48 protein-coding genes and 1 pseudogene are annotated in these 57,671 nt (G+C 57.5%); 23 read left to right on the forward strand and 26 right to left on the reverse strand.

Features of this window, described 5'->3' with window-relative positions; genetic code table 11:
• The 10 genes and pseudogenes from ACI7MX_RS18780 to fdhA form a co-directional block, all read left to right on the forward strand.
• A pseudogene (locus ACI7MX_RS18780) lies at positions 1-1,678 on the forward strand (hypothetical protein); the annotation flags it as partial.
• Between the two features lie 323 nt (positions 1,679-2,001).
• Positions 2,002-2,775, forward strand: coding sequence for a hypothetical protein (locus tag ACI7MX_RS18785; RefSeq protein ID WP_405590665.1), 774 nt, complete (start codon positions 2,002-2,004; stop codon positions 2,773-2,775).
• Positions 2,776-3,220: 445 nt separating this feature from the next.
• Positions 3,221-3,871 carry a hypothetical protein gene (locus ACI7MX_RS18790; protein ID WP_405590662.1) on the forward strand — a complete coding sequence of 217 codons (651 nt, stop codon included), beginning with the start codon at positions 3,221-3,223 and terminating at the stop codon, positions 3,869-3,871.
• 152 nt (positions 3,872-4,023) lie between these two features.
• Positions 4,024-5,277 carry a serine hydroxymethyltransferase gene (gene glyA, locus ACI7MX_RS18795; protein ID WP_405590659.1) on the forward strand — a complete coding sequence of 418 codons (1,254 nt, stop codon included), beginning with the start codon at positions 4,024-4,026 and terminating at the stop codon, positions 5,275-5,277.
• Between the two features lie 22 nt (positions 5,278-5,299).
• Positions 5,300-6,550, forward strand: a complete 1,251-nt coding sequence (locus ACI7MX_RS18800; RefSeq protein WP_122784113.1) for a sarcosine oxidase subunit beta — start codon at positions 5,300-5,302, stop codon at positions 6,548-6,550.
• Between the two features lie 14 nt (positions 6,551-6,564).
• On the forward strand, positions 6,565-6,897 hold the full coding sequence (locus ACI7MX_RS18805; protein ID WP_405590656.1) for a sarcosine oxidase subunit delta: 333 nt from the start codon (positions 6,565-6,567) through the stop codon (positions 6,895-6,897).
• The gene (locus ACI7MX_RS18810) at positions 6,894-9,911 is read left to right on the forward strand and encodes a sarcosine oxidase subunit alpha (protein ID WP_405590653.1); all 3,018 of its coding nucleotides are present in this window, start codon (positions 6,894-6,896) and stop codon (positions 9,909-9,911) included. Before ACI7MX_RS18805 ends, ACI7MX_RS18810 begins: the two co-directional genes overlap by 4 nt.
• Positions 9,912-9,923: 12 nt before the next feature.
• Entirely contained in the window at positions 9,924-10,556 is a 633-nt protein-coding gene (locus ACI7MX_RS18815; protein ID WP_314485676.1) for a sarcosine oxidase subunit gamma family protein, read from the forward strand.
• A 201-nt stretch (positions 10,557-10,757) separates the two neighbouring features.
• Positions 10,758-11,615 carry a formyltetrahydrofolate deformylase gene (gene purU, locus ACI7MX_RS18820; protein WP_314485675.1) on the forward strand — a complete coding sequence of 286 codons (858 nt, stop codon included), beginning with the start codon at positions 10,758-10,760 and terminating at the stop codon, positions 11,613-11,615.
• Positions 11,616-11,720: 105 nt separating this feature from the next.
• Positions 11,721-12,917, forward strand: coding sequence for a formaldehyde dehydrogenase, glutathione-independent (gene fdhA / locus ACI7MX_RS18825; RefSeq protein WP_153377957.1), 1,197 nt, complete (start codon positions 11,721-11,723; stop codon positions 12,915-12,917).
• 142 nt (positions 12,918-13,059) lie between these two features.
• On the opposite strand, the gene ACI7MX_RS18830 is transcribed toward fdhA, so the two are convergent.
• Entirely contained in the window at positions 13,060-14,061 is a 1,002-nt protein-coding gene (locus tag ACI7MX_RS18830) for an RHS repeat-associated core domain-containing protein (RefSeq protein ID WP_405590648.1), read from the reverse strand.
• A gap of 236 nt (positions 14,062-14,297) precedes the next feature.
• Here ACI7MX_RS18830 and ACI7MX_RS18835 point away from each other — a divergent pair, with 236 nt between their 5' ends.
• Positions 14,298-14,855 (forward strand): DUF2780 domain-containing protein, encoded by a 558-nt coding sequence (locus ACI7MX_RS18835; protein WP_314485672.1) that lies wholly within the window; start codon positions 14,298-14,300, stop codon positions 14,853-14,855.
• Between the two features lie 3 nt (positions 14,856-14,858).
• Here the strand turns inward: ACI7MX_RS18835 and ACI7MX_RS18840 are convergent, their stop codons facing one another.
• The gene (locus ACI7MX_RS18840; RefSeq protein WP_314485671.1) at positions 14,859-15,746 is read right to left on the reverse strand and encodes an acyltransferase; all 888 of its coding nucleotides are present in this window, start codon (positions 15,744-15,746) and stop codon (positions 14,859-14,861) included.
• Positions 15,747-15,928: 182 nt separating this feature from the next.
• Here ACI7MX_RS18840 and ACI7MX_RS18845 point away from each other — a divergent pair, with 182 nt between their 5' ends.
• Positions 15,929-16,429 carry an ATP-dependent zinc protease gene (locus ACI7MX_RS18845; protein WP_314485670.1) on the forward strand — a complete coding sequence of 167 codons (501 nt, stop codon included), beginning with the start codon at positions 15,929-15,931 and terminating at the stop codon, positions 16,427-16,429.
• Positions 16,430-16,562: 133 nt separating this feature from the next.
• Here ACI7MX_RS18845 and ACI7MX_RS18850 read toward each other — a convergent pair whose 3' ends face one another.
• From ACI7MX_RS18850 to ACI7MX_RS18880, 7 genes are all read right to left on the reverse strand, one after another.
• Positions 16,563-16,739, reverse strand: coding sequence for a hypothetical protein (locus tag ACI7MX_RS18850; protein ID WP_314485669.1), 177 nt, complete (start codon positions 16,737-16,739; stop codon positions 16,563-16,565).
• Positions 16,736-17,848, reverse strand: a complete 1,113-nt coding sequence (locus tag ACI7MX_RS18855) for a PepSY-associated TM helix domain-containing protein (protein ID WP_314485668.1) — start codon at positions 17,846-17,848, stop codon at positions 16,736-16,738. Before ACI7MX_RS18855 ends, ACI7MX_RS18850 begins: the two co-directional genes overlap by 4 nt.
• A gap of 81 nt (positions 17,849-17,929) precedes the next feature.
• Positions 17,930-20,350, reverse strand: a complete 2,421-nt coding sequence (locus tag ACI7MX_RS18860) for a TonB-dependent siderophore receptor (protein WP_405590642.1) — start codon at positions 20,348-20,350, stop codon at positions 17,930-17,932.
• 80 nt (positions 20,351-20,430) lie between these two features.
• Positions 20,431-21,417, reverse strand: coding sequence for a FecR domain-containing protein (locus ACI7MX_RS18865; RefSeq protein WP_405590639.1), 987 nt, complete (start codon positions 21,415-21,417; stop codon positions 20,431-20,433).
• Positions 21,414-21,938, reverse strand: coding sequence for an RNA polymerase sigma factor (locus tag ACI7MX_RS18870; RefSeq protein ID WP_314485665.1), 525 nt, complete (start codon positions 21,936-21,938; stop codon positions 21,414-21,416). The genes ACI7MX_RS18865 and ACI7MX_RS18870 overlap by 4 nt, the downstream gene beginning before the upstream one ends.
• Positions 21,939-22,196: 258 nt before the next feature.
• A complete protein-coding gene (locus ACI7MX_RS18875; protein WP_314485654.1) occupies positions 22,197-22,907 on the reverse strand; it encodes a 3'-5' exonuclease in 711 nt (236 codons plus the stop codon).
• A complete protein-coding gene (locus ACI7MX_RS18880) occupies positions 22,904-24,838 on the reverse strand; it encodes a putative nucleotidyltransferase substrate binding domain-containing protein (RefSeq protein WP_405590635.1) in 1,935 nt (644 codons plus the stop codon). The genes ACI7MX_RS18875 and ACI7MX_RS18880 overlap by 4 nt, the downstream gene beginning before the upstream one ends.
• A 289-nt stretch (positions 24,839-25,127) precedes the next feature.
• Between ACI7MX_RS18880 and ACI7MX_RS18885 the strand changes: the two genes are divergently transcribed.
• Positions 25,128-25,568: a response regulator gene (locus ACI7MX_RS18885; protein WP_405590632.1), complete on the forward strand. Its 441-nt coding sequence runs from the start codon at positions 25,128-25,130 to the stop codon at positions 25,566-25,568.
• 51 nt (positions 25,569-25,619) lie between these two features.
• Here ACI7MX_RS18885 and ACI7MX_RS18890 read toward each other — a convergent pair whose 3' ends face one another.
• Both ACI7MX_RS18890 and ACI7MX_RS18895 read right to left on the reverse strand, forming a co-directional pair.
• On the reverse strand, positions 25,620-26,072 hold the full coding sequence (locus ACI7MX_RS18890) for a hypothetical protein (protein ID WP_405590629.1): 453 nt from the start codon (positions 26,070-26,072) through the stop codon (positions 25,620-25,622).
• Positions 26,073-26,246: 174 nt separating this feature from the next.
• Positions 26,247-28,424, reverse strand: a complete 2,178-nt coding sequence (locus tag ACI7MX_RS18895; RefSeq protein WP_405590626.1) for a malate synthase G — start codon at positions 28,422-28,424, stop codon at positions 26,247-26,249.
• Between the two features lie 423 nt (positions 28,425-28,847).
• On the opposite strand from ACI7MX_RS18895, the gene ACI7MX_RS18900 reads away from it, so the two are divergent.
• Positions 28,848-29,366, forward strand: coding sequence for an ACT domain-containing protein (locus ACI7MX_RS18900; protein WP_314485637.1), 519 nt, complete (start codon positions 28,848-28,850; stop codon positions 29,364-29,366).
• On the opposite strand, the gene rarD is transcribed toward ACI7MX_RS18900, so the two are convergent.
• The 4 genes from rarD to ACI7MX_RS18920 form a co-directional block, all read right to left on the reverse strand.
• Complete coding sequence (rarD, locus tag ACI7MX_RS18905; protein WP_314485634.1) at positions 29,363-30,247, reverse strand: EamA family transporter RarD; 885 nt, start codon at positions 30,245-30,247, stop codon at positions 29,363-29,365. The two genes, ACI7MX_RS18900 and rarD, sit on opposite strands and share 4 nt — an antisense overlap.
• A 161-nt stretch (positions 30,248-30,408) precedes the next feature.
• Entirely contained in the window at positions 30,409-31,383 is a 975-nt protein-coding gene (locus tag ACI7MX_RS18910; protein WP_122784133.1) for a serine/threonine protein kinase, read from the reverse strand.
• Between the two features lie 95 nt (positions 31,384-31,478).
• Positions 31,479-33,380 carry a PhoX family protein gene (locus tag ACI7MX_RS18915; RefSeq protein WP_405590621.1) on the reverse strand — a complete coding sequence of 634 codons (1,902 nt, stop codon included), beginning with the start codon at positions 33,378-33,380 and terminating at the stop codon, positions 31,479-31,481.
• A 62-nt stretch (positions 33,381-33,442) separates the two neighbouring features.
• Positions 33,443-34,204 carry a double zinc ribbon domain-containing protein gene (locus ACI7MX_RS18920; RefSeq protein WP_405590618.1) on the reverse strand — a complete coding sequence of 254 codons (762 nt, stop codon included), beginning with the start codon at positions 34,202-34,204 and terminating at the stop codon, positions 33,443-33,445.
• A gap of 88 nt (positions 34,205-34,292) precedes the next feature.
• Here ACI7MX_RS18920 and bioB point away from each other — a divergent pair, with 88 nt between their 5' ends.
• From bioB to ACI7MX_RS18955, 7 genes are all read left to right on the forward strand, one after another.
• The gene (gene bioB / locus ACI7MX_RS18925) at positions 34,293-35,348 is read left to right on the forward strand and encodes a biotin synthase BioB (protein WP_314485622.1); all 1,056 of its coding nucleotides are present in this window, start codon (positions 34,293-34,295) and stop codon (positions 35,346-35,348) included.
• A gap of 65 nt (positions 35,349-35,413) precedes the next feature.
• Positions 35,414-36,586, forward strand: a complete 1,173-nt coding sequence (bioF, locus tag ACI7MX_RS18930) for an 8-amino-7-oxononanoate synthase (RefSeq protein ID WP_405590614.1) — start codon at positions 35,414-35,416, stop codon at positions 36,584-36,586.
• The gene (locus ACI7MX_RS18935) at positions 36,579-37,310 is read left to right on the forward strand and encodes an alpha/beta fold hydrolase (RefSeq protein WP_314485616.1); all 732 of its coding nucleotides are present in this window, start codon (positions 36,579-36,581) and stop codon (positions 37,308-37,310) included. Before bioF ends, ACI7MX_RS18935 begins: the two co-directional genes overlap by 8 nt.
• On the forward strand, positions 37,303-38,115 hold the full coding sequence (gene bioC, locus ACI7MX_RS18940; protein ID WP_405590611.1) for a malonyl-ACP O-methyltransferase BioC: 813 nt from the start codon (positions 37,303-37,305) through the stop codon (positions 38,113-38,115). The genes ACI7MX_RS18935 and bioC overlap by 8 nt, the downstream gene beginning before the upstream one ends.
• On the forward strand, positions 38,112-38,792 hold the full coding sequence (gene bioD / locus ACI7MX_RS18945) for a dethiobiotin synthase (RefSeq protein ID WP_314485610.1): 681 nt from the start codon (positions 38,112-38,114) through the stop codon (positions 38,790-38,792). Before bioC ends, bioD begins: the two co-directional genes overlap by 4 nt.
• A gap of 316 nt (positions 38,793-39,108) precedes the next feature.
• Positions 39,109-40,914 (forward strand): phenylacyl-CoA dehydrogenase, encoded by a 1,806-nt coding sequence (locus ACI7MX_RS18950; RefSeq protein WP_405590606.1) that lies wholly within the window; start codon positions 39,109-39,111, stop codon positions 40,912-40,914.
• Positions 40,915-41,204: 290 nt separating this feature from the next.
• Entirely contained in the window at positions 41,205-42,983 is a 1,779-nt protein-coding gene (locus ACI7MX_RS18955; RefSeq protein ID WP_405590603.1) for an acyl-CoA dehydrogenase C-terminal domain-containing protein, read from the forward strand.
• A gap of 315 nt (positions 42,984-43,298) precedes the next feature.
• Here ACI7MX_RS18955 and ACI7MX_RS18960 read toward each other — a convergent pair whose 3' ends face one another.
• A complete protein-coding gene (locus ACI7MX_RS18960) occupies positions 43,299-44,198 on the reverse strand; it encodes a LysR family transcriptional regulator (RefSeq protein WP_314485601.1) in 900 nt (299 codons plus the stop codon).
• Between the two features lie 228 nt (positions 44,199-44,426).
• Here ACI7MX_RS18960 and ACI7MX_RS18965 point away from each other — a divergent pair, with 228 nt between their 5' ends.
• Positions 44,427-45,710, forward strand: a complete 1,284-nt coding sequence (locus ACI7MX_RS18965; RefSeq protein ID WP_405590600.1) for an aspartate aminotransferase family protein — start codon at positions 44,427-44,429, stop codon at positions 45,708-45,710.
• A 186-nt stretch (positions 45,711-45,896) separates the two neighbouring features.
• Positions 45,897-46,055 carry a YqaE/Pmp3 family membrane protein gene (locus ACI7MX_RS18970; protein WP_122784145.1) on the forward strand — a complete coding sequence of 53 codons (159 nt, stop codon included), beginning with the start codon at positions 45,897-45,899 and terminating at the stop codon, positions 46,053-46,055.
• Positions 46,056-46,073: 18 nt separating this feature from the next.
• Here ACI7MX_RS18970 and ACI7MX_RS18975 read toward each other — a convergent pair whose 3' ends face one another.
• The 10 genes from ACI7MX_RS18975 to ACI7MX_RS19020 form a co-directional block, all read right to left on the reverse strand.
• The gene (locus ACI7MX_RS18975) at positions 46,074-47,903 is read right to left on the reverse strand and encodes a S9 family peptidase (protein WP_405590596.1); all 1,830 of its coding nucleotides are present in this window, start codon (positions 47,901-47,903) and stop codon (positions 46,074-46,076) included.
• On the reverse strand, positions 47,869-49,005 hold the full coding sequence (gene pqqE / locus ACI7MX_RS18980; RefSeq protein ID WP_167654274.1) for a pyrroloquinoline quinone biosynthesis protein PqqE: 1,137 nt from the start codon (positions 49,003-49,005) through the stop codon (positions 47,869-47,871). The genes ACI7MX_RS18975 and pqqE overlap by 35 nt, the downstream gene beginning before the upstream one ends.
• Positions 49,006-49,012: 7 nt before the next feature.
• Positions 49,013-49,288 (reverse strand): pyrroloquinoline quinone biosynthesis peptide chaperone PqqD, encoded by a 276-nt coding sequence (pqqD, locus tag ACI7MX_RS18985; protein ID WP_153377985.1) that lies wholly within the window; start codon positions 49,286-49,288, stop codon positions 49,013-49,015.
• A complete protein-coding gene (gene pqqC / locus ACI7MX_RS18990) occupies positions 49,285-50,037 on the reverse strand; it encodes a pyrroloquinoline-quinone synthase PqqC (RefSeq protein WP_314485586.1) in 753 nt (250 codons plus the stop codon). Before pqqC ends, pqqD begins: the two co-directional genes overlap by 4 nt.
• Before the next feature lie 172 nt (positions 50,038-50,209).
• Entirely contained in the window at positions 50,210-51,121 is a 912-nt protein-coding gene (gene pqqB, locus ACI7MX_RS18995) for a pyrroloquinoline quinone biosynthesis protein PqqB (protein ID WP_314485583.1), read from the reverse strand.
• Positions 51,122-51,216: 95 nt separating this feature from the next.
• Entirely contained in the window at positions 51,217-51,291 is a 75-nt protein-coding gene (gene pqqA, locus ACI7MX_RS19000) for a pyrroloquinoline quinone precursor peptide PqqA (protein ID WP_003444522.1), read from the reverse strand.
• A 132-nt stretch (positions 51,292-51,423) separates the two neighbouring features.
• Positions 51,424-53,877, reverse strand: coding sequence for a pyrroloquinoline quinone biosynthesis protein PqqF (gene pqqF, locus ACI7MX_RS19005; protein ID WP_405590591.1), 2,454 nt, complete (start codon positions 53,875-53,877; stop codon positions 51,424-51,426).
• Positions 53,878-53,915: 38 nt separating this feature from the next.
• On the reverse strand, positions 53,916-54,713 hold the full coding sequence (locus tag ACI7MX_RS19010; protein ID WP_405590588.1) for a carbon-nitrogen hydrolase family protein: 798 nt from the start codon (positions 54,711-54,713) through the stop codon (positions 53,916-53,918).
• A 24-nt stretch (positions 54,714-54,737) separates the two neighbouring features.
• Positions 54,738-56,420, reverse strand: a complete 1,683-nt coding sequence (locus ACI7MX_RS19015; RefSeq protein WP_405590585.1) for a flavin monoamine oxidase family protein — start codon at positions 56,418-56,420, stop codon at positions 54,738-54,740.
• A 150-nt stretch (positions 56,421-56,570) separates the two neighbouring features.
• Positions 56,571-57,023: an Lrp/AsnC family transcriptional regulator gene (locus ACI7MX_RS19020; protein WP_314485573.1), complete on the reverse strand. Its 453-nt coding sequence runs from the start codon at positions 57,021-57,023 to the stop codon at positions 56,571-56,573.
• Between the last annotated feature and the right edge of the window lie 648 nt (positions 57,024-57,671).

The following is a 57,671-nucleotide window of genomic DNA, read 5'->3' on the forward strand; positions in this document are numbered from 1 at the left end:
AACCGAAGGCGTGACCTTTAAATTTGCCACCCCGGAAGAAAAAGCCAGCCTGCGCTACACGCTGCAAGAAGTACTCAAACAACGGGCTGAAATGAGGAAGCTTAAACGCGAGCGTAAACAAGCCAACCGGATAGCTCGGAGTAAAGGGGGAAAGGGGCATACATCGGCTCAATCGGTTGAAGTTCAGCAGAAGATTAATTATCTGAACTGGCAATTGGACTCGGGCGAAAAACGCCTGGCAGCAAGTATCAGCCCGATAGTGGAACTGCCGGATGAACAGGCACGGCTGTTCGGGGCAACCCCCGAGCGCGCCGGGTTGACGGTCATCTTCCCGAACGAAGGCCAACGGCAAGCCGCCGGGTTGATGAGGGACTTTCGCAATGGCGTGAAAAATGCGCCGGCATTGAATGTGCTGGGGGATGGGGCGGCGTTGTTGCTGTTTGTGGCGCAGGCGGTGAATTTGGTTCAGGTGTCTATAGAGAGAAGAACTTTGCCTGTACATGAGCGGGAGTGGACTGGGTTTACGAATGCAATATTGGCAACTGGAGCCGCAGGGTTTGCTGCTGCTCAAGGTGTATTTGATACGGCACTTAGTGCGCAGGCAAAAGTTTTGGGTAAGAGTCTACAATCGAATGCTCTTAGTCGTTTGAACGTCACAATAGGTAAGTTGCACGTCGGCTTAGGGGCGGGTGCATATTTATTTGGTTTTCTTGCCGCGTTAGTCAGCTTGCACACCTACCATAACAACTGGGTGCAAGCAGTACGTAACGGTAATCGTGGTGCACAAAACGGAGCCATACTAACCATGATTGCTTCCGGTGGCTTAGCAGTAGGTAATGCTTATGGAGGTGGTAACTTAGCCATCGCATCTTATGAGTTGCTGAAGGCTAACAACATAGTTGCTCGAAAGGCCACCTTAGAGTTATGGGGGGCACGCCTGTCATCCGTATTTGCTCGTGTCAGCTTGATGGGGGGGGTGTTTACGTTGTTGGAATTAGCGGGGATGTGGCTGTATAACCGGTATAACACCAGTGCTCACGACCAATGGTTACAGTCTCTGCCTTGGAGTCAGAATTTAGAAAAACGAAAAGACCTAAGTTTGGAAGAATTTCATAACTCCCTCACAGCGTTGTTACAAGCACCCTTTGTGGAAATAAGAGATAGTGCAGATGAGTCATATTGGCGGAAAATGTTACCCAATACCAAGGCAGGAGAAATATTTCTGGTTTTCCCCGGGTTGGATATATCTACTTTCCAAGTGCCATTAGTAGGGATAAAGCGTCATGCTTTGATGATTGGGGCTCAACGCATTACAACGATCAATCAGAGCTATAAGAACGCACTTGTGGAGCAATTTGAAAGTGTAACTGAACAGTTGCATGCGAACTTATCAAGGGTGGTCAGTGAGCAAGAGAAGAAAGGCCAAGGCTCCCCTTTGTTAATAAAGTTGATTTACCCGCTAAATTCTGAGGTTGTGCTGGGTAAAGTTTCTGAAGAGTTATTGGTCAAGATTAATCTTCAATCCTGGGATAAAAATGAGCGAGTGAGCGAACAGACGTATCATATCCGATTTAATGCATTGGAAAAAGGACGTTTCCCTTCGGCTGACCGTCATACGTTCGCATCAGAAATAGTTTTGGTTGAAGTTCAAGTACTTGAATTGGATGAGTTGCAATGAAACCGCTGCCGATTAAAAATAATGTTATTCAACGCGCAGGAGATGTCGAATATTTCACTTCGGGTCGCCAAACTTATTTAGCCCCCTTTCCTATGCCAACCAGTGAGCATCCATTCTGTCCCTATATCAGTGGTTATAACGATGCATTTATGGATTTCGGAGGAGGGCAGCCGAAAGTTTTTTCGTATCAATTCAACTTGGGAGTGCCATTTACGTTTTCTTGTCTCGTAGCATTTGGAATACCTCTTTTAGGTGGGCTTTTGATGTTGATGTTAGGAGATACCTTTCAGGACGGATGGGGATCTGTTAAGGGGATATTCTTGGTGTCTTGGCATTACGCATTTATATCTTGGTTTTTTTTCTCAGCCATATTTCTCGTTATCTGGCTCTACCATCACAACCTCTTCACCAAAGTCATCCCCACCCGTTTCAACCGTCAGCGTCGCGAAGTGTGCTTTATGCCTGATGGCGCCACTGAACCTTTGTTCGTCCCCTGGGAATCGCTGTCCGCATGGGTCGTTCAGGCCCAAGGCGCAACCCAATACGGTGTCACCCGCCAGTACGGCATGGGCATGGGGTTTGAGCATGAGGGCGAGTTAGTCCGGGTTGAATTCCAGTGCGGCAGTGTGCAGTTAGCGTTTTCCAATTGGGAGGCGGTTCGCGGCTATATGGAATATGAACTCAACGACCTCTCTACCCTTCAAGATCCCCTCGGACTGCAAGAGCCCGGCGACCCGCCTTACGAAGGCCTTCACACGTTCCGCAATGCCCGCGCCGGGTTGCATCGGCGCTTGCGCGAAAAGGAAGTTGGCCGGATCTACGCTTTCTTTTGGTACGTCTACCACGTCATGACGCTGTGGACGCTGCCTAACCGGTTGGTGGAATGGGAAATAAAACGCATCGCCAAGGTAGGCCGTCGGGCGTTGCCGCCAGCCGTGCAAGCATGGTCCGAGCCGCTGCCGCCTGAACAATGGGCCAAGCCCAGCAGTGAACTGTTGCGACTGAGCGCCAAGGTCAAAGCCCTGATCAAACGCTACCCGCGTAAGCCTATTACTGAGGTATATGCCGAGGTGTATCGCAATGACAGTAGAGCTTAAAAATACATCCGGGGGTAAGCGCACGGGCGATGTCGAATATTTCCCCTCTGGCCGTCAAACTTATTTAGCCCCCTTGCCTTTGCCAACCAGTGAGCTTCCATTCTGTCCCTATATCAGTGGTTATAACGATACTTTTATGGATTTTGGAGACGGAGAGCCTAAAGTATTCACGTATCAGTTTAATTTAGGTATTCCGTTTGCATTATCGTGTTTTGTGGCATTTGGTGGCCCTCTTATAGGTGGTTTGATGGGGCTTGCATTGGATGCTAGCTTAATAAGAAGTTGGGAGTCCGTTCAGGGTATTTTCTGGGCATCTTGGGAAACTGCTCTAGGCATGTGGACTCTTATTTCAGCCTTATTCTTTATAATCTGGTTATATCATCACAACCTCTTCACCAAAGTTATCCCCACCCGTTTCAACCGTCAGCGCCGGGAAGTGTGCTTTATGCCTGATGGCGCCACTGAACCTTTGTTCGTCCCCTGGGAATCGCTGTCCGCGTGGGTCGTGCAAGCTCAAGGCGCCAGCCAATACGGTGTCACCCGCCAATACGGCATGGGCATGGGGTTTGAGCATGAGGGGGAGTTAGTCCGGGTCGAGTTCCAGTGCGGCAGTGTGCAGTTGGCAATTTCCAACTGGGAGGCAGTTCGCGGGTATATGGAATACGAACTCAACGACCTCTCGACCCTTCAAGATCCCCTCGGACTGCAAGAACCCGGCGACCCGCCTCACGAAGGCCTTCACACCTTCCGCAATGCCCGCGCCAGTTTGCATCGGCGCCTGCGCGAAAAGGAAGTGGGCCGGATTTATGCTTTCTTTTGGTACGTCTACCACGTGATGACGCTGTGGACGCTGCCCAACAATTTGGTGGAATGGGAAATAAAACGCATCGCCAAGGTCGGCCGTCGGGCATTGCCACCAGTCATGCAAGCATGGTCCGAGCCGCTGCCGCCTGAACAATGGGCCAAACCGAGCAGTGAACTGTTGCGACTGAGCGCCAAGGTCAATGCCCTGATCAAGCGCTACCCGCGTACCCCGATTACAGAGGTATTTGCCGAGGTGTACCGCAACGATCCGAATCCGCCGCGCAGCGCCTGAGCCTGTGAAGAGGGCGCACAGGTTGGCCATGTCGTAAACGCACCATTGCGTGGCGTCCGTGGGCATTTGATTCTTGCGCACCCGCCCTACCATCGGTCTCAACGGGCAATAGCCCCACAGACCAAGGGCGCGCTGGCGCTGGGAGAATCGTCATGTTCAGCAAGCAGGATCAGATTCAGGGTTACGACGACGCTTTGTTGGCCGCGATGAAGGCCGAAGATCAGCGTCAGGAAGACCATATTGAGTTGATCGCTTCGGAAAACTACACCAGTCAGCGGGTGATGGAGGCACAAGGCAGCGGCCTGACCAACAAGTATGCGGAAGGCTACCCCGGCAAGCGCTATTACGGCGGTTGTGAGCATGTGGATAAAGTCGAGCAGCTGGCCATCGACCGCGCCAAGCAGTTGTTCGGGGCCGATTACGCCAACGTGCAACCGCACTCCGGCAGTCAGGCCAACGCGGCGGTCTATCTGGCGTTGCTGAATGCGGGCGATACGGTGCTGGGCATGAGTCTGGCCCACGGCGGGCATTTGACCCACGGCGCCAGTGTCAGTTTCTCAGGCAAGCTGTACAACGCGGTGCAGTACGGCATCGACACCGCCACCGGTTTGATTGATTACGACGAGGTGGAGCGACTCGCCGTCGAGCATCAACCGAAGATGATCATTGCCGGGTTCTCGGCCTACTCCAAAACCCTCGATTTCCCACGCTTTCGCCAGATTGCGGACAAAGTCGGTGCCTATTTGTTTGTCGATATGGCCCACGTTGCCGGTCTGGTGGCGGCTGGCTTGTACCCGAACCCGCTGCCCTACGCGGATGTCGTGACCACCACCACCCACAAAACCCTGCGCGGGCCTCGCGGCGGGCTGATTCTGGCCAAAGCCAATGAAGCGCTGGAGAAGAAACTCAATTCAGCAGTGTTCCCCGGTGGCCAGGGCGGCCCGCTGATGCACGTGATCGCAGCCAAGGCGGTGTGCTTTAAAGAGGCGCAGGAGCCGGGTTTTAAAACCTATCAAAAACAGGTGATCGACAACGCACAGGTGATGGCCGATGTGTTTATCAAACGCGGCTATGACGTGGTGTCGGGCGGCACGGACAACCATTTGTTTCTGGTCAGCCTGATCCGTCAGGGCCTGACCGGCAAGGACGCCGACGCCGCGCTGGGCCGGGCCCATATCACGGTGAATAAAAACGCAGTGCCGAATGACCCACAATCGCCATTTGTAACCTCGGGTCTGCGCATCGGCACCCCGGCGGTCACGACGCGCGGTTTCAAAGTGGCGCAGTGCACGGAGCTGGCAGGCTGGATGTGCGACATCCTCGATCACCTCGGCGATGCCGATATCGAGGCCGATGTGGCACGTCAGGTGACGTCCCTGTGCAAAGACTTCCCGGTTTATCGCTGAGCGCGGTTTTGGAGTAATCCCTATGCAACGGTATTCAGGCTTCGGCCTCTTCAAACACTCCCTTAGCCACCACGAAAACTGGCAGAAGATGTGGCGCACACCGACCCCGAAAAAGGTCTATGACGTGATCATTGTCGGCGGTGGCGGTCACGGGTTGGCCACGGCTTATTACCTGGCCAAGGAGCACGGCATCACCAATGTGGCCGTGGTCGAAAAAGGCTGGCTGGGTGGCGGTAATACGGCGCGCAACACCACCATCGTGCGTTCCAACTATTTGTGGGACGAGTCGGCGCACTTGTACGAACACGCGATGAAGTTGTGGGAAGGTCTGTCGCAAGACTTGAATTACAACGTGATGTTTTCGCAGCGCGGTGTCTACAACCTGTGTCACACGCTGCAAGACATGCGCGACTCCGAGCGCCGGGTCAGCGCCAACCGCCTTAACGGGGTGGACGGTGAGTTGCTCAATGGCAAGCAGGTGGCGGACGAAATTCCCTACCTCGATTGCTCCAAAAATACCCGCTACCCGATTATCGGCGCCACTGTGCAACGGCGCGGCGGCGTGGCCCGACACGATGCCGTGGCTTGGGGCTTTGCCCGTGCGGCAGACGCGCTGGGCGTGGACTTGATTCAGCAGACCGAAGTGCTGGGTTTTCGCAAGGAAAACGGCGTGTGTATCGGTGTGGAAACCAGCAAGGGTTTTATTGGTGCCAAGCGTGTGGGCGTGGTCACGGCCGGTAACTCGGGGCATATGGCGCGTCAGGCCGGGTTCCGCCTGCCGATTGAATCGCACCCGCTGCAAGCGCTGGTCTCTGAGCCGATCAAGCCGATTATCGACAGCGTGATCATGTCCAACGCCGTGCACGGTTATATCAGCCAATCCGACAAGGGTGACCTGGTCATTGGTGCCGGTATCGACGGCTGGGTTGGCTACGGTCAGCGCGGCTCGTACCCGGTGATCGAGCACACCATTCAGGCGATTGTGGAAATGTTTCCGGTGTTGTCCCGCGTGCGCATGAACCGCCAATGGGGCGGCATCGTCGACACCACTCCGGATGCTTGCCCGATCATCTCGAAAACCCCGGTGCCGAATTTGTTCTTCAACTGCGGCTGGGGCACGGGTGGCTTCAAGGCCACACCGGGCTCGGGCAACGTGTTTGCCGCCAGTTTGGCCAAAGGCGAAATGCACCCGCTGGCAGCACCGTTTTCCATTGACCGGTTTTACAACGGCGCCCTTATTGACGAACACGGCGCGGCGGCCGTCGCTCACTAACAGGAGAATCACCCATGTTGCATATCTTCTGTCCTCATTGCGGCGAACTGCGCTCCGAAGAAGAATTTCACGCCAGTGGCCAGGCGCACATTCCGCGCCCGCTTGACCCCAATGCCTGCTCCGACAAGGAGTGGGGCGATTACATGTTCTTCCGCGATAACCCGCGCGGCCTGCACCACGAGTTGTGGAACCACGTGGCCGGTTGCCGTCAGTTTTTCAACGCCACGCGCAACACCGTGACGTACGAGATTCTTGAAACTTACCTGATCGGCACTCAGCCGCAGTTCACCGAACAGGCCGCGCCCGTCGTATCAACCGCCCCCCGCGAGCTGGGAGAAAAAGTATGAGCCAGACCCATCGCTTGCCCAACGGCGGCCGTGTCGACCGCACCAAAGTGCTGACATTCACCTTCAATGGCCAATCGTACAAAGGCTACGAAGGCGACACACTGGCGGCGGCATTGCTGGCCAATGGCGTGGATGTGATCGGCCGCAGCTTTAAATATTCTCGCCCCCGAGGCATCTATGCCGCAGGCGCTGAAGAACCCAACGCGGTGCTGCAAATCGGCGCCACGGAAGGAACACAAATCCCCAACGTGCGCGCCACCCAGCAAGCCTTGTATCAAGGACTGGTGGCCACCAGCACCAATGGCTGGCCAAACGTTAACAATGACGTGATGGGTATTCTTGGCAAGGTCGGCGGCAAGTTGATGCCGCCCGGCTTCTACTACAAAACCTTTATGTACCCGCAGTCGTTCTGGATGACTTACGAAAAGTACATCCGCAAGGCCGCCGGGCTGGGCCGCTCGCCGACCCAGAATGACCCTGACACCTACGACAACATGAATCACCATTGCGACGTGCTGGTTGTCGGCGCCGGGCCTGCCGGGTTGGCGGCGGCTTTGGCAGCGGCTCGCAGCGGTGCGCGAGTGATCGTGGCGGATGAGCAGGAAGAGTTTGGCGGCAGTCTGCTCGACAGCCGTGAAAGCCTGGACGGCAAACCGGCGATGGACTGGGTGGCTGAGGTGCTGGCTGAACTCACAGCGCTACCGGATGTAGTGCTGTTGCCACGGGCGACGGTGAACGGCTATCACGACCATAACTTCCTGACTATTCACGAACGCCTGACTGACCATCTGGGTGACCGGGCGCCGATTGGCCAGGTGCGTCAGCGTCTGCACCGCGTGCGCGCCAAGCGCGTGGTGTTGGCGACGGGGGCGTGCGAACGCCCGCTGGTGTACGGTAACAACGACGTGCCGGGCAATATGCTGGCGGGGGCGGTGTCGACGTATGTCCGTCGCTATGGCGTGGCACCGGGCAAAAAACTGGTGCTGAGCACCAACAATGATCACGCCTATCGCGTGGCATTGGACTGGCTCGATGCGGGTCGAAACGTGGTGGCAGTGGCCGATGCTCGGGGTAACCCACGGGGTGCGCTGGTCGAAGAAGCACGGGCCAAGGGCATCCGCATTCTGACCGGCAGCGCAGTGATTGAAACGCGCGGCAGCAAGCACGTGACCGCTGCGCGGGTCGCGGCGATTGATCTGACACAGAACAGGGTCGCCAGTCCCGGCGAATGGCTGGAGTGCGATTTGGTGGCCACGTCGGGGGGGTACAGCCCGGTGGTGCATTTGGCTTCTCACTTAGGCGGCAAGCCGACCTGGCGTGAAGACATCCTCGGTTTTGTCCCCGGCGAAGCGCCGCAAAAGCGCGTGTGCGTGGGCGGCATCAACGGTGTGTACGGTTTGGGCGACAGCCTGGCCGATGGTTTTGAAGGCGGCGTGCGTGCGGCCAGCGAGGCGGGGTTCAAGGTGGTCGAGGGCGTGCTGCCCAAGGCCCTGAATCATTACGAAGAAGCGACGCTGGCGCTGTTCCATGTGCCCCATGAAAAAGGTACGGCGCGGGCCCCGAAACAATTTGTCGACCTGCAAAACGACGTCACCGCAGCGGCCATCGAGCTGGCGACCCGTGAGGGGTTTGAGTCGGTGGAGCACGTTAAACGCTACACCGCGCTCGGGTTTGGCACTGATCAGGGCAAGCTGGGCAACGTCAACGGGCTGGCGATTGCCGCCCGCTCACTGAACGTGACCATTCCTCAGATGGGCACCACGATGTTCCGCCCCAACTACACGCCGGTGACGTTTGGCGCGATTGTGGGTCGCCATTGCGGGCACCTCTTCGAGCCGGTGCGTTACACCGCGCTGCACGCCTGGCACGTCAAACAAGGTGCCGAGTTTGAAGACGTGGGTCAGTGGAAACGCCCGTGGTACTTCCCGCGCAATGGCGAAGACCTGCACGCGGCGGTCAAACGCGAATGCCAGGCGGTGCGTGACAGCGTCGGCATTCTGGATGCGTCCACGCTGGGCAAAATCGACATTCAAGGGCCGGACGCTCGGGAGTTTCTCAACCGTGTCTACACCAATGCCTGGACCAAACTCGACGTGGGCAAAGCCCGCTACGGGCTGATGTGCAAAGAAGACGGCATGGTCTTCGATGACGGCGTGACCGCGTGCTTGGCTGACAACCATTTTGTGATGACCACCACCACCGGCGGCGCGGCCCGCGTGTTGCAGTGGCTGGAAATGTATCAACAGACCGAATGGCCCGAGCTGAAGGTGTATTTCACGTCGGTTACGGACCATTACGCGACGCTGACCTTGTCCGGCCCGAATAGCCGCATGCTGCTGAGCGAAGTGACTGACATTGATCTGGACCGCGAAGCGTTCCCGTTTATGACGTGGAAAGAAGGGCTGGTCGGCGGTGTACCCGCGCGGGTGTTCCGTATCTCATTTACCGGCGAACTGTCTTACGAGGTCAATATCCAGGCTGACTACGCGATGGGCGTGCTGGAGAAAATTGTCGAGGCGGGCAAAGCGTACAACCTGACGCCGTATGGCACCGAAACCATGCACGTGCTGCGTGCGGAGAAAGGTTTCATCATCGTCGGTCAGGACACCGACGGCTCCATGACCCCGGACGATTTGAACATGGGCTGGTGTGTGGGCAGGACCAAGCCGTTTTCGTGGATCGGCTGGCGTGGCATGAATCGCGAAGACTGTGTACGTGAGCAGCGCAAGCAACTGGTGGGCCTCAAGCCGGTTGATCCGGGCAAATGGCTGCCTGAAGGCGCGCAACTGGTGTTCGACCCCAAGCAAGCGATCCCGATGACGATGGTCGGCCATGTGACCTCCAGCTACGCCCATAACTCGCTGGGGTATTCGTTTGCGATGGGTGTGGTCAAGGGCGGGCTCAAGCGCATTGGCGAGCGGGTGTTCTCACCGCAGGTGGATGGCAGCGTGATCGAAGCTGAAATTGTGTCTTCGGTGTTCTTCGACCCGAAAGGCGAACGGCAGAATATTTGAATGGGTGATCACATGACCACAGCCAATGTTTACCAACAACGCCCGGATCCGGGTGCAAAAGCCGAATCGTCGTTGCACCACACCGACCTTTCCCGGCTGATCGGTAAAGGCCGGCAAAACCCCGGTGTGACGGTGCGCGAGAAAAAACTGTTGGGCCATTTGACCTTGCGGGGCGATGCCAAGGACCCGGCTTTTGCCGAAGGTGTGCACAAGGCGCTGGGCCTGGAATTACCGGTGGCTTTGAGTTTGGTGGCTAAAGGTGACTCTTCATTGCAATGGATGGGGCCGGATGAGTGGTTGCTGATTGTTCCCGGTGGTCAGGAGTTTGCGGCGGAGCAGGCGCTGCGGGCGGCGCTGGCGGGACTGCATATTTCGGTGGTCAACGTCAGTGGCGGCCAGCAGTTGCTGGAGCTGAGCGGGCCGAAGGTGCGCGAGGTGCTGATGAAGTCCACCAGTTATGACGTGCACCCGGACAACTTTCCGGTGGGCAAGGCGGTGGGCACGGTGTTCGCCAAGTCGCAGCTGGTGATTCGCCATACCGCTGAAGACACGTGGGAGTTACTGATTAGACGCAGCTTTTCGGAGTATTGGTGGCTATGGTTGCAGGATGCGGCGGCTGAGTTTGGGCTAAGCGTTGAGGCCTGAGTGACGGCTGGCCCTCACCCCAACCCTCTCCCGGAGGGAGAGGGGGCTGATCTGCTTTTGCTTTTAGTCCCCTCACCCTTTGGGGGAGGGGGCTGATGAGTGGTGTTGCATACATCTGCTTTGCTTTTAGTCCCCTCTCCCTCCGGGAGAGGGCTAGGGTGAGGGGCTTTGCTTTTCATCCATAACAACAAGGAATGACCCATGAGCCGTGCCCCCGACACCTGGATTCTCACCGCCGATTGCCCCAGCATGCTGGGCACGGTGGATGCGGTGACGCGTTACTTGTTCGAGCATCGTTGCTACGTCACCGAGCACCACTCCTTTGACGACCAACGCGCCGGGCGCTTTTTTATTCGGGTCGAGTTCCGCCAGCCTGACGGTTTTAACGAAGATGAATTTCGCGCTGGCTTGCAGGAACGCAGCCAAGCCTTCGGCATGACGTTCGAACTGACACCCCCGCACCACCGCCCTAAAGTGGTGATCATGGTGTCCAAGGCCGACCACTGCCTTAACGACTTGCTCTACCGCCAGCGCATCGACCAATTGTCCATGGACGTGGTGGCCGTGGTCTCCAATCACCCGGATCTGCAGCCTCTCGCCCAGTGGCATGGCATTCCCTACCACCACTTTGCCCTCGACCCGGCCAACAAGCCCGCGCAAGAGGCCAAGGTGTGGCAAGTGATCGAGGACACCGGCGCCGAGCTGGTCATTCTCGCGCGCTACATGCAAGTCCTGTCACCCGAGCTGTGCCGCAAGCTGGATGGCAAAGCGATCAACATCCATCACTCGTTGCTGCCCGGTTTCAAAGGGGCCAAGCCGTATCACCAAGCGTATGAGAAGGGCGTGAAGCTGGTCGGCGCGACCGCGCATTACATCAACAACGACCTCGATGAAGGCCCGATCATTGCGCAAGGCGTTGAGGTGGTCGATCACAGCCACTACCCCGAAGACTTGATCGCCAAGGGCCGCGACATCGAAGCCCAGACGCTGGCGCGTGGGGTGGGCTATCACATTGAACGGCGCGTTTTCCTAAATGGAGGTCGTACGGTGGTGCTGTGAAGCAGCGGCACGTTCTAAGCTCAACGCAGCAAGTCAAAGCAGACTGCTTGCGGCTCATGGCGTGCCGCCAGCAACTGCCCTCCAATAACAACAAGGGCAAATACGATGGCTGACAATCGCGGTGTGGTGTACCTGGGCAATGGCCAGGTTGAAGTGCAGAGCATTCCTTTTCCGAAGATGCAAAACCCTCAAGGCAAACCCATTCACCACGGCGTGATTCTGCGTGTGGTGTCGACCAATATCTGTGGCTCCGATCAGCACATGGTGCGTGGCCGTACCACGGCGCAAACCGGGTTGGTGCTGGGCCATGAAATCACCGGCGAGGTGATTGAAGCCGGGCGTGATGTGGAGCATTTGAAAGTCGGCGATCTGGTGTCGGTGCCGTTCAACGTGGCGTGCGGACGCTGCCGCAGTTGCAAGGAGCAAAACACCGGGGTGTGCTTGACCGTCAACCCGGCCCGTCCCGGCGGCGCTTATGGTTACGTGGACATGGGCGATTGGGTCGGCGGTCAGGCTGAATATGTATTGGTGCCCTATGCCGATTTCAACCTGCTCAAACTGCCTGACCGCGACGCCGCGATGGAAAAAATCCGCGACCTGACCTGCCTGTCCGACATTCTGCCCACCGGCTACCACGGCGCCGTCACGGCGGGCGTGGGGCCGGGTAGCACGGTGTATATCGCCGGTGCCGGCCCGGTGGGGCTGGCCGCTGCGGCTTCAGCACGTTTGCTCGGCGCGGCGGTGGTGATTGTCGGCGATGTGAACCCGATCCGTCTGGCCCACGCCAAGGCACAGGGGTTTGAAATTGCCGATCTGTCCAAAGACACCCCGTTGCATGAACAAATCGCCGAGTTGCTGGGTGAGCCGGAAGTGGATTGTGCGGTTGATGCGGTGGGCTTCGAAGCCCGCGGTCATGGCCATGACGGGGTTAAACACGAAGCGCCAGCTACGGTGCTCAACTCATTGATGGGCGTGGTGCGGGTAGCGGGCAAAATCGGTATTCCGGGGCTGTACGTAACTGAAGATCCGGGAGCGGTGGACGCTGCCGCAAAAATGGGCAGCTTGAGCATTCGCTTTGGGCTGGGCTGGGCCAAGTCACACAGCTTCCATACGGGCCAAACCCCGGTGATGAAATACAACCGCCAACTGATGCAGGCCATCATGTGGGACCGGATCAAGATTGCCGATATTGTCGGCGTCGAGGTGATAAGCCTGGACGAGGCGCCGCGCGGTTATGGCGAGTTTGATGCCGGGGTGCCGAAGAAGTTTGTGATTGATCCGCATAAATTGTTTAGTGTGTAGTCCTTGCTCAGATGGATAAGGCTATATGAAAAGTATGCAAAAGGATCATGGGTAGGCGAATAGCCATAGTTAAATCTTGCACCTGATTTATTAAGGTGCAAGAGAGCGGCTGTTGAATGATTTTGATATTAATTAGGCATGTTTAACCCTGCCGAAAAAATCCGTTTTGAATATGAAAATCTCTCATGGTATGTTGCATGAATATGCCTCTACGCCGAGAGCTCATTGTTGAAGGCATAAACCTGGGAGCAAATTCTGGATACCCCTTCCACACACGCCCAGTGCGAGCAGGTGCTGGAACTTTTGAAGCGTCTTTATAGCTAATGAGCTGGGTTGCTGATTTATAACTGGGTGGGGGTTGAGTGTGAGCTGCAAATGAAGCTTCAGGGGCAAATGTGCCTCGTGTATAGGCGGGAGGATGACTGGGTAAGTTATCCACTTTGGGTGTTGGCAAAAATATATTATATTCTTCAATATCGTAATCTATTTTGCTAATGATGTTTGTGTAATGGGGGTTTGATTCTTGAGCAATCTGGCTGCTCTGGGGCGGCATTGTTGCCACATTACTTGCGTTTGTCCTCAACCTTCTAGGTATTCTTCCAAATACATTTTTTAAGGCCTTCCATATGTTGGGTATGTGACCCGTCGGATCAACTTTGTTAGTAGGATCATTATTACAATATGCATACGCGTTAATCCCGCCCTCACCAAACGGACTCAAACTGTCCGTGATGTTAAACCGCATCAAGACCGGGTTATACGCTCGATAACCCTGCCCTAATAAATAATGCCCGGTCACCGAGTCAGGTCGCTCGCCATTAAAGGCGGACACGCCGGGCAGCGTCTTTAAACCGCTTTGATGACCGAACGGTGTGTAGGCGTGTGCCTCTTGTGTGCCGTCAGCACTGACGCTGTGTAGCACAGACGTTTGCATGTCCGTGGCCAGTAGTGTGGAAGTGGCACCGTCCTGTTGTAACGCTAGCGGTTGAGCGTCGTATTCGAAGAGGCAACTTTTACGCTCGCCCTCAATCTCGGTCGCGAGTCGGGTTTGATTGTAGAAAAGCAACGTGGCGTTTACGCCGATGAACCGATCAAGGGGGTCGTAGACAAAGTGGCCTACAGTATTTTTGCTGAGAGGTGACATAAGGTGTTCCGAAATGCAGGTCTAGGGAACGTTTAGCATTCACTGGCGCCTGCAATGTGTATAGCTGGCAGGACTGATGGGCGGGTATGCCGCAGATCGCGCTTTTTTCATTTAAGATTGCGCGCCGTTTGATCCAATAGTGGCACTTGGGAACATCTGCCAGGCTTTTGGGTCAAACTCACAGTTTTGTCGCTCTGTGGTCTGTGGGCGGCTTTTTGGTTCTAGAGGCTTTTACGATGAAAAAATTGAGCGGCGTAGCACTGGCAACCTTGATGACCGTGGCAGCAAGCCCGGTGTTTGCCGGTTTCAGCATGAGTGACGTGGCGGGTATCGCTGCTCAGGTGCAGGGCGCAAACGGTAATGGCGCTACTACTGACAAGTCGGCGCAGGCTGTTCAGTTGCTGAGCAAGGTCAATGAGCTGGGTGTCAAACCTGAGCAAGCGGCCGGTGGCGTCGGTGCGATGTTGAGCCTGGCAAAAAACGAACTATCGAGCAGTGACTATTCCCAGCTGGCCAAGCAAGTGCCAGGCGTTAACAAGTTGGCAGGCAACGGTGCCTTGGGCCAGCTGAGCCAATTGGGCGGCCTGCTGGGCAAGTCCAGCGGTGTGTCCGAGACCGCGACCAACGCGGTGAGCAATGTGGCCAACACAGACCAATTGAACGCTGCGTTTACCGCGCTGGGCATGCAAGACGGCATGGTTGCCAAGTTTGCGCCGGTGTTGCTGGACTACTTCAAGGGGCAGAACGTCAGCACCTCGCTGCTGAGCAAGCTGAGCAGCGCCTGGGGCGTTTAACGCCTAACCGCGCTCGGCACGCAAGGTGCTGATGCGCTGGTCCTTCTTGATCCAGAGCTGGTTGACCCAGCTCTGGATATGCTCACGAAACTGCGGATCGTTCTCGTAATCCCCCTCCCATAGCGCCGGGTCCAGCTCGCGCGTCTGTATATCGACGATGACCTTGGGCACTTGCCCGCTGAGCAAATCCCAAAAACCCGGAATCCTCGCCTGTGGATAGACCACGGTGACGTCGAGCACGGCATCCAGCTGTTCGCCCATTGCTGCCAATACAAAGGCCACGCCGCCCGCCTTGGGTTTGAGTAGGTAGGTGTAGGGCGATTGTTGCTGAGCACGTTTGGCCGGGGTAAAGCGGGTGCCTTCCAGGTAGTTGACGATGGTCACGGGCTGGCGTTTGAACAACTCGCAGGCGGCCCGGGTAATGTTCAGGTCTTGTCCCTTGAGCTCCGGGTGCTTGGCCAGAAACGCCTTGGAGTAGCGCTTCATGAATGGGTAATCGAGCGCCCACCACGCCAGCCCCAGAAAGGGCACCCAGATCAGTTCTTTTTTCAGAAAGAATTTGAAGAACGGCGTGCGTCGGTTCAGCCCTTGCATCAATGCCGGAATATCCACCCACGATTGATGGTTGCTGATCACCAGATACGAGGTGTCGCGACTCAAACCCTCGGCCCCGCGGATGTCCCATTGCGTGGGCAGGCACAGGGCGAAAATGCGTTTGTCGATCTCTGACCAGGTTTCAGCAATCCACATCACGGCCCACGAGTTGTAGTCGCGAAGACGCCCCGGTGAGAGGAGTTTGAGCAAGGCAAACAGCATCAATGGCCCGAACAGGATCAGGGTGTTGCACAGCAATAACAGCGTGACCAAACAGCCGGTGAGCAGGCGGCGCATAAAGAACTCTTGAGCGATTAAGAACGGGCCATCATAAGCAGACACGCGGCGAACGCCAAATCAGGCGGGCAGACGAATCTTTCACGGCCCCATTGTTATGTTGCTTACGTGACCACTGCCGCAGGCTGCGAACCTAATTTATTCTTGGGGTCTAACCTGCACTCTTTAAAGGAAACTGCCCTATGAAGTCTGTTCTCGCCGTGTTGTCCCTGTTGGCGTTGCCGGTGATGGCTGCCGAGCCGACCCTCTATGGGCGTTACGAGTACATCAAGCTGCCTGAAATCGGCGAAACCCTTAAGGCCAAGATGGACACGGGTGCGTTGACCGCCTCGTTGTCGGCCAAAAATATTAAAACCTTCACCCGCGATGGCGATGAGTGGGTGAGCTTCCAGTTAGCGACTGAGGGCGCGAGCAGCAAGGTGTACGAACACAAAGTGTCACGCATCAGCAAAATCAAAAGCCGCGCGGACGAAGACGAAGACAAGGACGAAGCGGTGAGCGCCAAGCGTCCGGTGGTCGATTTGGAAATGTGCCTGGGCAATGTGAAGCGCACGGTGGAGGTCAACCTCACCGACCGCAGTAGCTTCAATTACCCGTTGTTGATAGGTGCAAAGGCGTTGCGCGAGTTTGGCGCGGCGGTCAACCCGGCGCGTCGCTATACGGCGGACAAGCCTGATTGTTGATCAAATCAGCCCTCACCCCAACCCTCTCCCGGAGGGAGAGGGGGCTGATCTGCAGTGAGCACATAATTGACCTCACCCCCGCTTAAGCTCCCTCTCCCTTTGGGAGAGGGTTGGGGTGAGGGTGAGGGCTCAATCAGCGCTTAATCAACCCCCGCACACTGATCCACACCGGAATTCCCAGGCCAATCCAGCTCAGCACATCCCAGGCACCATCGCCCAGGAGCGCGCTGAACAAGCCCATCAGACTGACCAGTCCAATCGCCAGCGGAATGGAAAACACCTTCCAGAAGCTCGACTGACGCGGTCTCATCGGGCGTTCTCCTTTGCGGCGCGGCGTCGTACCCACCACAAATACAAACCACTGCCGAGCACGATGATGGTCAACAGGTCGAGTGCAGCCCAGAGGATTTTCATCGCCATGCCGCCGTAGTCGCCAAAGTGCAGCGGCTGCGACATGCCCATCGCGTCCATGTACCACGGGCGATCACCCACGGCTGTAACCTCAAGGGTGCTGGCGTCGATCAAAACCGGAGTCAGCAAGTGGGCGGTCAAGTGCGTGTTGCCTTTCATAAAGACCGCGTAATGGTGCTCGCTGGAAAACCGTGTACCGGGAAAGGCGATAAAGTCCGGACGCATACCGGGCGCGGCACGGTCGGCGATGTCCAGCAGGGAGGTGGCGGGTGCCAGGTGGGTCAGCGGCGGCGCATCGCGATAGGGTTCGATCATCGCGGTGAGGCTGTCGTTGCGCCAGGCATCGATGATCAAGTCGGCGCAGGCGCTGATCACACCAGTCACGCCCACCACCAGCGCCCAGGTCAGGGTGACGACGCCCAGCAGGTTGTGCAGGTCGAGCCAGCGCAGGCGCTTGGACTTGTCAGTGCGCACCGTGGCGAACTCATGACGGCGCATAAACGGCAGGTACAGCACCGTGCCGGAGACGATCGCCAATACAAACAAAATACCCATAAAGGCCAGTAACAGTTTGCCCGGCAAACCGGCAAACATGTCCACGTGCAGGCGCAGAATGAACATCATCAGGCCGCCGTTGGCCGAAGGCACTTCCAGCGCTTCGCCGGTGCGGGCATCGAGCATGAAGGTGTGCGACGAATTCGGTTCGGTGCCGGCCGTTGCGGCCATGATGGCAAACACCGCGTTGGGATCGTCGTCATCACTGCCGAAGTACTGCATCACGTCATGGGGGCGATGGGCTTTGGCCGCGTCGACCAGTTGTTGCAGGTTCAGGTGCGGCGTATTGGCCGGCATTTCCCGCAACTCGGGGCTGTCGCCCAGCGCGTGATCGATTTCATGGGAAAAAATCAAGGGCAGGCCGGTCAATGCCAGCATCAGCAAAAACGCGGTGCAAATCAGGCTGGTCCAAGTGTGGATAAAGGACCAGCGACGGATCGTTTTGCTTTTCATGAAAATCCAAAGTTGACGCAGGTGTGCATTGAAGCCGGCAAGGCTTGCTGTGACAAGTCCTGCCGGTTGCAGCGTGCGTGTTTAAAACTCCAACTGCGCCGAGAATTGAACGGTACGCGGGTCGCCAAGGTAGTGACTGTTAAGCCAGTAGTCTTTGTTGGCCAGGTTGCTGACGTTCATGCGTAAGGTCAGATCGTTTTGCGACACCTTCATGCGGTAACGCGCACCGGCATCAAAGGTGGTGAACGAGGGCAGTTGGTAGTCGTTGGAAACATCGGTGTATTGCTTGCCGGTGTAGAACGCGCCACCGGTCAGGGCCAGGCCAGGCACGGCATTGATATCGTATTCGGCGTACAGTTTGGCCAATTGTTTGGCGACATCCACGGGAGCGTTGCCATCGTTGGCCTTGTTGTCGGCATCCTTGACCTTGGGATCAAGCAAGGTGAATCCGCCGATCACCGTCAACTCCGGGGTGACTTTACCGGTCACGCTGAATTCCAGGCCGTTGTTAACCTGTGTGCCGCTTTCGGTGTACACCATGTCGCCGTCGAGGTAGCCGTTAGGCTTTTCGATGTTGAACAGGGCAAGCGTCAGCAGTGCATCGCCGACGGTGGCTTTGGCACCTACTTCGTATTGCTTACTCACTTGTGGCGCGAAGATTTCACCGGCGTTGATTGCGTTGTAAGGCGCAGTGCCGCCTGCTTGTAGCCCTTCAATGTAGGTTGCATAGGTCGTCAGCCAAGGCACCGGCTTGTAGATAAGCGATACGCTTGGCGACGTTTTGCTTGCGTCGTAGCGGGTTTTCTTCGCGGGTGAGGAGTAGATGAAGTCATTGGCGTAGGATTTGATCTGTGTCCGCGTGACGCCAACGATGCTAGACCATTGGTCGTTGAAGGTGATCACGTCACCGATCAGGAAGTTGTTGGATTGCGATGTACTCGCCAAGTGCTTGCTGCCATGCCCAATCGAGTAGCCGGGTTTGGTGACTTGCTCGCTGCTGCCGAAAGGCAGGGCGCCTCCTCCGACGTCTGCATACTGCGAGCCGTCCGAGGGGATGTGGTCTTCGTACTGCTTGATGCGCGAGTCGTTGCCCTGATAACCCATGGTTATTTTGTGGTCAATGGCGCCTGTGTCGAAGGCAGCATCCAGGAACAGATATGCCGAGTTCTCTTGGTGCTCAATTGGTGCAAAAGCGTACAGCGGCTGGGTGTAGACCCCAGGGCTGTAAACAGTCGGGCCGGTGTAGGTGTTCTCTTCGGTGAATTTCTGTGTGGCGAATGCACCGCGCAGGGTGAAGGTGTCGTTCAAGCGCCATTTGGCGCGAACGCCGCCTTTGTCGGTTTCGTTGTCCGAGAACGACCATTTCTGGCTGTACAGTTTGTCGTTGTGGAGTTGCGAGGCGCGGGGACGCAGCGCTTGATCGCCGAAATACCAATAGCTGGTCAAACCGTGAATTTCAGTCTTCTTGTGTGAAGCATCGAATTGAATTTGCAGGTCGTCGCTGACGTTCCAGTCAACCGCCAGACTGATCAACTCGCGGCGGCGTTTCTGCATGTCGATCGCCGTTTGGCCGTCTTGTGTCAGGAGGTTCAGTCGATAGGCGAACTTGCCTTCATCATCAATCTTGCCGCCGAAGTCACCGTGCAGGTAATAGTTGTCACCTCCGGCATTGCCCAGCGTCACGCTGCGATAGGTTTCGTAGGTCGGACGTTTAAGCACGTAGTTGGCTAAACCACCCGGAGTGGCGGGCCCATACAAAAAACCAGTCAAGCCAGTAATCACTTCGAGCTGTTCGGTTTCTTCCAGAAAGTTACCGGCATCCGCGAGGGTGGAGAAGCGCAGCCCATCGTTGGCAATGTTCAGGTTGCCCGCACCGCTAAACCCGCGAATGTTGACGGCACTGGCATAGCCCGCCCCTGTAGGGGAAAACATCTGAGTGAACGGGTTACGCTTGAACACGTCATCCAGCGAAGTCGCCTGCATGTTTTTAAGCAAGGCCTGAGACGTGACGCTCATGGAGTACGGCGTGTCTTGCAGCTTCATGCTGCCCAGTGCGCCGACATTGCTGATGTTTTCGCTGACGTAGCCAGCAGCCTCTGAACCCTCGGCCACAGCACTTGCATTCACATTGACGTCGCCCAGGGTCAGCGCGCCTTCAACCACAGGCACAGGCACGAGCGCATAGGCACCGCCACCGCTCTGTTGCAGCTGCAACCCCGTTCCGCGCAACGCTTCACGCAAGGCCGTGCTGCCCTCGAACGTGCCACTGACGGGCGCCGAGGTTTTGCCTGCAACGAGTGTTGGGTCAATCGCCAGCGTGATGCCGGATTGGCTGGCAATCTGGTTCAGGGTCGTGGACAGCGAGCCAGCAGGCAGGTTGTAGGTGCGAGCAGTGGTCGCTTGTTCAGCTGCCATCAGCGAAGGGCTGGCCAACGGGGCGCTCAGGGCAATGGCGGCGGCCAACAGGCCTGGGCGCAAAAACGTGTCGAGGGTGCGGGACATTCGGCGTATTCCTGAATGGAAATGTTTCTCAATGCCTATCTGCCGCATGACATTCGAAAAGTGATAGGGCGTGATGAAAATTATTTCGATTCAGCATTGTGAGGGGCAGGGCTGACAGTGACCCACCACGGCGTCACGTGTTCGATCTTGACCGGCAAGGTCGGTTGCAGGGCGTTGAGCGCCAGTTCGACGTTGTTCAGTGCGAAGCTGCCACTGATACGCAAGTCAGCCACTTGAGGGTCGACGCCCAGATGGCCACGGCGGTAGCGATTGAGCTCGCGAACCATGTCGGCCAAGCGCACGTTGTCGAGCACCAGCATGCCTCGTGTCCAGGCATCTGCGCCGGGGCTCAACGCGAGCATCGGGCCCAAACTGTCGCGCTGCATCAGCACTTGCTGGCCTTCGTTGTAGACCGTTTCATGGCCACTGGTTTCAGGCTGCGCTGCTACCTGCGATTGCAAAACGCTTAGCCGTGTACCGTCGTTTTCGCGTTTGACCAGAAACCGGGTGCCCAAGGCGCGCAGGCTGCCATCGCGGGTTTGCACGATAAAAGGGCGGGGATCGCCATGGCCGGTCTCGACCATGATTTCACCTTCTTGCAGGATGATTCGCCGGGTGCTGGCATCAAATTGCACGTCAACTGCGCTGTGGGTGTTGAGGTCCAGTACGGTGCCATCGGCCAGACGTAATTGCCGCTGCTCCCCGGTAGCGGTGCGTTGGTCGGCCATCCAGTAATCCAGCGGCAGGTAGTTTTTACCCGCGAACAAGGCCAGCCCGCACACCAGCGCGACACTGGCCAGCCCACCGCCAATTTTACGGATCCGCTGCTGCACTCCGTCGCGAGGGGCCAACAACGCGTTGCGCGCAGGGATGCTGGTGTTGCTGAAACGTTGATCCAACATGCCCAGTTGTAACCAGGCACGGGCGTGTTCTTCACTGGCGGCATACCAGACCGCGAATTCAGCCTGCTCCACAGCACTGCCGTTGCCGCAGTCCAGACACAATTGCCAGGCGATGGCGGCGTCCAGAACCTTGGCGCTCACCGGTTTTGAGCTGACTGCACTCATGCCGGTTCGCCATACAGAGCGATGTAGCACTGGCGGATACCTTGGGCCAGGTACTGACGTACACGGGGCACCGATACGCCAAGACGCTCGGCAATTTCAGCGTGGCTTAGACCATCGATGCGGCTGTATAGGAAGGCGGCGCGAGACTTGCTCGACAGTTTGCCCAGCATCGCGTCGATGGCCTTGAGGTCTTCGAGGATCAGCTGTTGCTCTTCGGGCGAGGGTTGTTCGGCTTCGGGAACCTGCATCAGTTCGTTGAGGTAAGCCTGTTCCAGCGCGGCGCGGCGAAAGTAGTCAAACAGCAGGCCCTTGGCGATGGCGGTCAAAAAGGCCCGCGGCTCACGTGGCGCCTTGAGGTCGGTGCGCCCCAGCAGGCGCACAAAGGTGTCCTGGCTCAAGTCTTCGGCTCGTTGCGGGCAGGCCACATTGCGTCGCAGCCACGCCAGCAGCCAACCGCGGTGGTCGCGGTAAAGCGATCCAACCAGTTCGCTGTGGGGATTTTGGACTGACGACAAGGACATCACCGACTACAAGTTTTAACTAACGATAATTATTCGCGATTGTGTCAGAGCCATTGGCCGTGCGCAATTGACGCTCATCGGATGGCCAGAGGGCTTTTGCTGTTTGGATTACGTAGCAGCTGCCGAAGGCTGCGTTCGAGCGCGAAGCGGTCGTAAAACCTGTGTATGGGTATTTTCGGTATACCGCGATGACAGGTATCACGACTGCTGCGCAGCCGGACGCAGCCTTCGGCAGCTGCTACGCGGAGGGGGGACTGATTAAAAGCTGTGCACGTGTTTGCGTCGTTGCCACTGGTTTAGCCGCTGTTGCAGGGCTTGGGGGCTGTCGATGTGTTGGGCGCGGGCGCGGCTGAACAGGATCAGGGCCAGTTCAGCGGTGGCCAGCGCGTCGGCGCTGGCGTTATGGCGCTCTTCAACCTGAAGGTTGAAGTGCTTGATCCACGCGTCCAGTCCGGCTTCGCGCAGATTGACCTGCGGACACAGCATGGGCGCCAGCGCCGCGACATCCATAAACGGATGCTGCAAACGATAGCCCAGGCTCTCTTTGAGGGCGCGGCCGAGCATGTGCTGGTCAAAGGGGGAATGAAAGGCGAGCAGCGGGCTGTCACCGACAAACGCCATAAAGTCGAGCAGGGCGTCGATGGGGTCGCAACCGGCGGCAATCGCACTTGGGCCCAGACCGTGCAACAACACGCTGGGATTGAGCGGCATGTGCGTGCGCATTAATGTGCGTTCAAAGGTCTGCCCCAGATCAATCGCGCCGTCTTCAATCACCATTGCGCCAATGGACAGCACTTGATCGCGCTTGAGGTTCAGGCCGCTGGTCTCCAGATCGACCACGACCCAGCGCTGCTGGCGCAATGAACGCTCGCTCAGCCCCGGTGAGGGCGGCATGTGCAGCAAGCGTTGTTGCTGCTCAAGGCTCAGCAATGGTTTTTTGCCGGGTAAAAGCCACGACCAGAAGTTCATAGCTGATACCGCAACGCCAGGCTGCTTTGCAGGCGCTGTGCCTGACGCAGGGCCTCACGCAGGATGCGCCGGTCGAGCTGGTTCAATTGGTCGGGGTCAACACGGTTGGAATACGCTCGGTTTTCCCGGGTTTGTAGCTGGTGCTGTTGCATGCGGGTTTGCTGAATAAAGTGATACGCCTCTTCATAGGCGGCGCCGTCCAGCGCTTCGATGACGTCCAGCGACACCAGCTGGCGCAGGCGTTCGAGGGTGTTAGTCGCTTCAATGCCGTGGGCCAGCGCCAGCAGGCGGGCCCCATCCACAAAGGGCGTGAGGCCCTGAACTTTGAGGTCCAGTGTGGCTTTGTCACTGCCTTTGCGTTCCAGCACAAATTCGCGGAAGCGCCCCACGGGCGGGCGATGGCGCAAAGCATTGTCAGCCATCATGCGTTGGAACAGGCGATTGTCGGCCACTTGGTCGAGGATGCCACGGCGCAACTGCTGGCAACCCTGTTCATCTCCCCAGACCGCGCGCAGATCAAAATAAATGCTTGAGGCCAGCAGATTCTCTGGAGTGGCTTCGCGGATAAAGGCCGCAAAGCGTCGAGCCCATTCGGCACGGGACAGGCACAGGTCAGGGTTGCCGGCCATGATATTGCCCTTGCACAGGGTAAAGCCGCAGGCGGCCAAGTGCTGATTGATCTGCTGTGCGATGGGCAACAAGCGCTGGCGAATAGCGTCGGCCTCTGTGGCGTCCTGAGCGTCGAAAAAAATGCCGTTGTCCTGATCGGTGTGAAGGGTTTGCTCGCGTCGTCCTTCGCTGCCAAAACACAGCCACGTGAACGGCACGCCGGGGTCTCCGCGTTCAGCCAGCACCAGCTCGATGACGCGACACACCGTGTGGTCATTAAGTTGAGTAATGAGGTGGGTGATCTGCGTCGAGGACGCGCCGTGGGCCAGCATTCGCTCTACCAACTGGCCAATTTCGCCGCGCAGGTTAACCAGGTTCTCCAGCTTGGGTGCGTGACGAATGGTGCGGGCCAGATGCACCAGATCGACCCGTTGCAACGAAAACAAATCCCGCTCGGACACGACGCCGCACAGGCGCTGATTTTTGACCAGACACACGTGGGCGATGTGCCGCTCGGTCATGGCGATGGCGGCATCGAAGGCGCTGTGATCGGGGGTCAGGTAAAACGGGCCCGGGGTCATAAATCCATCGATGGCTTGGGCGAAGTCCTCAACACCACTGGCCACGACGTGGCGCAGATCACGGAGGGTAAAGATGCCCAGCGGCGCTTTGTCGGCATCGACGACGACAATGCTACCGACTTGTTGTTCATGCATCAGGCGCACGGCTTCGCGCAGCGAAGTTTCGGGCAAACAGGTCACGGGATGGCGCATCGCCAGTTCGCCGAGGCGGGTGTTGAGGGAGTACTGAGTCCCCAAGGTCTGTACCGCTTTCTGTTGAACCTGCTGGTTGACCTTGTCGAGTAAACTGCTGACACCGCGCAGCGCAAAGTCGCGAAAATCGTCGGACAGGGCGAACAGTTTGATAAACGCCGCCTTGCCCAGTTGCAGGCAAAAGGTATCCTCAGCAGCACGGTGTTCGGTGCGGGTAGCACGCTCGCCCAACAGGGCTGCGAGCGGGAAGCACTCCCCGGCCGTGATTTCAAATGTGGTTTCGGTATCGCCTCTGCCCAGATGAGTGCGTTCACCCACGACCCGACCTTGTTTGACGATGTAAAAATGTTCTACCGGCCCGTCAGCTGGTCGGATAATGCTCTCGCCGGGGCCATAGAAACGCAGCTGGCATTGCTCCACCAGGAACGCCAAGTGGGTGTTTTCCATATGGTTGAAGGGCGGAAAACGCTGCAAGAACTGCATGGTGCCGTGAATGTTCTGCAACACAGCAGTTTTTCCTGCCTGGAGAAACGCATCCGATTTGCTCATGACCGACCGTTACCGCGTTGTAGGTGGTTACCCTTGTTGTTATGACAGGGCGCCACGGCCCTGGATGTTGCTGCGCCCTCATGCTCGTTTGTCTGCGCCCGGGTGCCCATTGGACGTAAGTCTAGGGGGGGCAACATGTTGAATGTTTAGAGCCGTTTGTGTGGTTTCATACTTGATTATTGAAGCCACTGGCTTCGGTATACGTGTATTGAGTGAACAGGGGGCGTGGTCGCGCAATAAACGACTACGCTGCTGAGAAATTAGCGGACAAGGTCCTGTAGAGAGCGACATGACTGAACATGACATTTTGACCGACGCAGAGCGCGAGGCCTTGAACGAGGTAATGCACACCCCGGTCATCGCACGGCAAAGTTTGTTGATCGTTGAAGACGATCAATTACAGCGCGAGCTGCTGGCAGAGCTGTTAACGGAGGAAGGGTATAAATGCTTGACCGCCAGCAATGAGCAGCAAGCGTTGGCCCTGCTCGCGTCCGACGACTCGGTCGGGTTGATATTGACCGACTTGCGCATGGTGCCCCATGACGGCTTGCACCTGATCCGCAAGGTCCGCGCCTCTACGCGCGCCAGTCTGCCAATCATCATTATGTCGGGCGATGCCGGGGTAAAAGATGCCATTGCAGCCATGCACCTGAATGTGGTGGATTTTCTGCTCAAGCCGATTGATACCGAGAAGCTGCTTCAGTTGATTGCACAGGAGTTGGGGGTGTAGTCAGGCCGCGAAGTCCATACCGCTGAGTTAAAGGATTAACGCTTGAACCGGCTACCCCTCAACAGAGACGAAAGTGTTGGGATTACCGGTAACGCTAACCATCATTTCTTGCGGTGGAGAGAGATCTGGCAAATTGCTGGGGGGGGGCAGTGTTGCCTGCGTTGACCTTGTGCATTTAACCTTCCATTGAGGTGCTGTAATGACCGGTTTTAGGCTTGAAACATAAGCGGCAGTTTTAGCTTCGCTAATCGTGATCGTAACGGTTCCGGGGGTTGTATAACTGCCGATGGTGTATGAACACATACCGATGACCAGCTTTTCATCACCCTCCTGACAAACAGGTTGTCCCCCGACCGTGGCATGCCCAGTTCCCGTGATCGTCAGCAGGGGTGGAACAATTAATGTGTACGCCAAGAAAGGCGTAGGAACAATTATTTTGGAGCCGTTCACAATAATGAATTGACCCATAAAATCCTCTCGTTCATCTGTGTAGAGGTTCAGCATTCTCTGGAAATTACCTTCCAGAGCGCCAACAACCATGAGTTAACTGTAGTTCAGCTCGTTACACGTTGGAGTCCATAAAGCTTTTGGCCAGACGAACTGCACTCGTTTCATTCTGTAGTGAATATCCAGGCAAAAAAATACCCCTCAGCGAGGGGCATTTAATGAGCTGCGCTATTACAAACCGTTTTTAGCTTTGAACTCACGACGACGGCGATGCAAGACCGGTTCGGTATAGCCGTTCGGCTGCTTTGTCCCTTCAATCACCAGCTCGACTGCCGCCTGAAAGGCGATGTTGCTGTCGAAGTTCGGTGCCAATGGACGATACAACGCATCGTTGGCGTTTTGACGGTCCACCACCGGCGCCATGCGCTTTAGGCTTTCCAGCACCTGGCTTTGGCTGACAATGCCGTGACGCAGCCAGTTGGCAATGTGTTGGCTGGAAATACGCAGCGTGGCACGGTCTTCCATCAAGCCGATGTCGTGAATGTCCGGCACTTTGGAGCAGCCCACGCCCTGATCGATCCAGCGCACCACGTAGCCAAGGATGCCTTGCGAGTTGTTGTCCAGTTCGTTCTGGATCTGCTCGGGCGTCCATTGCGGGTTCACGGCCAACGGGATAGTCAGGATGTCGTCCACCGAGGCATGAGCGCGCTTGGCCAGTTCGGCCTGACGGGCGAACACGTCGACCTTGTGATAATGCAACGCGTGCAAGGCGGCGGCCGTAGGCGAGGGCACCCAGGCGGTGTTGGCACCCGCCAGCGGATGAGCGATTTTCTGTTCGAGCATGGCGGCCATCAGGTCAGGCATGGCCCACATGCCTTTACCGATTTGCGCACGCCCTTGCAGGCCCGTGCTTAAACCGACATCCACGTTGTTGTTTTCGTAGGCTGAAATCCATTTTTCGGACTTCATGTCGGCCTTGCGCACCATCGGTCCGGCTTCCATCGAGGTATGAATCTCGTCGCCGGTACGGTCCAGAAAGCCGGTGTTGATAAACACGACGCGCTCGCTGGCCGCTTTGATGCACGCCTTGAGGTTGATCGACGTGCGGCGCTCTTCGTCCATGATGCCGACTTTGAGCGTATTACGGGGCAACGTGAGCACGTCTTCGATGCGGCCGAACAGCTCGTTGGTGAAGGCGGCTTCTTCAGCGCCGTGCATTTTCGGTTTAACGATATAAACCGAACCCGTGCGGCTGTTTTTACGCGTGGCCTTGCCGTTCAGGCTGTGCATCGCGGCCAGGCTGGTGAGCAGACCGTCGAGGATGCCTTCCGGGACTTCGTTACCGTCTTTGTCGAGGATCGCGTCGATGGTCATCAAGTGACCCACGTTACGCACGAACAACAGTGAACGACCGTGCAGGCTGAGCGTGCCGCCGTTGGGCGCGGTGTATTCGCGATCCGGGTTCATGGTGCGGGTAAAGGTCTGGCCGTCTTTGGAGACCTGCTCGCTGAGGTCACCCTTCATCAGGCCCAACCAGTTGCGATAGATCACCACCTTGTCGTCAGCATCGACAGCGGCGACGGAGTCTTCACAGTCCATGATAGTGGTCAGGGCTGCTTCCATCAGCACGTCTTTGACGCCGGCGGCATCGGTCTGGCCGACAGGGCTGGCCGCGTCGATCTGGATTTCAAAATGCAGGCCGTTATGTTTGATCAACACGGCGGTCGGTGTCGGCGCATCACCCTGGTAGCCAATCAGTTGCGCGGTGTCGCGCAGGCCCGTGCTGGCGCCGTCTTTGAGGGTGACCTGCAAGGCACCGCCGACGATGGCGTAGGCCGTTGAATCAACGTGAGACCCCTGGGCCAGCGGTGCCGCTTCGTCAAGGAAGGCACGGGCGAAGGCAATCACCTTGTCGCCGCGCACCTTGTTGTAGCTTTTGCCCTTTTCAGCACCCTCGGCTTCGCTGATGGCATCGGTTCCGTAGAGCGCGTCGTACAGCGAACCCCAGCGGGCGTTCGAGGCGTTGAGGGCAAAGCGTGCATTCATCACCGGCACCACCAGCTGTGGGCCAGCCATACGGGCAATTTCGTCATCGACGTTTTGCGTCGTTGCCTGGAAATCGGCGGCTTCTGGCTGCAAATAGCCAATGTCTAGCAAAAAGGCTTTGTAAGCCACGGCATCATGGGCCTTGCCGGCCTGAGCCTGGTGCCAGGCGTCGATCCGCGCCTGCAAATCATCGCGTTTGGCGAGCAGTGCTTTGTTCTTGGGGGCCAGGTCATGGATAACCTTGTCGGCACCGGCCCAGAACTGGTCGGCGTTGAGGCCGGTACCGGGAATGGCTTCGTTGTTGACGAAGTCGAACAGGACTTTGGCGACCTGCAGGCCACCGACGTGAACGTGTTCAGTCATTGCTTGCCTCACTCATTTTTATTTAAAGCCTGACACTGCGTTAGCTCGTGCTTGCGGGGTAATGCGGGTTAAAACAGACGCCTTGGCGGACGGTGTCGCCCATTATGTAGTGCTTGCCGAGGCATACTACATGATCAATACGGGATGTGAAAATTGGACTGATCACGTCGTTCTTCGACCGGTTTTACATTATCGGTCACGTACAAGCACAGGATGTTCTCAAGAAACACACAGGTTGTTCCAGATAATTCTAAAAACAGTACACAATTTTGTGTTCTGCAGCATTTTAGTGCGTAGGAATGAGGCTGTGATGGGCGGAGTGCGGGTGAAGGTCCTGCGGCCCTTATCGCAGCCTGCGGCAGCGGCTACAGGTATTGGAGGGCGGCCTATACTCAACCGACCCCTAATAAGAGAGTCCCCGCCATGAACCATCTTGTGATTACCGTGTTTGCGCCGGACAAAGCCGGGCAGGTTGAGCGCATCGCTGACTGCATCGCCGCCCATGGCGGTAATTGGCTGGAAAGCCGAATGTCGCGCATGGCCGGGCAATTTGCCGGCATTTTGCGTGTGGGTGTGCCAGCCGAAACCCACGAAGAGTTGCTGGACGCGTTAAGAGGCTTGGGCAAAGAAGGGATTCAGGTGATGTTCGCCGAAAGTGGCATTGAGCAATCCTGCACCTGGAAGCCCATCGCCATGGAGCTGGTCGGCAATGACCGCCCCGGCATCGTGCGCGATATTTCGCGGGTATTGACCCAACAAGGAATAAACCTGGAGCGGCTGGTGACGGATGTGCGGCCCGCGCCCATGAGCAACGAGCCGCTGTTTCACGCTGAAGCCATTTTGGCGGTGCCGCTGACTCACTCGCTGGAGGCGTTGCAAAAAAGCCTCGAAGACCTGGCGGATGAGTTGCTGGTGGAACTCAAGTTGAACACCGACGATTAGCGTCGGCGCAGGGTCAACCACGCATCAAGGCTGTACACCACCAAACCGGCCCAAATAAACGTAAAGGCAATCAGGGTGCTCGCGGACAAATGCTCGCCGTACACCGTCACTGCCAAAGTCAAAACCAGCGTAGGCGCGATGTACTGCATAAACCCCAATGTGGTGTAGGGCAAATGCCGCGCGGCAGCGTTGAAACACACCAGCGGGATCAGGGTGGCAGGGCCCGCGGCCACCAGCAGCCAGGCTTCAGACGTGCCCCAGAAGTCAGCGTGTGCGCTGTTGGCTTCGGGGTGTAGCAGCAGCCAGACAATGGCAATCGGCACCAGAATCCAGGTTTCGATCACCAACCCCGGCAAGGCTTTGACCGGGGCTTGTTTGCGAATCAGCCCGTAAAAACCAAAGCTCAACGCCAGCACCAGTGCTACCCAAGGCAGGCTACCGACTTGCCACACTTGCTGGGCCACGCCGATCACTGCCAGGCTCACGGCCAGCCATTGCAGACGGCGCAGGCGCTCCCCCAACAGGAGCATGCCCAGTAGCACGTTCACCAGCGGGTTGATGTAGTAGCCGAGGCTGGCTTCGAGCATGCGGTCATTGTTCACGGCCCATACGTAGGTCAGCCAGTTGACTGCAATCAGCAGACCGCTGAGGGTCAGTACCGCCAGGCGCTTAGGGTTGTCGCGCAGCTCTTGCCACCAGCCTGGGTGTTTCCACACCAGCAGCATCAAGGAACCGAACAAGGCGGACCAGAGCACCCGATTAACGATGATCTCGGCCGCCGGTACGCTGGCCAGTAATTTGAAGTAGAGCGGGAACAGTCCCCAAATGACATAGGCGCTGAGGCCCAGGATGTACCCGCGACGCGGGTTGGCGGCTTGCATGCAGAATCCTTGTTTATAAATATTTCAGTAGGCTGCGTACGGTTGCGCAGCGATCGTAAATACTGAGTTCCGGATTTTCAGACGCCCAATGAGCCGATTTTACGACAGCTACGCCGCCGGACGCAGCCTCGTACCTACGGCAGCTGCCACGGGGCGTGGTGTTAAAACAGCTTTAACGGCTCTTCATTAAGCGCCGACAATTGTTCGCGCAAGGCCAATATTTGATCGCCCCAATACCGCTCGGTACCAAACCACGGGAAGCTATGGGGGAACGCCGGGTCGTCCCAGCGGCGAGCCAGCCAGGCGCTGTAGTGCATCAAACGCAACGCACGCAGGGGTTCGATCAAGGCCAATTCACGCGGATTAAAATCGTGGAACTCACTATACCCGTCCATCAATTCCGACAATTGACCCAGACATTCCTGACGGTCGCCGGCGAGCATCATCCACAAATCCTGCACGGCTGGCCCCATGCGGCAGTCGTCCAGGTCGACGATATGGAACACCTCGTCGCGGCACATCATGTTGCCGGGGTGGCAATCACCGTGCATGCGAATGTTGGTGTGCGGTGTGGCGGCGTACACGTCTTCCACACGCTTAAGAAGATCGCGGGCCACTGATTCGTAGGCCGGGAGCAGGCTGCGGGGGATGAAGTTGCCTTCGAGCAAGGTCGTTAAGGAGTCATGGCCGAAGTTTTTCACGCCCAGCGCTTCGCGGTGCTCGAAGGGTTTGGTCGCGCCTACCGCGTGCAGGCGGCCGAGCAGTTGCCCGAGGCGATACAGTTGGTCGAGGTTGCCAGGCTCAGGCGCACGGCCACCCCGTCGAGGAAACAGGGTGAAGCGAAAGCCTGCGTGTTCAAACAGGCTTTCGCCGTTATGAATCATGGGGGCGACGACCGGAACTTCACAGTCGGCCAACTCGAAGGTGAAACGGTGTTCTTCAAGGATCGCTTCGTTGGTCCAGCGCTGAGGCCGATAGAACTTGGCAATCAGTGGTTCCGAGTCTTCGATGCCGACTTGATACACGCGATTTTCGTAGCTATTGAGTGCGAGCACGCGGGCATCGCTCAGGAAACCGATGCTTTCGACGGCATCAAGCACTAGATCTGGGGTAAGTGTTGCAAACGGATGAGACATGCTGACTCCTGCGCGCAGCAGGCTGCCGCGTCCGGCCATGCATGTTAGCGCAGACCGGTCGCGGGTTGGGGCCTTAATCCCGATGTTGGCGAGGGTCAGGTGCCGACGATACCGCCGTCTTCACGGCTGATCGCGATCACCGAAGAGCGGGGTTTACCGTTGGGCAGGTGCTCCGGGAAGGTAGAACCGCCGTTTTCACCGGGGTGCTGGATGCCGACAAACAGGGTTTTCTGATCCGGGGAAAAGCTGATGCCCGTCACCTCACAGCCGACAGGGCCGACCATGAAGCGGCGAATTTCGCCGCTGTCAGGGTCGGCACAGAGCATCTGGTTATTGCCCATGCCGGCAAAGTCGCCGCTGTTGCTGGCGTCGCCATCCGTCAGGATCCACAAGCGACCGGCGTCGTCGAAGCCCATGCCGTCGGGGCTATTGAACATGTTCTGCGGGGTGATATTGGCCGAGCCGCCTTTTGGCTGGCCGGTGTGCACCACCGGATTGCCTGCAACCACAAACAGATCCCACTCGAATGTGTCTGCACTGTGATCACCGTTGTGCGCTTTCCAGCGCAGAATCTGCCCGTAGACGTTCTTTTCTCGCGGGTTGGGGCCGCCGACCGGTTGCCCGTCTTCGCCGCGCTTGGCGTTGTTGGTCAGGGTGCAATACACCTGGCCGTCCTTGGGGCTAACTACAATCCACTCCGGGCGATCCATGCGTGTGGCATTGACGATGCTGCCGGCCAGACGGGCGTTAATCAGTACTTCAGCCTGACTGGTTAGTGCGTTGCTGGCGTCCAGGCCGTTTTTGCCGTGACTCAACTCAATCCACTGGCCTTTGCCTTTGGGGCGATCCGGGTTTTTGTCGCCATCGTCAAAACGGGCAACGTAGAGCGTGCCGTGATCCAGCAGGTCGCGATTGGCCTTGGGGTTTGCGTGATCAATTGTGTCGCGACTGATGAACTTGTAAATGAACTCGCCACGCTCATCGTCGCCCATGTAGACCACTGCGCGGCCGTCCCGGGTCTGCGCAAGGGCGGCGTTTTCATGCTTGAAGCGGCCTAGCGCCGTGCGTTTTACCGGGGTGGAGTGTGGGTCGAACGGGTCGATTTCAACGACCCAGCCATGGCGATTCAACTCGTTTGGGTTGATCGCCAAATCGAAGCGCGGATCATGGGGATGCCAATTGATCTCTTTGCTGGCGCCTACCGCGCCGTAACGTTTTTGCGCAGCGTTGAAGCTTTGTTTGTGATCGGTGCTGCCAAAACAATCGGTAAAGTTTTCTTCGCAGGTCAGGTAAGTGCCCCAAGGTGTTTTACCGTTGGCGCAGTTCTGGAATGTCCCCAGCACGCGGGTGCCCGTGTTGTCAGCGGGCGTGCGTAACAAGGCATGGCCCGCTGCCGGGCCGCTGAGGCGGATCGGGGTGTTGCCGTGAATGCGGCGGTTGAAGCGCGAGTTTTGGACAAACTGCCAACCGGAGCCTTTACGCTGAATTTCAATGACAGACACTCCCTCGCTGGCCTGGGCTTTGCGCACCTCTTCAAGGGAGGTGGGCATGCCGCCGTGGGGGTACAGGTAGCGATAGTTGGTGTATTCGTTATTGATCGCCATCAAGGCGCGGTTCGGGTCATCAGGGAAGGCGAACAGACTCATGCCGTCATTGTTGTCGCCGAATTGGACTTCTTGCGCACTGGCCGTGCCTTTGCCGCTGGGGTCAAAGGCCGGGCCGTCGACGTGCAAGGGTTGGCCCCAACTGATCAGCACTGATGAGCGATAGCCGGGCGGCAGGCTGATGCGGTCGGTGGTCGCGGCCTTGATGCTGTCAAAGCCTAGTAATTGGCTGGAAGCCGCGCTGACACTGGCGGCCAGCGCGCTACGGCTCAGCAGCCCGCCGCCTAAAAAAATCGCCGCTGTGCACAGTGCACCGGCGCCGATAAAACCACGTCGGCTGAGGCCGATGAGCTGCTCAAGGTCGGTGGGTTGGTCTTCTTCTAATAGGTTCATGGCAGTCTCGGCGTTAGACGATTTTTGCAGTCACCTTAATCAGCCGGTATGACAGGAATGTTTCACTGCTCGCGAAGCCGTGGGGTTGGCGACCCCTCGGACTTTGCCGTGCGGGCCAGGCAATACACATCTACCCGCCGTGCACCGGCCTTGAGCAACAACAGCGCCAGACTTTGTGCTGTCGCGCCGGTCGTCAGCACGTCATCCACCAATGCTACATGGACGCCCTGAACCTGCGCTTCTGAGGCCAGACCAAATGCATTCAACAAGTTACGTTTACGGGTTTTGGCGTCCAGTTCCTGCTGTGCCGGTGTGTCCTGGATGCGCACTAACCACTGTTCGCGGCAGGGAATTGACACTGTCTGACTGAGCCAGTCAGCGAGCATTGCTGCCTGGTTATAACCGCGCTGGCGCAGGCGTTTAATAGACAAAGGCACCGGTAAGAGGACGTCGGGCTTCTCATGGCCCGCATTGAAGTGATCAAGCAGCGATTGGCCGAGAAGTTCGGCTAAAAGTCGGCCGTAAGGCCACTTGCTGTTGTGTTTGAAACGAACGATCAAGCTGTCAATGGGAAAGCCATAAAACCAGGGTGCATGAACCCGCTGGAAGGCAGGGGGTTGCTTGAGGCAGAAGCCGCAGCTCAGGCCCGTTTTCGGCAGCGGCAAGGCGCATTGCTGGCAGCATTCATTGAGCCAGGGCAGCTCGAACTCACAGGCCGTGCATAAGGCCATTGCCGTGTCGGTTCGCTCATCACACAATAAACAGAATTGATCACTAAATAACCACTTGTAAACCAGTCTAATCCAATGTGGTTGACAGTTCATGTCGCATCCTTAAACATGCCGGGCATCCGTGCCGTGCCTGGGGCGATTGCCTCAGGTTCAAGTCCAAGCATAAACAAGAGAAACGCCGATGAGCGCCAGCACCTTTGCCAACGTGCGACACGATTGGTCTTTAGACGAAGTCCGCGCGCTGTTTGTTCAGCCGTTCAATGACCTGTTATTTCAGGCGCAGACCGTTCACCGCGCGCATTTCGATGCCAATCGCGTGCAGGTTTCAACGCTGCTTTCGATTAAAACCGGCGCCTGTCCGGAAGATTGCAAATATTGTCCGCAGTCGGGCCACTACAACACGGGCCTGGCTAAAGAGAAGTTGATGCAGGTGCAAAAGGTGCTTGAAGAAGCACAGCGCGCCAAGGACATCGGTGCTACACGTTTCTGTATGGGCGCGGCCTGGAAACATCCCTCAGCCAAAGACATGCCCTTCGTGCTGGAAATGGTCAAAGGGGTGAAAGCGATGGGGCTGGAAACCTGCATGACGCTGGGCAAGCTCGATCAGGAGCAAACCGCTGCCCTGGCAGGGGCGGGGCTGGATTACTACAACCATAACCTCGACACCTCGCCGGAGTTTTACACTTCAATCATCACCACGCGCACGTACAGCGAGCGCTTACAAACCCTGAGCTATGTGCGCGATGCGGGCATGAAAATATGCTCCGGCGGGATTCTGGGCATGGGTGAGTCGCTGGATGACCGCGCCAATCTGTTGATCCAGCTGGCCAATCTGCCTGAGCATCCTGAGTCTGTGCCCATCAACATGCTGGTGAAAGTGGCGGGCACACCGATGGAGAATGCTGAGGACGTTGATCCGTTCGACTTTATCCGCATGCTGGCGGTGGCTCGAATCATGATGCCGCTATGCCATGTTCGCTTGTCCGCCGGGCGTGAGGCGATGAACGAGCAAATGCAGGCGCTGGCATTTCTGGCGGGTGCCAACTCGATTTTCTACGGCGACAAATTACTCACCACCAGCAATCCGCAGGCCGACAAGGACATGCAGCTGTTTGCGCGTCTGGGTATCTTGCCCGAAGCCCATGAGGACCACGCCGACGAAGTGCATCAGGCCGCCATTGAGCATGCGTTGCGGGATCAGAAATCCAGCGAGCAGTTTTACGACGCTACGGTTTAACCCGCTATTCACGTAGCCACTGACGCAGCTGCGGCAGTGGCTAGCAAACGCCTATCGAGGCCAGCATGTCTTTTGATCTGAGCGCCCGTCTGGCTGCGCGTCAAGCCGACCATTTGTACCGTCACCGTCCTTTGCTCGACAGCCCGCAAGGCCCGGAAGTGGTGGTCGATGGCCAGCAATTATTGGCTTTTTGCAATAACGACTACCTCGGTCTGGCCAATCATCCTCAGGTGATCGAAGCCTGGCAAACCGGTGCCGCGCGTTGGGGCGTAGGCGGTGGTGCCTCGCACCTGGTCATCGGTCACAGCACCCCGCACCACGCACTGGAAGAAGCCTTGGCCGAATTTACCGGCCGCCCGCGTGCGCTGTTGTTCAGCAATGGCTATATGGCCAATCTGGGCGCAGTGACTGCGCTGGTAGGTCAGGGCGACACGGTGCTTGAAGACCGTCTCAACCATGCGTCCTTGCTGGATGCGGGCTTGTTGAGCGGTGCGCGCTTCAATCGCTATTTGCATAACGACCCGGCCAGCCTGGCCAATCGAATGGCCAAGGCCTGTGGCAACACGCTGGTGGTCACTGACGGCGTATTTAGCATGGACGGCGACGTGGCCGACCTGCCTGCGCTGGCCCGCGAGGCCAAGGCAAACGACGCGTGGCTGATGGTCGATGATGCTCACGGTTTTGGCACCTTGGGCGTCAATGGCGGCGGCATTGTCGAGCATTTCGGCTTGAGCGTTGCGCAGGTGCCGGTTCTCATGGGGACCTTGGGCAAAGCATTTGGCACCAGCGGCGCGTTTGTGGCGGGCAGTGAGGAACTGATCGAAAGCCTGATTCAGTTTGCCCGCCCCTACATCTACACCACCAGCCAACCGCCCGCACTGGCGTGCGCCACGCTTAAAAGCCTTGAGCTGGTGCGCACTGAGCACTGGCGGCGTGAACACTTGAATACCTTGATAAACCAGTTTCGACGAGGAGCTGAGCAAATCGGGCTGCAACTGATGGACAGTTTTACGCCGATCCAGCCCATCCTGATGGGTGACAGTGCCCGGGCGCTTCGTCTGTCCAAGAGACTGCGTGAGTGCGGTGTATTAGTGACAGCGATTCGCCCACCCACGGTGCCGGCTGGCAGCGCGCGCTTACGGGTCACCTTGTCCGCTGCGCACACAGAAGCACAGGTGCAGCTACTGTTATCAGTACTGGACGACTGTTGGCGCGAGCTGGAGTTTGACGATGCGTGATCGATTGTTTTTGTTACCGGGCTGGGGCTTGGGTGTTTCCCCGCTGGAGCCTTTGGCGGCGGCGTTACGCGGCCTCGACGAGCACCTGCGGGTGGAAATCGAGCCACTGCCGGTGCTGGCTTCGGCCACGCTGAACGACTGGCTCGACGAACTGGATGCCACAGTGCCCGACAACGTCTGGCTGGGGGGGTGGTCGTTGGGCGGGATGCTGGCCAGTGAGTTGGCCGCACGGCGTGGAGACCGGTGCTGTGGGCTGGTCACATTGGCCAGTAACCCGAATTTTGTTTGCCGTGACGATTGGCCCACTGCGATGCCCGTCGCCACCTTTGATGCCTTCCTGAACAGTTTTCGGGACGCGCCCAATACTCTTCTGAAACGCTTTTGCCTGTTGTGCAGCCAGGGCGCTGCTGATACGCGCGGGCTCGCCGGATTACTGCTGGCCGGTGCCCCCAAAGCGCAGCGCGATGTTCTGGTCGCGGGGCTTGAGCTGCTGGGCAGGCTGGATACGCGGGCAGCCTTGCAAGCATTCACCGGGCCGCAATTACACCTGTTCGCGGGGTTGGATGCGCTGGTACCTGAATCGGCAGCGACGCAGGTGCTGGCGCTGTTGCCGGATGTCGAAGTGGGCCTGATTGAACAGGCTTCTCATGCTTTTTTACTGGAAGCACCCCACGAATTGGCGGCGGCAATACAGGCTTTTTTACATGAGTTGGGTGATGACTGATTTTAATAGTGCGACGTTGGCCAACCCTTTGCCTGACAAGCGTCAGGTGGCGGTTTCGTTCTCCCGTGCGGCCAGCAGCTATGACAGGGTGGCGGAGTTGCAACGCGCAGTGGGTCATGAGTTGATCGCCCGACTGCCTGCAGACCTCATGCCTGAGCGCTGGCTGGATCTGGGGTGTGGTACGGGGTATTTCAGCCGCGCGTTGAGTCAGCATTTTGCTGATAGCCAAGGGCTGGCTCTGGATATCGCCCAAGGTATGTTGTCTTACGCGCGGCCGTTGGGCGGGGCGCAGCATTTTATTGCCGGCGACGCCGAAAGCCTGCCACTCCAGGACAACAGCTGTGATTTGATTTTTTCCAGCCTGGCGCTGCAATGGTGTGCTGATTTCAATGCCGTGCTCAGTGAAGCCCACCGTGTGCTCAGGCCGGGCGGCGTGCTGGCCTTTGCCAGTTTGTGTGTCGGTACCCTGGGCGAACTGCGCGACAGCTGGCGGGCTGTGGACGGGCAGGTTCACGTCAATCGTTTCCGCGAGCTAGAGACCTATCAACAGACGTGTGCCGACAGTGATTTGCAGGTACTTGGCTTGCAGATTCAGCCCCATGTGCTGCACTACCCACAAGTGCGCCAGCTCACCTACGAACTGAAAGCCTTGGGGGCGCATAACCTCAATCCGGGGCGTCCGGAAGGCTTGACCACTCGGGCGCGGATTCAAAAGCTGGTGGGGGCGTATGAGCAATTTCGGCAACCTTTAGGGCTACCGGCAACGTATCAAGTGGTATACGGCATTTTGGAGAAAACGCGATGAACCCAGCGTACTTCATTACAGGCACCGACACCGATGTAGGCAAGACCACGGTGGCCGCAGGGTTGTTGTTTGCCGCCCGCGAAGCCGGGCTGAGCACCGCGGCTGGCAAGCCGGTGGCCTCGGGGTGTGAACATACCCCCAAGGGTTTGCGCAATGCCGATGCATTGGCGCTGATGGCTGAATGCTCGATACCGCTGACGTACCACGAAGTCAATCCGGTCGCCTTTGAACCGGCCATTGCCCCGCATATTGCCGCACGCGAAGTGGGCGTGACATTGACTGTAGAGTCGCTGCTGGCCCCCATGCAGGCCATTTTGGCCAAGCAGGCGCAGTTCACGCTCATTGAGGGCGCAGGCGGTTGGCGCGTGCCGCTGTCCGGGCAAGACAGTTTGTCGGACTTGGCCCAAGCGCTGGATCTACCGGTCATTTTGGTGGTGGGTGTGCGCCTGGGCTGTATCAGTCACGCGTTGCTGACCGCCGAAGCCATCGCCCGAGACGGCCTGCAACTGGCCGGCTGGGTGGCCAACATTATTGGCCCGAAGAACTCACGCCTGGAAGAAAACCTCGCCACGTTAGCGGAGCGCTTACCCGCCCCGTGTCTGGGGCGCGTACCGCGTCTAAAGTCCGCCAGCGCCCATGCGGTGGCCGAGCACCTGCAATTGGACTTGCTGGACTAACCCGTCTTTCACCCGGAGCCGCTGCCGCAGACGGCCTCCGATTGCAAAACGATCGTAAACCCTGAGCGTTCCATCTATCTGACAGATCGCAGGCATTGGGTTTACGACGACTGCGTCGCCGGACGCAGCCTGAGGCAGCCTGAGGCAGCGGCTACAGGTTTTTTCGACTCCTTCATTCTGTTATCCGAGACGAACGGCGGCATCGCGCTGCTTGACAATAAATTGGCGTAAACGTATGTTTCAAACACCTGTTTGACCGCAATAACACATCCACGCGGTTGTTCATCCAAGGTTTCATCAGCAGAGGTTTATCGCTATGCCTGACTACAAGGCCCCCTTGCGTGATATTCGCTTCGTTCGTGACGAACTGCTCGGTTACGAAGCGCATTATCAAAGCCTGCCGGCTTGCCAGGACGCTACTCCAGATATGGTTGACGCCATTCTTGAAGAAGGCGCCAAGTTCTGTGAGCAGGTGCTGGCACCTCTGAACCGTGTGGGTGACATTGAAGGCTGCACCTGGAGTGAGTCCGGTGTAAAAACCCCGACTGGCTTCAAAGAAGCCTATAAGCAATTTGTTGAAGGCGGCTGGCCGAGTCTGGCTCACGACGTCGAGCACGGCGGTCAAGGCTTGCCTGAGTCCTTGGGCCTGGCCGTGAGCGAAATGGTCGGTGCGGCCAACTGGTCGTGGGGCATGTACCCTGGCCTGTCTCATGGTGCGATGAACACCATCTCCGAGCACGGCACTCCGGAACAGCAAGAGACCTACCTGAGCAAACTGGTCACCGGCGAATGGACGGGCACCATGTGCCTGACCGAATCGCACTGCGGTACCGATCTGGGCCTGCTGCGCACCAAAGCCGAACCTCAGGCTGATGGTGCTTACAAAATATCCGGCACCAAGATTTTCATCTCGGCCGGTGAACACGACATGGCCGACAACATCGTCCATATCGTACTGGCTCGCCTGCCCGATGCACCGGCGGGCACCAAAGGTATCTCGCTGTTTATCGTGCCCAAGTTCAACGCCAATGCTGATGGCAGCCTGGGTGAGCGCAATGCGGTGTCCTGTGGCTCCCTTGAACACAAAATGGGCATTCACGGTAACGCCACCTGCGTGATGAACTTCGACGGCGCCACCGGTTACCTGATCGGCCCGCCGAACAAAGGCCTGAACTGCATGTTCACCTTTATGAACACCGCGCGTCTGGGCACCGCACTGCAAGGCCTGTCTCATGCGGAAATCGCCTTCCAGGGCGGTCTGAAATACGCCCGTGACCGCTTGCAAATGCGTTCGTTGACCGGCCCTAAAGCCCCTGAAAAGGCCGCTGACCCGATCATCGTTCACCCAGACGTACGCCGCATGTTGTTGACCACCAAGGCGTTCGCCGAAGGCAACCGCGCGATGGTTTACTTCACTGCCAAGCAAGTTGACATCGTCAAGTACGGTGTTGATGAAGACGAGAAGAAGAAAGCCGACGCGCTGCTGGCCTTCATGACCCCCATCGCTAAAGCCTTTATGACTGAAGTCGGTTTTGAGTCCGCTAACCACGGCGTTCAAATCTACGGCGGCCACGGCTTTATCGCTGAGTGGGGCATGGAGCAGAACGTTCGCGACAGCCGTATTTCGATGCTGTACGAAGGCACTACCGGTATTCAGGCCCTCGATCTGCTCGGCCGTAAAGTCTTGATGACTCAAGGCGAAGCCCTGAAAAGCTTCACCAAGATCGTGCACAAGTTCTGTCAGAACAACGAAGGCAACGAAGCTGTTCAGGAGTTCGTCACGCCGTTGGCTGCACTGAACAAGGAGTGGGGCGAGCTGACCATGAAGGTCGGTATGGCGGCGATGAAAAACCGTGAAGAAGTGGGTGCTGCCTCTGTCGATTACCTGATGTATTCCGGTTATGCGTGCCTGGCGTACTTCTGGGCTGACATGGCCCGTCTGGCTGCTGAGAAACTGGCTGCAGGCACTTCGGAAGAAGCCTTCTACAAAGCTAAGCTGCAAACAGCGCGCTTCTACTTCCAGCGCATCCTGCCGCGCACTCGCGCACACGTGGCGACCATGCTATCGGGTGCTGCCAACCTGATGGACATGAAAGAAGAAGATTTCGACCTGGGCTACTAAGCCCCGGCGTGTCCTCTGCAAAAGCCGCTTCTCCTTCGGGGGACGCGGCTTTTTTTGGTTAATCCCCTCTAGCCGCTGCCGAAGGCTGCGAAGGGTTGCGCAGCAATCCGTTCATCTGAAAGCACCGCAACTCGCCGCGCAGCCTTCGGCAGCGACTACAAGGATGTGACTGTGTTTTAAATAATAGTCACAGCTTGACCCTATGTATCGCTATCGTCGTTAAGCTAGACTGCCACCTTCGCACAACGGTCCGTTTCGGGCTTTACCGTTTAAAGACAACGAGGTTTGCCATGGCTGATTACAAAGCGCCCCTGCGCGATATGCGCTTCGTCCTCAATGAAGTGTTCGAGGTTGCTTCTCTTTGGGCGCAACTGCCTGCATTGGCAGAGTCTGTTGATGCTGAAACGGTAGAAGCCATTCTCGAAGAAGCAGGCAAAGTGACTGCCAAAAGCATCGCGCCCTTGAGCCGCAGTGCTGATGAAGAAGGCTGCCATTGGCATGACACCGTGGTCACGACGCCAGCCGGTTTTGTCGACGCTTATAAAACCTACGCCGAAGGCGGTTGGGTGGGGGTGGGCGGTAACCCTGAGTTCGGCGGCATGGGCATGCCCAAGTCGGTATCGGCCCAAGTCGAAGAAATGATCAACTCCTCAAGCCTGGCATTCGGCCTGTATCCGATGCTGACCTCCGGCGCGTGTGTGTCGATCAATGCCCACGCCAGCGAAGAATTGAAAGCGACTTACTTGCCCAAGTTGTACTCGGGCGAGTGGGCCGGTTCCATGTGTTTGACCGAGCCGCATGCCGGTACTGATTTGGGGATTATCCGCACTAAGGCAGAGCCGCAGGCAGACGGCTCTTATAAAGTCAGCGGCACCAAGATCTTTATCACCGGTGGCGAGCACGATCTCACCGAAAACATCATTCATCTGGTATTGGCCAAATTGCCGGACGCTCCGGCAGGTCCGAAAGGCATTTCGTTATTTCTGGTGCCCAAGTTCATGGTTAATCCCGATGGCAGCCTGGGTGCACGCAACCCGGTCACCTGCGGCTCTATTGAACACAAGATGGGCATTCAGGCCTCGGCAACCTGTGTGATGAACTTCGACGAAGCGGTGGGTTATTTGGTCGGTGAGCCTAACCGTGGCTTGGCGGCGATGTTCACCATGATGAACTACGAGCGTCTGGGCGTTGGCATTCAGGGGCTGGCCTCGGGTGAGCGTTCGTATCAGAACGCCGTGGAATACGCCCGTGACCGCTTGCAGGGTCGCGCAGCAACCGGCGCTCAAGCCAAAGACAAAGTGGCTGACCCGATCATTGTCCACGCCGATGTGCGTCGCATGTTGCTGACCATGAAAGCCAGCAACGAAGGGGGTCGTGCCTTTTCGACTTATGTGGCCAACCAGCTGGATATCGCCAAGTTCAGTGAAGACCCGACGGCGCGTGAGCGCGCAGATGCGCTGGTGGCGTTATTGACGCCGGTGGCCAAGGCTTTTCTGACGGACCTTGGTCTGGAAACAACAGTGCATGGCCAGCAAATCTTTGGTGGTCACGGCTATATTCGCGAATGGGGCCAGGAACAATTAGTGCGCGATGTACGCATCACGCAAATCTACGAAGGCACCAACGGTATTCAGGCGCTGGATCTGGTCGGCCGCAAGGTTGTGGCCAATGGCGGGGCTTATTACCGTTTATTCGCCGACGAAGTTCGCCAGTTCATCGCTTCGGCCCACAGCGACTTGAGCGAGTTCACCCAACCCTTGGCCTCAGCTTTGGACACACTTGATGGGTTGACGGCCTGGGTACTGGAACGCTCAAAAAAGAACCCGAATGAAATCGGTGCAGCCTCTGTGGAGTACCTGCACGTTTTTGGTTACACGACGTATGCCTACATGTGGGCCAAGATGGCGAAAGCGGCATCGGGCAAAGAGTCCGATGAGGCTTTTTATGTCAGCAAGCTGGCCACTGCGCGCTTCTACTTCGCCCGTTTGCTGCCGCGTATTCAGTCGTTGAGCGCCTCGGTAATGGCGGGCAGCGAGTCGCTTTATCTGTTGGACGAATCACATTTTTAAAATGTTTACCACAATGTAAGCATTTGCTTACATTACGTGCTGCCAATCTCCCATATCCCCGGATTGGATCCATAGGTAATCTGATTGCCATGGACGTAGAGCAGGAAGCTCAAAGAAACAACATGGATACGTAGGATTCTGCCAGGACGGCGGAGTGAAATGGATGTCAGGGAAACAGTCTGTAAAACCCCGCCTCGGCGGGGTTTTCTTTTTTGTGCGTCAGAAATATCTTCCGTAGCAGCTGCCGAAGGCGGCGTCCGGCGACAAGTTCGTCGTTAAACCAGTGTGCTCAATAAGAACGGCCCAAAGCGGTGCCTACAACACACCTTCCTTGTCATGCATCACGTCTTCAAGCAGTGTGCGCAGCAGCCCCAGTGTGGCTTGCTGGCGTTGCACATCGCGGCACACCAGCCCTACCGTCAGCGGTACACGCGGCTCACTCAGGGGTTTCCAGAGGAGTGCCTGGTTCTCGTGCTCATGCCGCGAACGGCCCGGTAGCACTGTAGCCAGTTTGGTGTGCGGCAAACTTTCGAGAATCCCCGCCATGGTGTTTAACTCAGCCTGTACCTGGGGGCGACGGCCCAAGCTGGCCAACTGGTTTTTCCAGATTTGCCGCACCTGAAATTCTTCCCCCAACAACAACATCGGCAACTCCGCGGCTTGTGTCACAGACACCTTCTTGAATTCTCGCAGGGGATGATCAGCCGGTATCACCAGTTGCAGTTCGTCTTCATACAGCACCAGGCCGTGCAGTCCGCCCTGACGGGGTGGCAGGTAACTGATGCCTATATCTAACGTGCCATTGAGCAGGCGCCGTTCAATCTCGATGCCGGTCAGCTCGTAAATCTGCACCACTAGATGAGGCTGGGCCTTGCGCACCCTTTCAAGCATTTGCGGCACCAGACTGGTGTGCACGGTTTGCAATACGCCAATGGCCAGCGTGCGCAACGCCTGCCCGCGGAAATTGCTGAGCGCTTCTTTGGCCCGCTGCAACCCGTCGAGCAGTGGCAAAGCATGGTTATACAGCGTGTGGGCAGCGAGGGTCGGTAGCAGGCGCTTACTGCTGCGCTCAAACAGGCTGACATCAAGGTTATGTTCGAGTAAACGGATCTGCTGGGACAGGGCCGGTTGCGAGATAGAAAGCCGTTCGGCCGCTCGGCCTACATGACCTTCTTCATAAACCGCGACGAAATAACGCAGTTGCTTGAAATCCATAATTAATACTTATCGAAAATGCTTAAAAATCGAAATGGCTCAAAAAGCCGTCGGGGCCTAGTCTACGCCCATTGCGCTGGGCTGATCGAGCCGGATGGTCTGATATTCGAGACCATCAACAGGTTCTTTTACATAGGCGCAGCTGAAAACCCGATAGAGGTTACAGGCACCTGGTAGAGCCAGGACAGTTGCAAATCAAATCTGCTTATGGTCACAAGGTCTGCGTGCATGAACCTGTTTAACCTGCGTCGTCAAACGTCCAGTCTTGATCAACTGGCGGCTGTTGCTGTGCGCCCGCCAGAAAACGCTTCAATGCCAGTCAACTATCTGATGCCCAGCGTAGAACGCCCGGCGCAGGTTTTTGTGCGCGGTCAGGGCTCCTGGATGTGGGACAGCGACAGTCGCGCCTATCTCGACTTCACGCAAGGGGGGGCGGTCAACAGTCTCGGGCACAGTCCCGCAGTGCTGATCAAGGCGATGGCTGAGCAGACGCAGTCGTTGATGAACCCGGGTGCCGGTTTTTATAACCGTGCAATGCTGACCTTGGCCGAGCGCCTGTGCGAAAGCACGGGCAGTGATCAGGTGCATTTTCTGAATACAGGGGCTGAGGCCAACGAAGGCGCGATCAAGCTGGCGCGTAAGTGGGGCCAACTGCATCGCGGCGGCGCTCATCGCATCATCACCGCAACCCGCAGTTGCCATGGGCGCAGTTTTGGCGCGATGTCGGCATCTGGCAGCGGCACGTTTGATAACCGTTTCGAGCCGCAACTGCCGGGCTTCATCAATGTACCGTTCAACGACTTGCCCGCGTTACATGCGGCGGTTGATGCGCAGACCGTGGCGATCATGCTGGAACCTGTGCAGAGCGAAGCCGGGGTGATTCCTGCCACCGAGCACTACCTCAAGGGTGTGGAACGGCTCTGCCGAGAATTGGGCATCTTGCTGATTCTGGATGAAGTCCAAACCGGTATGGGCCGCTGCGGCACCTTGCTGGCGGAGCAAAATTACGGTGTAAGAGCCGATATTGTGACCTTGGGCAAAGGCTTGGGCGGCGGCGTGCCCTTGGCGGCACTGCTGGCACGGGGCAAGGCGTGTTGCCTGGAGCCGGGTGAGTTGGGCGGCACCCATCATGGCAATGCCTTGATGACTGCCGCCGGGGTTGCCGTGCTCGATACGCTGCTGGAAAAGAATTTCCTGCAAGGCATTCGCGAAGCCGGCCAGCACCTGCGCGAAGGACTGAGTCGCCTGGCCAATAGTTATGCACAGGGTGAATTGCGCGGGCAGGGGTTGCTCTGGGGTTTAACCCTGTCAGATAACTCGGCGGATGCCGTGGTCAATGCGGCCTTGTATGAGGGCTTGCTGATCAGCGCTCCGCAGCCTGACTGCTTGCGTTTCACGCCTGCGCTGTGCGTCAGCAAAGGCAATATTGACGAGATGCTGCTGCGTCTGGCCCGGGCCTTTGCCCGCGTTCGCACCGCGCAATTGCAGTGCCGTCGAGGGGTTGCGGTCTGATCGCACCCGCTCCACAGAATTTAACGAACCGTCTCGCGGTATCCCGCGCGCCCCATGCCTGTTTCTTTCGGCATGGGGCGTTTTTTTTGCCTGGGGATAAGTTGGCACTGAACCTTTTAACCGCGCCCAGAGTCGATTAACGGTCGGGCTTGAATGAGCCCACTTTATTATTGGGGAGCTGAAAACATGGACTTTATAAGAATCATCATTGCCATCCTGCTTCCACCACTGGGTGTGTTTCTACAAGTGGGTTTCGCCGGTGCATTCTGGCTGAATATTCTGTTGACCCTGTGTGGTTATATCCCGGGCGTTGTGCATGCGGTTTACATCATTGCTAAACGATAAGACCGCCTGCGGCAGCGGCTACCGGTTTTGCATGACATTGCAATAAAACAACCATTCCTGCTCCAGTGCGTGAGCCTGATTACTGGCCTTTCGAAAGCCGTGGCGCTCGTCCGGATAGTAGTGCGCTTGAGCCGGAATGCCGTTGTCTTGCAATGCCTTGACCATGTCACGGGTTTGCTGCGGCACGACCACCGCGTCCAGTTCGCCTTGAAAGAAAATCACCGGCACGCGGATTTTATCGGCGTGTATTAAAGGCGTGCGCGCCGCATAGCGTTCGGCGTCACGTTGCGGATCGCCGATCAGCCAATCCAGGTAATCGCCTTCAAACTTATGGGTAGCCCTGGCCAAAGCAACAGGGTCACTGACGCCGTACAGGCTTGCCCCCGCGCGGAACACGTTCTTGAACGCCAAGGCGCACAAGGTGGTGTACCCGCCCGCGCTGCCCCCGCGAATAAAGGCGTGGCTGGCATCAATCAAACCCTGCGCTGCGAGATGACTGACAACGGCGCAAGCGTCTTCTACATCCACTTCGCCCCATTTCAGGTGCAGCGCTTGACGATAGGCACGGCCATAGCCGGTGCTGCCGCGATAGTTCAGATCGGCCACGGCAAAGCCGCGCTGCGTCCAGTACTGAATACGTGGATCGAGCATCGGGTAGCAAGCCGAGGTTGGGCCACCGTGGATAAACACCACCAGCGGCGGCGCAGCCTGTGCGTTCATTGCCGGGTAGAAAAAACCATGTGCCTCGCCGTCCCCTGAAGGGTAACGCAGGGTCTGCGGGTAGCTGATCTGATCAGCAGGCAAAGGTGCAACGCCGCCGGCCAGAACACTCAGGTGTTTGTCGCTTCGACGAATGGCAATCACGGCCGAGGGGCTGACGGGCGATGCGGCGATGCAATAGATGAACGCGTCATCCAGCGCCAGACTGCGGAAGCGGCTGTACTCCCCCGTGAAGTCTTCAACAGTGCCATCGGCTAAACGCAAACCCAGACGTCCGAATCCGGCCTGTGTCCAACTGGCCAGATAGTTCTGCTCCCCCAGCGGTAACCAGGTGCTGGCGCCTAATTGCCAAGGTGCCGGTGCATGGTCGGCGGCGCTGGCGGGAGCGGGCACCAGCCCTTCGCCGGACTCAGCCCAAGGCTGCCAGAAGCCCGCCCGGTCGGTAAGGCAATGCAGCCTGTTGTGTTGGTCAAAGCGTGGCTGTTGCAGTGACTCTTCACTTAAGTCACCGGCAATACAGTGAGCGGCATTCCAGTGACCGTCGACTTGCCCTTCGGCCAGCATCAAACGTGTAGCGGTCCAGGGTTGGTGCGGGCGGCTCCATTCGATCCAGGCCAGACGCTGACCGTCCGGGCTTAAGGTGGGTGCCGCGTAGAAGTCCGCGCCCTCGGCCAGTACCTGACGCTCAAGCGTGCTTGCATGAATGCTGACCAGCCGGTGCTGATCGGCCTGTTCTTCGACTGCAAGTACCCGCCCATCAAACCATTGCACATCACCATAACGGCACGTGCCCGTCGTCAGCGCCTGTGGTGCGCTGCCGTCCAGTGCCTGACGGTACAGTTGCTGGTCGGCTTCATTGACGAACACCACCCCGTCATCGCTCAGGCAGAAGGCGCCGCCACCATATTCGTAGACCCGGCTGCGCACGCTGAAACCCGCAGGCGTCAGGCAGCGGGCCTGGCCATCGCACCAGTGCCAGAGGCGGCAAGCCGCGTCCTGGGGCCGGTATTCATTCCAGAACAGGCCCGCAGCGCCGACCCTCAGTTCAGCGAAATCGATCCCTGCGGCGACAGCGAGTTCGGCGCTGAACGGTTCAGCCTTTGGCGATGAGACGGGAGTTTCGTTCATTTCGGAAGGCCAGTTGTTCGATGGTCTGAGTGGCGTGCTCGGCTTCTTCACGCGCCTTGAGAATCAGGTCATGCTGTGGCGACTTGCTGCACACCGGGTCTGCGTTACTGGCATCGCCCGTGAGCATAAAGGCCTGACAACGACAGCCGCCGAAGTCCTTTTCTTTTTCGTCACACGAGCGGCAAGGCTCGGGCATCCAGTCGTAACCGCGAAAACGGTTGAAGCCAAACGAGTCGTACCAAATGTGCTGCATGCTGTGATCGCGCACGTTGGGGAACTCGACCGGCATTTGCCGTGCGCCGTGGCACGGCAGTGCTGTGCCGTCAGGGGTGACTGTCAAAAAGATACTGCCCCAGCCATTCATGCAGGCTTTAGGGCGTTCTTCGTAATAGTCCGGGGTGACAAATATCAGCTTGCAGGGATGGCCTTCGGCTTCAAGTTTGGCCCGGTATTCGTTAGTGATGCGTTCAGCCCGGACAAGCTGCTCTTTGGTCGGCAGCAAGCCGACGCGGTTCAGCTGCGCCCAGCCGTAGAACTGGCAAGTGGCAAGCTCCACGAAGTCGGCCTCAAGGGCGATGCACAGCTCGATGATGCGGTCGATCTTGTCGATGTTGTGCCGATGGGTCACAAAGTTCAGCACCATCGGATAGCCGTGGGCTTTCACGGCGCGGGCCATTTCGAGCTTTTGCGCGAAGGCTTTTTTTGAACCGGCCAGCAGGTTGTTGACCTGTTCGTCGCTGGCTTGAAAGCTGATCTGGATATGGTCCAGTCCGGCCTTTTTGAAATCGCTGATTTTTTGCTCGGTGAGGCCGATGCCCGAGGTAATCAGGTTGGTGTAAAAACCCAGTTTGCGGGCCTCTGCGATCAGTTCGGCCAAGTCCTGGCGCACCAGGGGTTCGCCGCCGGAGAAGCCCAACTGCGCTGCGCCCATTTCCCGCGCCTCGCGAAACACTTTGATCCACTGTTCAGTCGTCAGCTCTTTGCCTTGCTGGGCAAAGTCCAGCGGGTTGGAACAGTACGGACATTGCAGCGGGCAGCGATACGTCAGCTCGGCCAGCAGCCACAGCGGCAGACCGACTTCGGGTTTGGGTGGCAGCGCCATCGGGCTTTCAGACAAGTTCGATCCAGTGCTCTGCACGAGCGACCTCCATAAATTGCTCGATGTCTGCGCCGAGCTCGGGTACGCCGGGGAACTGTTTGTCCAGTTCGCCGATGACAGCGGCAACGTCGCGCTGGCCATCAATCAGACCACCGATCAAGGCTGCGCTGTCGTTGAGTTTGATCATGCCTTCGGGGTATAGCAGCACGTGGCCTTTTTGCGCCGGCTCGTATTGAAAGCGGTAGCCGGGGCGCCAGGTCGGGATCTTGCTGCGATCGAAGCTCATAGAGTGATTCCTTTGTGCCAGACACGTTGGTCGGTCACGCTGTGATAAGGCGGGCGACCCAGCTCGTAGGCCATGGTCATGGCATCGAGCATGCTCCACAAAATGTCCAGTTTGAACTGGAGAATTTCCAGCATGCGCTGCTGGCCTTCGTAAGTGGTGTAGTGCTGCAAAGTGATCGCCAGACCATGTTCGACGTCGCGGCGGGCTTGGCCCAGACGCGTGCGGAAATACTCATAACCGGCCGGATCGATCCACGGGTAATGCTGCGGCCAGCTGTCCAGACGAGACTGGTGAATCTGCGGCGCGAACATTTCGGTGAGCGAGCTGCTGGCGGCTTCTTCCCACGTGGCGCGACGGGCGAAGTTGACATAAGCGTCTACCGCAAAACGAACACCCGGCAGTACCAGTTCCTGAGAGCGTAGTTGATCCGGGTCCAGGCCAACGGCTTGCCCCAATCGCAGCCAAGCTTCGATGCCGCCGTCTTCACCGGGAGCGCCGTCGTGGTCGATCATGCGTTGAATCCACTCGCGGCGCACTTCCCGGTCAGGGCAGTTGGCGAGGATGGCGGCGTCTTTAAGCGGGATGTTGACCTGATAGTAATAGCGGTTGGCGACCCAGCCCTGAATCTGCTCGCGGGTCGCGCGGCCTTCATACATCGCCACCTGATACGGGTGATAGATGTGGTAATACGCGCCTTTGGCCCGCAGTGCGGCTTCGAACTCGGCGGTGGAGAGAGGGGCTTGGGTCATGGTGCCTCCAAATTAATTGGTTTTGCCTTCGTAGCAGCTGCCGAAGGCTGCGTTGGGCGGCAAAGCCGTCCTGAAATCAGACCGCGCGGTTTATCAGTTAAACCAGATATGCCTTTCTACGATTGCTTCGCAACCGGACGCAGCCTACGGCAGCTGCTACGGATCGTTTTGTTTACAGCTCGATGCTCATGCCATCAAAGGCGACTTCAACACCCCGGCGGGCCAGTTCGGCGCGCTCGGCAGAGTCTTCATTGAGGATCGGGTTGGTGTTGTTGATATGGATCAGCACCTTGCGTTGCTCTGGCAATTGCTCAAGCACTTCGAGCATGCCGCCGGGGCCGTTTTGGGCGAGATGACCCATTTCACGACCAGTGCGTGTACCGACGCCACGGCGCTGCATTTCATCGTCGTCCCACATCGTGCCGTCCACCAATAGGCAATCGCTGCCTGCCATGATTTCCAGCAACGGCGCATCGACTTTGCCCAGGCCCGGTGCGTAGAACAGTTTGCCGCCGGTACGCAGGTCTTCAACGATCAAGCCGATGTTATCGCCCGGATGCGGGTCGAAGCGGTGCGGCGAGTACGGCGGCGCTGCGCTGCGCAAAGGCAACGGGCTGAAGCGCAGGTTCGGGCAGGCGGGGATGGTGAATGAGCCTTCCAGCTCAATACGGTGCCAGTTCAGGCCGCCGTTCCAGTGCTTGAGCATGTTGAATAACGGGAAGCCGGTGCTCAGGTCTTCATGCACCATGTCGGTACACCACACATCGTGCGGGCAACCTTCTCGCAGGCTCAGCAGGCCGGTGGTGTGATCGATCTGGCTGTCCATCAAAATGATGGCGCTGATCCCGGTATCACGCAGCGCGCGGCCCGGTTGCATCGGGGCAAAGCTCTGCAATTGCGCACGGATGTCGGGCGAGGTGTTGCACAGTACCCAGTTGACGCCGTCATCGGAGAGGGCAATCGATGATTGGGTGCGTGCCTTGGCGTTCAGCGTGCCATCGCGAAAACCCGCGCAGTTGACGCAGTTACAGTTCCACTGCGGGAAACCACCGCCTGCGGCGGAACCTAGAATCTGGACAAACATGGCGTGTTCTCTTGCAAATCTGAAAATAAAAACGCCCCGGCGAACCGAGGCGTTGGGTTGCTCTGCTCAGCGCTCTATGGAAGAGCCAAAACAGATCAACGGCTTGCGAAGTACATGGTGACTTCAAAGCCAATACGCAGGTCGGTGTAAGCAGGTTTAGTCCAAGCCATTTCGTGACTCCTTCTACAGGTGGGTGAATAGGTGTCTCTTGATTACTCCAGCTCCCGGGGAAGCTGTTCAAAAGCTTAGGTGGCTATGTTACTAAATTTGACGCTTTTTGAACGCCTGATGTTGAAGAAAGCTCATTGCAGGGTTGGTAACGATCCGCTTCTTCTTTGATAAAACGGTTCAGGCGCTGCGTGTGTTGCTAAACACAGCCAGCCATTTTCGGTTTGGGCAATGCGCTGTGATGCAGACAGTGTAGTGGCCTGATCCAGCGCCATAAGCGCGTTGTAGAGGGTTGTCAGGTAATCCGACGGATGGCCAGCCAGCTTGGCTTGCCACAGAAGCTCTGCGGCCTGGAGCGCCCCCAGTGACGCGCTCGAAAATTGTTGTGCCAAGGAGGTTCGCGCTTGCGTGAAAGAAGTTTCATCCAGCGCGGCGATCAATCTCGGTAACTCGGCGATAAACGCCTCGATGTGCGCATAGATTTCAGCCGCAGAGGCGTGAGGTGATTGCACGCCAAACAGCAGGCCGGTTTGGCCGTTAATTTGCCGCAGGTCGCTGAATACGGCATAGCCCAGTTGTAACTCAACCCGTAGTTGCTGATAGAACGGTGTTTGGGCCAGATGCGCGAGCAACCGCCACGCGGCTTCGTCAGCCAGATGGCCGATGGGGGCCGGGCAATACACCAACAAAGCCTGTTCGCTGGAGTCGCCGGGTTCGATGTGCCAAGTGTGCTGCAGCGCTGGCGGCTCTGAATGCTGCGCCTTTGGCGTGCCAGGGACTTTGCTCAAAACACTGGTCAGTGCAGCTTGGGTCGATGCGGGTAAGGCGACGGCTAACCCTTCCCATTGTGCGGTGGCCCAGCACGGCTCAAGATCGCTGACCTTGGGCGCCGTACCCTGTTGATGGATCTCGGGCAGACGCTTGAGCAGGTTGCGAATGGGCATCAGGGTCGGCGCGGGTGCAGCGTCGTTTGCACCCGGCGCGACGAGTGAGCGAAGCGCGTGCTCCAGAAGGGTGGGCATGGGCGTGTGAAAGCCTTGCATCTTGAGCAGCAAGCCAGTGCCAGATGAGCTCAATGCCAGCTCGACTCCCGCCTGGCGCGCATCCTGTTGCAGTGAGCGCAAGCTGCTTTGCAGACGCATCAGCAGCGGGTCGTCCAATTGCCCCGGCAGGCTCCAGCGCAAATAAATCGACGCCTCTGTGTTTTGCGCCGCAATGGCTGAGCTGAAACTCATGGCAGACGGGGCACGGCGATCTCGCAACCGATCTTGCGCAAAGGTGCGCAAGCCTCGATGCGCGCTGGTCTGCCCACGAATCAAGCCTGCGCTGACGGGCTCGTCCGGCACCTTGAGAAACGGGTTCGGCGCAGGCAATTGCCAGTCGTGTGCTGACCCATGACGCGCTGGGGGTTGCATCTGTTGCAGGGCGCTTTTGAGTGCGGTGACGCCTTGATCCGACAGCTGGAGAGCGTGTTGCTCTGCGTCACGGCGGGCCAGTTCCAATGCACCACTAACGGCTTGCTGACGCTGTTGCAGCCGATGGTATTCGTCGCGCAGGGTCGGCCATTCGGCTTGAGCACTGAAGAACGACAGCCAGTCGTAAAACGTGTCCCGAATTCTGGAAGCGTGTTGCGCAATGTCTCTGGCAGCACTGAACTCGATTTGCAGCAGTGCCTGACTGTCGAACTGATAAACAGGACTGGCTTTGAGGGTGTCGATCAGGTGTTGCTGGCGTAATGCTGCGACGAGTCCGCCCGGCTTGTCGGCGTTTATCCAGTGACAGAGAAACCCCAGTGCCTGAGCCGACTCGGGTGGCAACGGGTCTAAGGCAAACATTAGGCTCAGGTGCTGCCCGTCTATGTGTTGATAGGCGTGTTCACCTGTGCTCATCAGAGCGGGCGGGGCGATGTGCGGTACGGCTGTGCCGGTGCGCAACACGGCACTGGAGTGCTCGGCCAATGCTTCCAGTTCAGACACTGTTTGCGGGCCAACCAAACTGAGGGTCATTTGCCCGGTTTGGTAGAACTGTTGATAAAAATCCTGCAAGGCCTGCTGAAAGCTCGGGCGGGGGATCGGCAGGCTGTAACGATTGCCAGCATGAAAAGCCCTGAGCGGGTGCGCCGGGTTCAGCGCTTGCAGCCGCGCCAGTTGGCGCTGGGCCGATGGCTCACGGGTCCAGGCGATAAACTCGGCGTGCAGCACTTCGCGTTCGCGCAGTTGCGTTTCTTTGTTCATGCTCGGGTGGGCGAGCATGTCGCACAAGCGTTCGAGGCCACCGGCAAAAGCGCTGGGCGGGAGTTCGAAAAAGAAGTCGGTATGGCGCTCGCTGGTTCTTGCGTTGACTTGACCGCCGTGACGCTGCACGTAGGCCATCAGATTGTCTTGGGCGGCAAAGCGCTCAGTGCCGAGAAACAGCAGATGTTCCAAAAAGTGCGCCAGCCCCGGCCAAGCCGCGGGCACATCGTGGCTGCCTGCTGCTACGCGCAACACGGCTGCACAGCGATTGAGGCGCGGTTCTTGGCGCACAGAAAGGGTGAGACCGTTATTCAGGGTCAAACGTTGGGCGTGAGGGTGGTTCAGCGCAGGCATGGGCACTTCCGCAACAGAGAAGTACCTATGCTAGCGGATCAGCGCTTGGTCAGCTCGTTGTAAAGTTCGGGCCGACGGTCAGCCAGGTAAAAATTACCGTCTTTAGCGTCGAGCAAATGCTGACTGTCTAGCGTGGCCTCAATCAACATTTCATCGTCCTGAGCCAGTGCGATCTGTGAGCCATTAGGCGCTGCGATACTGCTATGGCCGCAGTACTGAATGTCGCCTTCGTGCCCGCAATAGTTGGCATAGGCCACATAACACTGATTCTCGAAGGCGCGGCTGCGCACAGTGACATCCGCAATGAAGTCGTAAGGCGCCATGTTGGCCGTCGGCACCACAATCAACTCAGCCCCGGCCAAGGCCAGGCGTCGGGCATTTTCGGGAAATTCGAGGTCATAACAAATCAGCAAGCCAAGCTTCCAGCCTTCAAGATCGAAGACCGGGAAAGCATCTGGCCCTGGACTGAACATCGTACGATCTAGCTCACCAAACAGATGGGTTTTACGGTAGTTGCACAGGCTTTGACCGTGGGCATCAATCAATTGCACGCTGTTGTAAATGTGCCCGTCTTCGGCGCGTTCGGGGTAGCCGTAAACGATGGCCATGTTATTGGCTTTCGCCAACTTGGCAATGTGCTGTGCAGCTTCGCCGTCCTGAGCTTGCGCGAGCTCGGCGACGGCTTTGGCGCCGATGTTGTAACCCGTGAGAAACATTTCGGGCAGCACCAGCAAGTCGACCGTGTCTTTAGCCTGCAAGACGATAGCCTGCAGGCGTTGCAGATTACCCGCGACGTCCAGTGGTAAAGGCGGGCATTGATAAAGCGCGACGCGCATAAAGTGCTCCTTCTGGGGGGCGAATCAATCCGGCAAGGCGATGGGACCAATATCATTAAACACATCGCCAGGGCCGGGGTTTGCGGCGTGGGTACTGCCGCCGAAGTGGGTCATGATGCCCCATACCGCGTTCAATGAGGTCTGTACCGCACCTTCGACCCATGCGGGTGTCCAGGACACATCATCTCCGGCAATAAAAATGCCCCGTTGTTCCTGTGGGAAATCCTGCTGCATAAAGTGCGCGTACATGCGCTGGTTGTAACGATAGTGCCCCGGCAGCGCACCTTTAAAGGCGCCGAGAAAGTGCGGGTCAGCTTCCCATGACACGGTGATCGGGTCGCCAATGATGCGGCTGGCAATATCCACCTTCGGGTAGATCTTCTTCAGCGAATCCAGCGCCAGCTTGACGCGTTTTTCGACAGGATGCGGCAGCATTTTCAGAGCATCGCTCATCCACGAATACGACAGGCAGATCACACCTGGTTTATCGTCGCCGTGATCAAACAGGTAAGTGCCGCGGGTGAGCCGATCGGTCAGCGTCATGCTCATCAGGTCGCGGCCAGTCTCCGGGTCTTTGTCTTTCCAGAAAGGGCGATCAACCATGACGAACGTTTTCGACGATTGCATGTAGCGTGTACGGTCCAGCGCCATCCACACTTTTTGTGAGAACAGCGACTCTTCGCACTCAATTTGTGTGGTCAGCAGCCAACTTTGGCAGGTGACCAGAACCGCTTCGTAAGGACGGGTGACACCAAGATTGTCGGTGACCGAAAACTGACCGTCGGCACTGCGGCTGATGCTTTTGACCCCGGTACGCGGCGCTCCGTGGTGCAGCGAGCTAAGGCTGGTGCCTTCGGGCCAGTGGGCGCAGCGTTCAGGCGCGTGACGCCAGATGCCCAGTGGCACTTGTTCTACGCCACCTACCACGAGGTGTTGATGATCGTCGCAGTTGGTCATGACCACGCGGAAAATTTCGAGCATGGAGTTGGGGAAGTCAGAGTCCCAGCCGCCTGTGCCGAACCCGACTTGGCCAAACACTTCGCGATGCTGGAACGACAACTTGGCAAAGGCTTTTGAGGTCGCGACGAAGTCGTAAAACGTGCGGTCATCCCACAGCGGCACCAGCGTGTTCCACAATTCTTTCAGGCGAGGCACGTCACGGTCACGGATCGCTTGCTGAATATCGCCAAAGCGTGAACCTGCTTCTAGTGCATCTGCCCAGGCGTCGGCTACCTCCTGGAACAGCGCAGGCAAGTCCGAGAGTTTTTGGGCGTAGAAGGTTTGGCCTTCAAGGTCAATCACTGTGCTGCCTGACGCGGGGGTAAGCGGGTTAGGGAAGGGTTTGGTTTCCAGCCCCAGCTTATCGACGTAGTGGTAAAACGCAGTTGAAGACACCGGGAAGCGCATACCGCCCAGTTCAGCGATCACCCCTTCGCTGCCTTCAAAGGCTTGTGAGCGCAGACGCCCGCCCATTTTCGAGGCTTCATACACCACGGGCTTGAGGCCCAGCTTCATCAATTCGTAGGCCGCCACCATGCCGGCCATGCCCGCACCGACAATAGCCACCTCAGCACCCAGTTTCTCTACGGGAATACTGCCCAAGCCCGCCGGGTGTTCGATCCAGTCATCAAACGCGAAGGGGAAGTCCGGGCCGAAGATGGTGACGGGTTTTTTGCCGTCCAGAGGGTGACGATTCTTCTTGTTCATGGCTGACCTTGGTGGCGACCCGCGCATAACGCTGAGTATAGGAAAAGACAGGCACCATGATAGGGAGCGTAGAACTCGTTAATAAGACGCAAACTGTCGTCGTAATGGCTTATTTTTAGTCAATATGACGAGATGGGCAGTAGTAATGCGTTATCCGCGATCCACTTTGCTGCTGAGAATGATCGACGTTGTGGTTTTTTCGACGCCTTCAACGCTGCCGATCTGATCAAGCAATTGGTCCAGTTGCTCGGGGGAGTCGCTGCGCAGCCATGCCACGTAGTCGAACTCACCGCTCACCGCACACAGCTGTTGCACCTGAGCCATTGCGCTTAAGCGCCGCACCACATCCTTACCAGAGCGTGGCTGCACCGTAATCCCGACGTAAGCTTGCAGACCGCCATCAATCAGACGCTGGCCCAAACGCACGCCGTATCCTGTGATGACTCGGGTCTTCTCCAGTCGTGCCAGACGCGAAGTCACCGTTGTGCGCGCAATGCCCAACTGACGAGCCAGCATCGCCACGCTTTCACGGGCATTGAGCTGCAAGGCGGCAATCAATTGACGGTCGATTTCATCCAGCGCGGGTGGGCGGGTATCGGACAAGGGACGTTCCTGTGGCATGAGCGATGTGGATGTTCATGGTACAGGGCTGTCAATGATTGTGCTTTGCAGCTGAGCGGGCCAATGCAAGCAAGCTCTCCCAAGTTCACTTACGTGGCAATCAGGCACTCACAACGATTGATCCCAGTTAGTCATCAGGAAACTGAACACAGCAAACGCAATAAACATAATCAAAAACACATGTCCCTTTTTAACTTTGCTCTTCATGCCATCTCCTTTAGGTTCCGCGCCCTCTTTTATGCCTGACCCATGCCAGACACTTAGAATCCGAGGCCGGAAAACGTCATATGCCATTGTGTGGTGGGCCCGCAAATCACTTCTCACGGCCCTCATCTAAAAGGCCGCTTCTGTAACTTCCGATATCAAATCCTGAGGGCCTGCGAGCCTTGTGCGAACGCTGCACAGCGTTGAACTCTAGCCTATTTATATTTTTTTTCCCGTGCGCACAAAGCGTCGAGATCTGTCCTGCGCACACACAGGGCATGGAAGGGCCGTTGAGGTGTAGCCATAGGGGAGGGGATTGCGGGGTGTTGGCGAACCAGCACTTTGCCTGCTGGGTACACATGTCGCGTAGGACTGTAAAAACAGTCTCCACTCCAGAAACACGAAAGCCGCGCAGTGCGCGGCTTT

This window comes from Pseudomonas sp. 2024-210, from assembly GCF_045062345.1.
In the GTDB taxonomy this organism is placed as follows: domain Bacteria; phylum Pseudomonadota; class Gammaproteobacteria; order Pseudomonadales; family Pseudomonadaceae; genus Aquipseudomonas.

Coding starts and splice junctions, on each gene's coding strand:
- ACI7MX_RS18840 (WP_314485671.1), bottom strand. CDS start 15,746: ATGCGCCGCCTGCTCACCGGCTGTTTGGTCACGCTGTTATTGCTGTGC.
- ACI7MX_RS18955 (WP_405590603.1), top strand. CDS start 41,205: ATGGCTGATTACAAAGCGCCCCTGCGCGATATGCGCTTCGTCCTCAAT.
- bioC (WP_405590611.1), top strand. CDS start 37,303: ATGACTGATTTTAATAGTGCGACGTTGGCCAACCCTTTGCCTGACAAG.
- ACI7MX_RS18975 (WP_405590596.1), bottom strand. CDS start 47,903: ATGAACGAAACTCCCGTCTCATCGCCAAAGGCTGAACCGTTCAGCGCC.
- ACI7MX_RS18800 (WP_122784113.1), top strand. CDS start 5,300: ATGCAACGGTATTCAGGCTTCGGCCTCTTCAAACACTCCCTTAGCCAC.
- bioB (WP_314485622.1), top strand. CDS start 34,293: ATGAGCGCCAGCACCTTTGCCAACGTGCGACACGATTGGTCTTTAGAC.
- ACI7MX_RS18790 (WP_405590662.1), top strand. CDS start 3,221: ATGCCTGATGGCGCCACTGAACCTTTGTTCGTCCCCTGGGAATCGCTG.
- ACI7MX_RS18950 (WP_405590606.1), top strand. CDS start 39,109: ATGCCTGACTACAAGGCCCCCTTGCGTGATATTCGCTTCGTTCGTGAC.
- ACI7MX_RS18960 (WP_314485601.1), bottom strand. CDS start 44,198: ATGGATTTCAAGCAACTGCGTTATTTCGTCGCGGTTTATGAAGAAGGT.
- ACI7MX_RS18865 (WP_405590639.1), bottom strand. CDS start 21,417: ATGAGTGCAGTCAGCTCAAAACCGGTGAGCGCCAAGGTTCTGGACGCC.
- pqqF (WP_405590591.1), bottom strand. CDS start 53,877: ATGCCTGCGCTGAACCACCCTCACGCCCAACGTTTGACCCTGAATAAC.
- ACI7MX_RS18845 (WP_314485670.1), top strand. CDS start 15,929: ATGAAGTCTGTTCTCGCCGTGTTGTCCCTGTTGGCGTTGCCGGTGATG.
- ACI7MX_RS18875 (WP_314485654.1), bottom strand. CDS start 22,907: ATGAACTTCTGGTCGTGGCTTTTACCCGGCAAAAAACCATTGCTGAGC.
- ACI7MX_RS18815 (WP_314485676.1), top strand. CDS start 9,924: ATGACCACAGCCAATGTTTACCAACAACGCCCGGATCCGGGTGCAAAA.
- pqqE (WP_167654274.1), bottom strand. CDS start 49,005: ATGGCGCTGCCACCCAAACCCGAAGTCGGTCTGCCGCTGTGGCTGCTG.
- ACI7MX_RS18895 (WP_405590626.1), bottom strand. CDS start 28,424: ATGACTGAACACGTTCACGTCGGTGGCCTGCAGGTCGCCAAAGTCCTG.
- bioD (WP_314485610.1), top strand. CDS start 38,112: ATGAACCCAGCGTACTTCATTACAGGCACCGACACCGATGTAGGCAAG.
- ACI7MX_RS18920 (WP_405590618.1), bottom strand. CDS start 34,204: ATGAACTGTCAACCACATTGGATTAGACTGGTTTACAAGTGGTTATTT.
- ACI7MX_RS18935 (WP_314485616.1), top strand. CDS start 36,579: ATGCGTGATCGATTGTTTTTGTTACCGGGCTGGGGCTTGGGTGTTTCC.
- ACI7MX_RS18900 (WP_314485637.1), top strand. CDS start 28,848: ATGAACCATCTTGTGATTACCGTGTTTGCGCCGGACAAAGCCGGGCAG.
- ACI7MX_RS18915 (WP_405590621.1), bottom strand. CDS start 33,380: ATGAACCTATTAGAAGAAGACCAACCCACCGACCTTGAGCAGCTCATC.
- ACI7MX_RS18890 (WP_405590629.1), bottom strand. CDS start 26,072: ATGCTGAACCTCTACACAGATGAACGAGAGGATTTTATGGGTCAATTC.
- ACI7MX_RS18870 (WP_314485665.1), bottom strand. CDS start 21,938: ATGTCCTTGTCGTCAGTCCAAAATCCCCACAGCGAACTGGTTGGATCG.
- ACI7MX_RS18835 (WP_314485672.1), top strand. CDS start 14,298: ATGAAAAAATTGAGCGGCGTAGCACTGGCAACCTTGATGACCGTGGCA.
- ACI7MX_RS18805 (WP_405590656.1), top strand. CDS start 6,565: ATGTTGCATATCTTCTGTCCTCATTGCGGCGAACTGCGCTCCGAAGAA.
- ACI7MX_RS18810 (WP_405590653.1), top strand. CDS start 6,894: ATGAGCCAGACCCATCGCTTGCCCAACGGCGGCCGTGTCGACCGCACC.
- ACI7MX_RS18965 (WP_405590600.1), top strand. CDS start 44,427: ATGAACCTGTTTAACCTGCGTCGTCAAACGTCCAGTCTTGATCAACTG.
- glyA (WP_405590659.1), top strand. CDS start 4,024: ATGTTCAGCAAGCAGGATCAGATTCAGGGTTACGACGACGCTTTGTTG.
- pqqB (WP_314485583.1), bottom strand. CDS start 51,121: ATGTTTGTCCAGATTCTAGGTTCCGCCGCAGGCGGTGGTTTCCCGCAG.
- ACI7MX_RS18850 (WP_314485669.1), bottom strand. CDS start 16,739: ATGAGACCGCGTCAGTCGAGCTTCTGGAAGGTGTTTTCCATTCCGCTG.
- ACI7MX_RS18855 (WP_314485668.1), bottom strand. CDS start 17,848: ATGAAAAGCAAAACGATCCGTCGCTGGTCCTTTATCCACACTTGGACC.
- bioF (WP_405590614.1), top strand. CDS start 35,414: ATGTCTTTTGATCTGAGCGCCCGTCTGGCTGCGCGTCAAGCCGACCAT.
- ACI7MX_RS18830 (WP_405590648.1), bottom strand. CDS start 14,061: ATGTCACCTCTCAGCAAAAATACTGTAGGCCACTTTGTCTACGACCCC.
- ACI7MX_RS19015 (WP_405590585.1), bottom strand. CDS start 56,420: ATGAACAAGAAGAATCGTCACCCTCTGGACGGCAAAAAACCCGTCACC.
- fdhA (WP_153377957.1), top strand. CDS start 11,721: ATGGCTGACAATCGCGGTGTGGTGTACCTGGGCAATGGCCAGGTTGAA.
- purU (WP_314485675.1), top strand. CDS start 10,758: ATGAGCCGTGCCCCCGACACCTGGATTCTCACCGCCGATTGCCCCAGC.
- ACI7MX_RS18880 (WP_405590635.1), bottom strand. CDS start 24,838: ATGAGCAAATCGGATGCGTTTCTCCAGGCAGGAAAAACTGCTGTGTTG.
- ACI7MX_RS18970 (WP_122784145.1), top strand. CDS start 45,897: ATGGACTTTATAAGAATCATCATTGCCATCCTGCTTCCACCACTGGGT.
- ACI7MX_RS18910 (WP_122784133.1), bottom strand. CDS start 31,383: ATGTCTCATCCGTTTGCAACACTTACCCCAGATCTAGTGCTTGATGCC.
- rarD (WP_314485634.1), bottom strand. CDS start 30,247: ATGCAAGCCGCCAACCCGCGTCGCGGGTACATCCTGGGCCTCAGCGCC.
- pqqD (WP_153377985.1), bottom strand. CDS start 49,288: ATGAGCTTCGATCGCAGCAAGATCCCGACCTGGCGCCCCGGCTACCGC.
- pqqC (WP_314485586.1), bottom strand. CDS start 50,037: ATGACCCAAGCCCCTCTCTCCACCGCCGAGTTCGAAGCCGCACTGCGG.
- ACI7MX_RS19010 (WP_405590588.1), bottom strand. CDS start 54,713: ATGCGCGTCGCGCTTTATCAATGCCCGCCTTTACCACTGGACGTCGCG.
- ACI7MX_RS18860 (WP_405590642.1), bottom strand. CDS start 20,350: ATGTCCCGCACCCTCGACACGTTTTTGCGCCCAGGCCTGTTGGCCGCC.
- ACI7MX_RS18885 (WP_405590632.1), top strand. CDS start 25,128: ATGACTGAACATGACATTTTGACCGACGCAGAGCGCGAGGCCTTGAAC.